Consider the following 42692-nt stretch of genomic DNA (forward strand, 5'->3'; position numbering starts at 1 on the left):
TCCGGCGCGGCCGGGTTGTCGTGCCCGCAGCCGGCCAGGGCGAGCAGAGCCAGCAGGAGGAAGGAAAAGGGGACCCAATACCGGACTCCGTTATGTGACATACCAGCGCCTCGAAAGGGTGTTTAATCACGGCATATCGGAATATTCGTTTCTTTGTACATCAAATCGCGTGCCGTTTTGCCGCCTGTGGCGATTTGTTTGATCGGCAATGTGTTGCGTTGACGGTGATCTGATGAGCACGGTTCCGGGTGCTGCCGGGGGCTTATGCCTGTTGCTGTCGGAGTAACACAATTCTGCGGCTTGTCGCCCTTCCGGATGTGAGCGAAAGGACAAGAAGCCGCGGGATGAAGGGCCTGGGCGAACGCTTGAAGATTTATTTCAGGTCGTTACCCCCGAGCGGCCCGCAGGGACGCCCGGGGGCCGTATGTCTGAGCCACACCGGGGGAGCGGAGTGATTGCCGCGTGCACACTATGGAATGAAGCGGCGCCTCGGCCCGGCGGGCAATCAGCGCCAGCGTCGCCCCCCACCGCGGGGAGCGTGCAAATGTTACATGCACACCGCAGGCAGAAAAGCCCAAAGGGTCGGGGCGAGTTTACGGCCCCCCATGGTTTCTGGTTCTCTTGGCCGCAACCAAGAGAACAAAAAAGCCTTTCGGGCACGCCGCAGCGTGCCCCTTGTATCTTAAAAGAAGATGGTTAATCATTTCAGAGGTTGTAGTTGTCGTCGGTGGCTGGGAGATCGTGTGCCCCTGGGTAGAGATTACCGTAATCGTAGCTGGATCCCCAGCCGCCAGTTCTCATGCAGTTGCCCGAACAGTCACATGAGCCGCTCTTTGAGCGCTCGCATTCGCAAGGATGGGTTAAACCATGAGCCAAGTATCTTTTGTGGGCATAGATGTTTCCAAGGACTCCCTTGAGGTCCATGTCCTGCCTTCTGAGGAGCATTTCAATGTAAACTACGATTCAGAAGGCATAGAGCAACTTATTAAAAGAATACGTCCTCTTCAACTCCAGGTGATTGTCATGGAAGCCACCGGTGGCTACGAAAAACTTCTGGCCCTGGAACTGTGCCTGGCTGGATTGGACAATCTCCGTATTCTCAACCCGCGGCAGGTGCGCGATTTTGCCCGCTCCACCGGTCAACTGGCCAAAACCGACTCCATCGATGCCAAGGTTCTGGCACAGTTCGCCCAGGTTTTCGAACTCACTGGAAAGCCTCTACCATCCCAAGCTCAGGAACAACTCAAGGCCCTGGACCGGCGGCGCAAGCAGTTGGTTGAGGTCCGAACCGCAGAACTGAACCGTTTGCATCAGGCCATGACCGTACGGGTGTTACAAAGCCTGAAGCGCATTATCTCCTCGCTGGACCAGGAAATCAAAGACCTCGATTCCGATATCGACCGACTGATCAAGGACAACCCTCTCTGGTACGAGCAGGTCCAATGCCTCAAGCAAATCAAAGGCATCGGGGATGTCACCGCTCGCTCCATCCTCGCTACACTGCCCGAGCTGGGCTCTCTCAACCGCCGCCAGATCGCCCGCTTGGCCGGACTGGCTCCCATTAACCGCGACAGTGGAAAATTCCGCGGTAAACGTATGATTTGCGGTGGAAGAGCCGATACAAGAAAAGCTCTTTATATGGCCACTCTCGTTGCTACTAAGTTCAATCCATCCATCCGTAACTTCTATCTTAGACTCGTCAGTGCCGGTAAACCCAAAAAACTCGCTATCACCGCCTGTATGCGTAAATTACTAATCACCTTGAACGCTATATCTAAAAACTTCTTCCTCCAAAAAGCAACTGCCTGTCCTTGACTTTTAAGACAGTCGCTACATTTTTCTGCATTGAGTGTCGACCAGGAATGCAGGGGCTGACCCATGTGTCAGCCCTGCTCCAGCCCGAGCCGCGCGGCCAGGGCCTCGCGCACATCGAGCGGCAGGAACGCCGAGCGCGAGGCGTTACGGGCCAGGGTGCTGACCACCGCGCTGTCCCAGCCCCAGAGCTGCCTGCAGAGCGCCAGCTCATTGTCCAGCCAGGAGCCGAAAAACCCGGGGTCATCGCTGCCCAGGGTGACAGTGAGACCGTGCTCGAGGAACAGCGGCAGGGGGTGCTCCTCCAGGCGCGGCACAGCCCGGGTGAGCAGGTTGCTGGTCGGGCAGAGGTCGAGCGCCGTGCCGCGACGGGCCAGCTCATCCATGAGGAGCGGATCACGGGCCGCGGACACGCCGTGGCCGATCCGGTCGGCCCCCAGCACCTCCAGCGCCTCCCAGACCGACTCCGGCGGCCCCACCTCGCCGGCGTGCACGTAACTATAGAGCCCGGCCTGTTTCGCCAGGGAAAACGCCTCGACCAACTCGTTAGCCGGTACGGACAGCTCATCTCCGCCCACCCCGAACCCGACCACCGGCAGCCCGGCGCTGCGGTCCGCCACGGCCAGCGCGGCAGTCTCCAGCGCTGCTTCGGCTCCCCACTGACGGACCGTGTCGTAGATCAGGTTACACTCCAGGCCCGATTCTTCCCGTGCCTCGTCCAGGGCCGCCACTATGGCCCGGCTCACCTCCACATGCTCCAGACCGCGCCGGGTGTGGATGAGCGGGGTGTATATCAACTCGGCGTAGCGCACGCCTATCCCGGCCAGGCGCGCGCAGGCGGCCCGGGTCATGGCCCCGAAATCCGCGGGGCGCGTGAGCAGGGTCACCACGCGGCGGTAGGCCTCCAGGAACCCCAGGAAATCGGAGAACGCGTAGAGGGCTGCGAAATCCACCCCTGCCGCCGCGGGACGGCCCGCGCTTAAAGAGTGGACAAACTCCGGTTCCAGGGTGCCCTCCAGGTGCAGGTGCAGCTCGACAGGCAGGCAGAGACTGCCCGCTGATTCGATTCGGTCCGGCATCCTCGTCCTCGGGGTGGAAACGGTTCAACTTGCGACAGAGAACCAGATTTATTACAATTAAAACCTTAGGTCTCAAAAGTCAGGACTCCAATTTTAAATTTACGAGCCTCCGCCTGTCAAGACACTCCGGACCGTGAAAGGAACTGCCGTCCCATGCCACACGACCTTCTCAGCCGTCTGAAAAACGAAGTGCTCCTGATCGACAGCGCCATGGGAACAATGCTGCAGGAGGCGGGGCTGAAAAGCGGCCACGAGTGCGGAGAGATATGGAATATCTCGCAGGAGGGCAGCGCCAGGGTGGCCGAGGTGCACCGCCGCAACGTGGAGGCGGGCAGCGATATAATCATCACCAACACTTTCGGGGCCAACCGGATCAAGCTGGAGCACTACGGCGCCGTGGACCGTCTGGCCCAGATCAACACCGCCGCGGTGAAGCTGGCCCGCGGGGCGGCAGCCGGCAAGGCCCTGGTGGCGGCGGATATCGGCCCCACGGGCGATATCCTGGAGCAGTGGGGCGGCAAGCGCCCGGCCGAGGAGATGTTCGAGGCTTTCCGCGAGCAGGCCGCGGCCCTGGAGGCGGCCGGGGTGGATATGTTCGCCCTGGAGACTTTCATGGACATCGAGGAGATCAAGCTGGCCCTGCGCGCGGTGCGCAGCGTGAGCGCCAGGCCGGTGCTGGCCTCGATGAGCTTCCAGTCCGGCCCGGCGGGCCTTCGCACCATGTGGGGCCAGAGCCCGGAGGAGGTGGCCGCCGAGCTCGACTCCGCCGGGGCGGATATCGTGGGCAGCAATTGTGGGGTGACCACCAAAGACATGCTCGAGGTGGTCCGCGGCCTGGCCCGCGGCTCCAAGCGCCCGGTGGCCGCCCAGCCGAACGCGGGTGCGCCCTCGGTGAGCGGTGACGGGCACACGCACTATAATGAAACCGCGGAACAGATGGCCGAGGGGGCGAAGGGGCTGGTCGAGGCGGGAGCGCGCCTTATCGGCGGCTGCTGCGGGAGCACTCCGGATTTCATCGCCGCGGTGAAAAAGGCAATCCACCGGGCCTGAGCAGTTCCAGCGGGACCCGGTTCATCGAAAGGCAGGGGCCGCCAGCCCGCGGTCCCTGCGATAGCGCTCTCTGCCCGCCTCGACCGGGCGGATCCCCGAGCATGACAGGGTGTCCGCCCTTGTATTTTCTGTTACCATGGAAAAACTGCACCCGCTTTGCAAGGACGGCCCGGCAGGATGGTCAAGCCCGTTCAGAAACCGTTTTTCAAGTCCCTGGCTCCGCTCAGGAAATACCTGGCCGCGCACCGCAACATGTTCACGGTGGGGCTGGTCTGCGCGTTTTTCACCAATTCGCTGGGCATGCTGTCGCCGCTCGTTATCAAGTTCGCCATCGACAGCGTGGAGAAAAACCACGGCCTGCGGGTGCTGGCCCTGATGGTGGCGGCCCTGCTCGGCATCCGCCTTGTCCAGGGCGTGTTCCGTTTCCTGATGCGCCAGATACTGATCGGGATCAGCCGCCAGATCGAGTACCGCATCCGCCAGGACCTCTACGCCCACCTGCTGACCCAGGACATGCAGTTTTTCCAGCGCAACCGCATCGGCGACCTTCTGAGCCGCGCCACCAACGACCTGAACGAGGTGCGGATGCTGCTGGGGCCGGCGATCATGTACTCGTTCCAGACCAGCGTGACAGTTCTTTTCGCGCTGCCGCTGATGGTCTATTTCGACTGGAAGCTCACCCTGATGGCGTTCCTGCCCCTGGGGCTGGTCAGCCTGAGCTACCGGCGGGTGGGCGAGGTGATCCACGACCGCTCGATGGAAGTGCAGCGCCGCCTGAGCGATATCACCGCCCGGGTGCAGGAGAACCTGGCCGGCATCCGGGTGATCAAGTCGTTCACCCGCGAGAGCCACGAGACCGAGGAGTTCGACCGTCTGAACCGCGACTACCTGGCTCTCAACATGCGCCTGATAAAGGTCTCGGGCCTGCTGTTCCCGTTCATGTCGTTCCTGAGCGGGATTTCCTCGCTGGTGATCCTGGGCTACGGCGGCTGGCTGGTGTCACGGGGACGGATCAGCCTGGGGGATTTCACCGCGTTCTTCATCTACCTGGGCATGATGTACTGGCCGATGATCTCGATCGGTTTCGTGCTGAACGTGATCCAGCGGGGACGGGCCTCGCTGGGCCGGATCATGGAGATGTTCGAGACCCGCCCCGCGGTGACCGAGCCTTCCGCGCCCCGGGTCGCCCTGGCCGACACCTCGCGAGTCAGCGGGCGGATCAGCCTGCGCGGCCTGACTTTCACCTACCCGGGGGCCGCCGCTCCCGCCCTGGAGGACATCTCGCTGGAGATCGAGCCCGGGACGACCGTGGGCCTGGTCGGGCCGGTGGGCTGCGGCAAGTCCACCCTGCTCAGCCTCATCCCGCGCCTGTACAACCCGCCGCGCGGGACTCTGCTGGTGGACGGCACGGACATCCTGGACTGGTCGCTGCCGGCTCTCAGGCGCACTGTCGCCATGGTGCCGCAGGAGACTTTCCTGTTCAGTGAGTCGATCCGGGACAATGTCTCCTACGGCCTGGACCGCGAGCTGGACGAGGAGGAAATCCTTCGCCTGGTGCAGATCGCCGGGCTGGCCGAGGATATCAGCCAGTTCCCGCACCAGCTCGACACCCTGCTGGGTGAGCGGGGGATCAACCTCTCGGGCGGCCAGAAACAGCGCACCTCGATCAGCCGCGCCCTGGCCGCGGACAGCCCGATCCTTCTGCTGGACGACTGTTTCTCCAGCGTGGACACCGGCACCGAGGAGAAGATCATCCGCGGCCTGCGCTCCTATATGGAGAACAAGACCACCCTGATTGTCAGCCACCGGGTCAGCACGATCAAGGACTGCGACCTGATCGTGGTGCTGGAGGGCGGGCGGGTGAGCCAGCGCGGCACGCATGACGAGCTGGTGCGGCAGGAGGGCTACTACGCGGCGCTCAACGAGAAACAGCTCCTGCAGGAGCGGATCGCGAGGCTCGGGTGAGCGACAAGCAGAAAAGCTACATGGTGGAGGACGAGGTCACGGGCAAGGCCTACGACAGCCGTATGGCCCGCCGTCTGTACCCCTTCCTGCGCCCCTACTGGAACTACATCTGGCTGGGCACCGTGGTGCTGCTGATCAGCTCGGCCTGCGAGCTGGCCGGTCCCTACCTGATCAAACTGGCGCTGGACCGTCATATCGTGCCCGGCAGGATGGAGGGCTTCCGCCAACTGGTCATCATCTACTTGCTGGTCATATGCGGCGATCTGGTCTTCCGCTTCGCCCAGATCGTCCTGACCAACTACCTGGGCCAGCGCACCATGTACGACATCCGCATGGCCCTGTTCAAGCACCTGCAGGGCCTGTCGCTCAGCTTCTTCGACCGCAACCCGGTGGGGCGGCTGGTCACCCGGGTCACGAGCGACGTGGAGGTGCTCAACGAGCTGTTCTCGACCGGGCTGGTCACGGTGATCGGCGATCTGGCCATGATCGTGGGGATCATGGCCGCCATGCTCTGGCTGAATTTCAAGCTCGCCCTCTATACTTTCGCCATCCTGCCGGTCCTTCTGGCGGTGACTTTCTATTTCCGGCGCAAGATGCGCGAGGGGTTCCGCCTGGTGCGGGCGCGGATCGCGCGGATCAACGCTTTCCTGCAGGAGTCGCTCTCCGGGATGAGCGTGATCCAGCTCTTCAACCGTCAGGCCGACTCGGCGCGGCGCTTCGAGGTGCTGAACCGCGAGAACATGGACGCCAACATCTATACAATCTTCTACTACGCCCTGTTCTACCCCCTGATGGAAATGATCGCGGCCATCTCGATGGCGGTGATAGTCTGGTTCGGCGGGCTGAGCGTGATGCAGGGCACGCTGTCGTTCGGCGTGCTGGTGGCGTTCATCCAGTATGTGGAAAAGTTCTACAAGCCGATCAGCGACCTGAGCGAAAAGTACAACATCTTCCAGGCGGCCATGGCGGCCAGCGAGAGGATTTTCGGGCTGCTGGACGCGAAGCAGTGGATCGAGAACACCCAGGCCCCGGTGTACCTGGACCGGGTGGACGGCGCGGTGGCCTTCGAGGACGTGCATTTCGCCTACAACCCCGGTGAGCCGGTGCTCAAGGGGGTCTCGTTCCGGGTGGAGCCGGGCGAGAAAATCGCCATCGTCGGCTCGACCGGCGCGGGCAAGACCACGATCATCAACCTGCTCTGCCGCTTCTACGACCCGCAGTCCGGGCGGATCACCCTGGACGGCGCCGACATCCGCGACCTGGACAAAACCTGGCTGCGGCGCAACATCGGCATCGCCCTGCAGGACGTCTTCATTTTCAGCGGCACGGTGCGGGCCAATATCGCCCTGGGGGACAGGGACGCCTCGCTGGAGCACCTGTCCCGCACGGCCGAGCACCTGGGCGCCCTCGATTTCATAAGCTCCCTGCCGGGCGGGTTCGACCACGTGCTGAACGAGCGCGGCTCCACGTTGAGCGCCGGGCAGCGCCAGCTCATCTCGTTCGCCCGGGTCATGTACAAGAACCCGCGCATCCTGGTGCTGGACGAGGCCACCAGCAGCATCGACTCCCAGAACGAGCACCTGATCCAGCAGGCCCTGGAACGCCTGACCGAGCGCCGCACCAGCCTGATCGTGGCCCACCGCCTTTCCACGATCCGCAAGGTGGACCGCATCATAGTGATGCACCACGGACGGATCGCCGAGATGGGCACGCACAGGGAGCTGTTGCAGCGACGGGGGATTTACTTCGATCTGTACCAGCTTCAGTACAAAGAGCAGGAGATTTCAGTTCCGCAGGAGACGCTTCCGCAGGCCCAGCCGGAGCAAAGCTGAACTCACTTCTCATTCTCGGACAGGCGCCGGATCGTTTCCAGCTCCTCGCGTGAGACTTTGTGCAGGTCGTTGTAATCCACCCCGTTCAGGGCGTATTCGCAGGCCCGCTCGGCGCGCTTGAACTGGCCGCGCTGGCGGTAGACCCGGGCGGCGTAGTAATGCGCCCAGGGTACGATCCATTCCGGGTTGATCGGATTGGCGAGCAGAATCTCCCGCACCGTCCCGAAAGCTTCCTCGATCTTGCCCAGTTTCACCTCACACTCGGCAGTGCGCAGACGGCTGATCTCGAACGCGACATCGTCGTAGCCCGGCAGGCGGTTGAGCGCCTTGGCCTGGATGCTGCGATAGACCGCCTCGGCCAGCACCCACTGACGGCGCTCGCGGTAGGCGTCCGCCAGGGCGACCTGGAAATAGGCATTGTCCGGGAAAAGCTCGTGCAGGCGCTCGGCGCTGTGCAGGGCCTGCTCGGCGTTGGCGGGGTCCTCGCGGTAGATGTCCAGCAGGGTCAGCTCGGCCCATAGCCGTGTGCCGTCACCCCGGTGGGCGCATTCCTGGAGGGTCTTCAGACCGTCCTCGCGGCTGCCGCGCGGCAGGGTGAGCAGGAACTGCGAGACCCGCCCGGCCATCGAGCTGCCGCCCCAGTAATAGTCGAACACGGCGCGCGGGAACCGGGCGTCCAGCTCTTCCGGGTACAACTGCTCCAACTCGTCGGCCGCCTTTATCACCGCCCGGGTGGTCCAGCGCGAGGAGATGCTGTAGCCGCGGAAGGCCTTAAAACGGGCTTCGGTCACCAGGGCCAGGGTCCTGAAAAACAGGGACCGCCCGAAATCGGGCGCTTTCTGGTTCACCTTGTCGGCATACTCGATACAGGCGTCCAGCGATTCGATGAACTGGTTGTCGTAGCGCCGGTTCTCGGGGTTGACCGCGTTGAGCCAGCCGTAGCAGGTGGCGCGGATGAAATAGGCGCGGTAGTCGTTCGGGTCGTGGGAGAGCAGCACCCCCACCCGCTCGAAACTATCGGCGGCCCGGCCCGAGAAGCTGAGCCAGATCAGCTCGGAGATTTCGCCCTCGAAGAAATTGGCCGCACCGGCAGGAAACAGACGGGAGGGAACAATTAGCAGACAGCAGAGCAACAACAACAGCGCCGGAACAGAGGAGCGCACCCGCGCCCGGCGGCGCACCGCCAACAACCCGCAACCGGCGGCTGGCACTGCCGGAGCGCTGTGGCGGGTTCTGGTGCGGCGGATGCTCATCGGTCTTCCGGCCGGCGGTCCCGGCGTTCCTGGTTGAAAATGTCAGCCCCTGGCGGCCTCCTCCCGGGTCCGTCCGGAATGCGGTGCAGAGTTGCGGGCACAACGAGGCCGCACCGGCCGGGCAGCGGATGCACAGTAGAGCTGCAGCGGGAAGCAAATGACAGACTGCATAAAAGTAAGCATAAGTTGAAGTTTATTCCAGATTTTCGGCCTTGAGGCGCAGATCCCTGGCGCAGCGGAAACCCACGTTGCTGTAAATCTGGTCCAGAGCGCCGTCGCCCCGGTACGCCCCGCGCGCGTACTCGCCGGTCTCCTTGAACGATCCACCCCGGATCACTTTGCGCAGGCTGCCCGGGAAATACATCATGTCCTGGTCGTAGCCCGGATAGGGTTTCAGGTCGGAGGAAACCCACTCCCAGACATTGCCGGCCAGGTCGAGCACACCCTGCTCGCTGGCCCCACCCAGAAGGCTGCCCACCGGCAGCACCCCCCCACGCCCCGACTCACGGGTGTTGGCCCGCTCGGCCTGGAACTGGTCGCCCCAGGGCCACTGCAAGCCGTCCTTGCCCCGGGCGGCCTTTTCCCACTCCTCCTCGCTGGGAAGGCGCTTGCCGATCCAGCGCGCGTACTCGCTGGCATCCAGCCAGCTAATATAGACCACCGGATAGCTGTCCTGCCCCGCGGGATATTTGCCGTCCTTCCAGTGCAGGGGCGGGCTGTGGCCGCTGCTCTCCAGGAAGCGCAAGTACTGACGGTTGGTGACCTCGGTGCGGTCGAGATAGAACGAATCCAGGAACACCCAGCGCTTGGGCATCTCGCGGTACAGGGTGCCCTTGAAGCCGAACTGGTTCATCACCCCGCTCAGCTCGCGGGTGTTGCTGCCGCGGCTGAACTCGCCCGAGGGGATCAGCGCCATGTCGACCCGCGAGATCAGTTCGCGGCGCTGCTGCACCAGGGAATCCTCCGGGAAAAAGTCGAGCAGCTTGAGGTAATAGACCAGCGCGCCCTCATAGTCTTTCTTGCGGAAGAGGTCATCCCCCACCGCACGCCAGTAGCGGGCCAACTGGGTGCGCTCGCGGCGGCGCTGCAGCTCGGCCTGTTGCTCCTGCTCGGCCTTGGCCGCCTCCTGGGCCATACCGCTCTGCACGACCCGCAGGCTGTCCAGCAGGGTCAGCATATGGTCGTTGCGCGCCAGGCCCTCGCGGGCGACCATATCCTTTTCCACCACGTTGTCCAGCAGGAAAGAAAAATATTTTTTTGACTTTTCGAACTGCCCGCTGCGGTAGTACTGCTCCGCGCTGGCGTAGTAGAAATCAGGGGGACGGCCGCGCTGGATCGGGTCGAGCGGCACCTGCGACTCGACGTTGATCATGTCCATGACCTCCCAGATATGCTCGTAGGCCGTGCGGTTGCCGGGATCGACCTTGAGAAGGCGCATGTAGTAGACAATGGCGCTGGCGAAATTGCCGTCGTAGCGCTCGCGGTCGCCCCACTGGAAATAGTTCTGGATCATCCGGGCGATGAGCTGCGTGGCCAGACGGTTGTTCGGCTCGCGGGCCAGGATCTTACGGCAGAGGGCCAGGCAGTTGGCGCTGTCCGGCTCCGTGTATTGGCGGGCGGCGAAATAGTTGCGTGCGCTCTCCTCCATCACCCGCAGCATGTCGACCTTTTCGAGCGGCGACTGCGGCATGGTGCCCTCGATGTCCACGAACTGGCCCACCTCCAGGCTGTCGCGCCGGGTCAGAACTTTGGCCAGGCTCTGGGAGGCCGAGACCGAGATGATCTGTATCTCGGCCACATCCACCGTGTTGCGCAGCGAATCGAACTTGAATACGTTGCCGCGCAGCCCCTGGTACAGGCCCTGCTCACGCCCCAGGTTGACCGCCAACACCTCGCCGGTCACTCCGGTGATCTTACCCAGACGGCTGCCGGCCTGGAGCGGCTGCACCGCCGCAGAGGCCAGCAGGACCGCCGTGGCCAGGAACATGGACAGGCGCTTATATCCGAGGGTTTTAATTGTCATCCGCACCATTCTTTCGACAGAATTCAGCATCCCTGTTCCGTACAGAAGGAAACCCGCCACGCCAGACGGCGACGGCACTCATTCTGAATTCAACTGGAGATACTCGTTCTCGTAGAAACGGTCCCAAAGCCCGCGCTCGTACTCCTTGCGGGCCCCGGACTTGGAAATGTCCTCATCCACGGCCCGCTTGCCCAGCTCGACCATGCGCACCAGAAGGCGCAAGCGCGCCCTTCGATCGGAAATTCCGCGCTTGGTTATCGCATCCCGGAAACGATTGTGCGCCAACTTGAGCCAGGTCTTCTCCTCCTCGGCCTCCATCCGGTCCGGCGAGGCCCGTCGCTGGCTGTCGGCCGCGGACTCCTCCTCCGGCTGGCCCTCAACCGCGGCGGCTGGTTCCGTATCGGCCCCGGGCGCGCCTGCAGGCGACTTTTCCACGCCGTTGGACACCGTGGCCGCAGATCTGGACGCCGTGACAGGCTCGCGGTCGAGGTCCAGGTCCACCTCCAGGTAACCCGGGGCGTCCAGTCGGTCGATATCGTACTGGCGACGGGGGCGCAGCAGCAGCTTGATCACCGCATCCAGCTGCTCGCAGGAGATATCCATGCGCACCAGGTTGACCAGACCCTCGATGTCAACTCCAGCCGCGGCCAGGGCGTGACGGTTGTCCAGGATCAGATCCCGGCAGTGCTCCTTGACCTTGCGGCTGCAACGCTGGCGGCTCTGGACGTGACGGACCCAGAAATACAGGACCACCAGCAGCACCAGCAGCGCGGAGAACATCTGCATGTCCAGCGGATCCATTCTCATCCACAGCCTCGTCGGATTCTGGGTGGCTCAGGCAGATTTCGCCCCGGCTGACGACGCGGAAAAATCCGGCGCCCCCAGCAGGACCGCCCGGACAGATATGTAGCGTGCCAGAAGCTGGGCCAGGGCCTGGCCGGGTTCCCCGTGCAGGGGAAGACTCAAAGCCCAGAGCCCCTGGCTCGTTTCGAGCACCAGACGATGCAGCAAAGTTTTCCCCCGGTACTGCAGCGGCTCGATCCGGACCTGCCGCAACTGGCGGTAGCCGACGCGCTCGCGTGAACCGCGGAATCCCAGGACCAGTTCCTCGCCGCGGACCACCAGGGCGCAGCGCGCGCATAAGCTTACCTTGCCCCCGCCGTTTAAGTTCTGCGCCACCGCCCCGCCCTGCCAGAACCGGCCGGGGTTCAGGGCGACAAGTTCCTCGGCCACCGGATCGGTGACCTCACCGCGCTCCAGGTAGCTCCGGCTGGAGATCAAATCGCGCAGGCCCCAGCGCTCGATGCCGGAGAGAAGCTCCAGCTCGGCGGGCTGGTTGCCGGGCCGCAGGAGGCTGTCCGGGCTTTCTGTGACGTGATCCTCGATATTGTCCGCGGCCGCCGTTTCCGGCGGTGCGGCGATATCCTCCGGTGCGTACTCATCCGTGCCCGTCTCTTGCGACCGCTCCACCGCAGCCGGCTCCGGCTCGGGCGGTGCGGCAGGCGGTTTCGCCTCCTCGACCACAGCGGCCAGTTCCTCGCCGCAGTTTGGGCAGAGGCGCATCCCACGGCCCAGCTCCAGGCCGCAGAACGAGCATTTGAACCCCTCGGTGCGTTTCAGGACCGGCGCAACCGCGGCCGGCTCCGTGGCCCGCGCCGCGGCGGATGTTTCTCCGGCGGTGGTCTGGCCCGGCTCCACGATCGCGAAACGCACCCGCACGCCCGGAATGTCCGCCTCCGGCGGCTGCGCCGGGGGCTGTTCTGTCTTATTGACCGGCGGCGCCGGAGACTGAATCTCCGCAACGGGCGCGACCGTTTCCCTCGGCGGCCTGGCGGCCGGAACGGGTTCCACAGCCGAGGTCAACGGGCCGCTTTCCGACTCCACCCCCTCGGCGCTGAACGACTTGAGGAAATGGAAATAGTGGTAGCCGCCCTCGGTGCGGTTCATGTCGGAGCAGGCCTGGCTCACGGCCACGAAATCGACCTGACGGGAGAAGCGGCTGTGCGCGATGATCAGCGAAAGGTCGGCCACCGAGCAGATCACGCGCGGGCAGCCTTTCGAGAAATTGTACACCCCGGCATACCCGTCCTCGCTGAATATCTCCCGGCCCTCGGCCGCCCCGGCCCGCCGTAGGCGGTAGCGGATCAGCTCGCGGGTGTCCTCGCGTCCCAGGTTGCGCAGGAAAAAACGCACCGGCAGGCGCTGGTGGAACTCGGGCATGGCCCGGATCGCCTCATCCAGCGGTTTCTGCCCGCTCAGGACAAACGTGAGCAGGAACGCGTCAGAGACGCAGAAATTGAGCAGTATCCGCAGTTCCTGCAGGATATCCGGACGGTGGCAGAGCATCTGGCCCTCGTCCAGGATCACCACGCACTTTACACCCTGGCGGTGACAGGTGAGCAGGTGCTCGCGCAGCTCGTTGAGCAGGGTCAGCTTGTCGTTGCTGCCCGAGCCCACCCCGAGCTGCCGCGCGATCTCACCGACCATCTGGTTGGCGGTCAGGGTCGGGTGGTCGATGAACACGCTGCGGCAGCGGCCCTCGTAGTAGCTGTCCAGGTCGTGCCGCAGGCGGGCCAGCAGGCTGGTCTTGCCGTCCCCGGCGTTCTCGCTCACCAGCAGCGCCCCGCCCTTGTTCGAGACCACGGCGTATTTCAGCCGGAGCAGGCCCTCCTGGTGCTGGCCGCTCATGTACAGCATCTCGGGGTCGGGCGTAAGCGAGAACGGGGGCCGGGCGAGGCCCCAGTATTTGAGGTATTCAGGCAGCATCCACGGCGCCGGCGCATAAACCCCGGCCTTGCGGCCGGAGAGAGTTTAACTCATTGACATTCAAGCGGAAAACGCACCACGGGTTTGAACTATTGTATCCTGGCTCTGGCCGGCTGTCAAGCCGGACGGCGTTTCAGGTTACGGCGCAGCACATGGATGAACAAACGGTCGTAGTAGCGTGATTTCCTGGTGTCGCCGATCTCGGAATACAGGTGCACGCAGGCAAGCAGGACATCCGGTTCCAGGCTCATGGCATCTCCTTAGTGAGGTTGTGGTTGCAGAGATTGCAAGGTTCATGCCAGCCCCGGCCGGCCTTTGGCCCGCCGCCCGGGCCGGAAGCTTGCAGGAGGCTTGTCACAACATTTTCATAGGCTTATATTCAGGTATCATCCCCGGATACCCTGACACCGCCAGCAACCGTCGAGACCTGCCGATGGAAAAAATCGCTTCTCCCAACAAGCTGCGCTCCACCTCCGATGAAAAGCAGGTGCTCAACAACCTGCTTAAGATTCTCGTCTCAAAGCGTCAGATCACCGAGAAAGACCTGGACACTGTCCTGGAGATAACGATCCAGAAGCTGGTCGAGTTGGTGCAGGCCCAGGCGATCACGATCTATTCCGTGGCCAAGGACAACAGCGTCCATTTCACCAATGTCTATTTCAGCGAGGAGCTGTACCGGGGCAACGACGACCTGCGGCAGGCCTACCGCAGCAAGTCGGAGCGCCTGCGCAGCATCACCCTGCGCCGCGGCCAGGGGATCGTGGGCAAGGTGATCGAGTCGGGCGAGAGCTACATCTCCCTGGACACCCAGAACGACCCCAATTTCTACAGCGGCGTGGACCAGGAGACCGGATTCCAGACCAAGAGCATGATCACCGTGCCGGTGGTGAGCGACCGGGTGATCGGCGCGATCCAGATCATCAACAAAAACCCGCCGCAGGGCACGGGCCTGTTCACCGACCGGGACCGTCAGCTCCTGGATGAGGTGGCCGACTATTCGGCGCGGATCATCCAGAAAGTGCACCAGCCCGAGATCAAGATGGCCGACACGGAGCTGGCCTACTACCTGAGCCGCCTGACCGACCACGAGTACATGGAGATCGGCGAGGATTTCGTCCCGGACGTGAAGCTGCTCAACCTGGTGGGCGAGGAGAACCTGAAGAAGTACATGGTCCTGCCGATCCGCAAGAGCGCGGCCCAGGCGGTCGAGATCGCCATCTCCAACCCGGTGGATTTCGAGCGCATCGACAGTTTCCGCTGGGCGACCAAGCTGAGCGTGGCCAAGATCGTGGTGGCCGCGGACAGCCAGATACGGCGGGTGATCGAGCAGCAGTTCAAGCACGAGGCCACGGATATCGACGAGGTGGCGGCCCTGGTGGGCAGCGCCTTCGGCGATCAGTCGGTGGAGTCGGTGGAGCTGGAGGAGGATGTCGACGAGGACAGCGCTCCGATCGTGCAGTTGGCCAACCGGATCATCGAGGACGCCTACACCCGCGGGGCGAGCGATATCCACGTGGAGCCGTTCGAGCGCGAGGTGCTGGTGCGCTACCGGGTGGACGGGGTCTGCCGGGTGGCGCTCAAGCTCCCGCCCAACTCGCTCAAGGCCCTGGTCAGCCGGCTCAAGATCATGGCCGGGCTGAATATCGCCGAGAGGCGTCTGCCCCAGGACGGGCGCATCCGGTTCAAGGAATTCACCCGCACCGGCATCGACATCGACCTGCGCGTGGCCACCGGCCCCATGGTCTACGGCGAAAAGGTGGTGATGCGTATCCTGGACAAAAGCGGCTCGATAGTGGAGTTGGAGCGCATGGGGTTCTCGGCGCACAACCTGGAGTTGTACAAGCAGATGACCCACAGCCCCTACGGCATGATCCTGCACGTGGGGCCCACGGGAAGCGGCAAGACAACCACCCTTTACGCCGCGCTCAACTACATCAACGACCCCGGCATAAACATCCAGACCGCCGAGGACCCGGTGGAGTACATGCTGTTCGGGGTGAACCAGATGCAGGTGCGGCGCGAGATCGGCCTCACTTTCGCCAGCGCCCTGCGCTGCTACCTGCGCCAGGACCCGGACGTGATCCTGGTGGGCGAGATACGCGACCTGGAAACGGCCGAGATCGCAATCGAGGCCTCGCTCACCGGCCACCTTCTGTTCAGCACCCTGCACACCAACGACGCCGCCGGCACGGTCACCCGTTTCCTGGACATGGGCATCCAGCCGTTCCTGGTGTCGAGTTCGCTGCTGCTGGTCTGCGCACAGCGCCTGTTGCGCCGCCTCTGTCCCAAGTGCAAGGAACAGTACGAGCTGGATGAAATCGAGCTCGGGATTGTGGGCGACCTGGCAGAGAGCGGCACTTTCTTCCGGGCCAAGGGCTGCGAGGCCTGCAACGGCAGCGGCTACAAGGGCCGCACCGGCACGCACGAGATACTCACCCTCAACGACTCGATCAAAGCGGCGATCCTGCGCTCTGCCTCAGCCGAGGAGATCCGGGAGGAGGCCCTGCGGGCCGGCATGATACCGATCTACCGCGACAGCCTGGAAAAGGCCGCCTCCGGGATCACCAGCCTGGAGGAAGTGCTGCGCGTGGTCCGGGCCTGACAGGCCCGCGGTACGGGTTCCGAACCCTGGGATGTTGACATCCGGCTGTTCCCGGATAAAATGGGGCGAGCAACAGGAATGCATCCAATTACACAACATGGAGCGGGACAATGAAAATCAAGCTGGGTCAGGTCAATCCCTCGTTCCCGATGCCGGTGGCCCTGGTGGGGGCGCTGGTGGACGGCAAGCCCAATTTCCTGACAGTGGCCTGGTTCACGATGATGTGCTATCAACCGCCCACGCTCGGCGTGGTTCTGGGAGCGGATCATTACACCAACACCGGGATCAGGGAAAACAAAGTCTTCAGTCTCTGCCTGCCCGGTGAAGACCTGGTCCGGGCCACCGACTATGTTGGAATAGTCTCCGGCCAGAATACCGACAAATCGAAGCTGTTCGAGCTGTTCCAGGGGGACACCGGCGCACCCCTGATCGTGCAATGCCCCATATGTGTGGAATGCGAGCTGGTCGGGGTCGAAAAAAACCAGCGGGGTGAAATGTTCATCGGCAGGATCGTGCAGGTGCACGCCGATGAGTCGGTGCTGGCGGACGGCAGGATCGACCTGGGAAAAGTCAGGCCCCTGCTCTTCTCCCACGCGGACAGCTCCTATTACAAGCTTGGCGCGAAATACGAAAAAGCCTGGAGTATCGGCAAGGGCTACAAATGAGCGCGCGGCACCGATAAGCCTGGTCCGGTACACAGAGAGCCTGAGCGGGTCGCCCCGCCCAGGCTCTCTGTATTTATGCAGCCACAGCTACGCTGCCACAGCCGGCGCCGGACTTGTCAGCCGCGGCCGCCCCGTCCCATGCGGCGCGGATGGGCCTCGTTCCACTCTTTCAGCTTCGTTTTCTGCTCCGCAGTCAGGACTCCCTCCAGGTTCTTCTGGTAGCCCTCAAAAATCTTCTGCATCCCGTCGCGCATGGCCTCGCGGTCGCCCTGGCTCTGCTCGCGCAGCTTGCCCATCTCATCCATCATGCCCTGGTTGAACTCGCGCACCTGCTTGACCTGCTTCTCATCCAGCTTCAGGAACACGCACATGCTGTCGAACCGGGCCTCGGCGCGCTTACGGAAATCACCGCCGCCACCCTGGGCCAACTGCAGCTCGGCCGCCTGCATGGCGGAGGAGGTCAGACACAGACCGGCAAGCAGAAACAGGACAAAACCCAGCTTCTTCAACATTCAGCCACCCCCTCTTGGGTTCAAGACGAACAGCTCTGAAATTGAAACCTACTGCAACAGCAGATTAAACATTTCCCGATATTTCAGACCCCGGACGGAGCGATTACGTTACAAAGATAATGTACCGTGGCAACGGATATCCGCCGTGGCCTGAAAATTACCCGCTTTAGTGTTCCTTTTTTAAGTTATAACTATTATTATTAGTATGTCCAGTCTGGACCTGATCGCCCCGGGCGGAGCCGGTCCGGGCCTCTGCAGATACATTCCTTCAGTCCCTGCGTTTTTAGCCGGGGGGACCTGACACGAAGTAAAGTCACCTGCCGCGAGATACCCATGTACAGACACCGCCTTGCCATACTTGCCCTGACCCTGCTTGCCGCCACCGCCCTGCCGGGCTACCAGGAAATGACCCCGGCCGAATACCTGAACCTGATCAACACCACCGACAGCCTTGTCATGATCGACGTGCGCGAGAGCGGCGAGTATGACGGCGGCCATATCGCCGGGGCGCACCTTTTCCCGCTCAATTCCCAGGTTTTCCAGGCCAAGGTGCGGGAACTTCCCGCAGGCTACCCCATCGGGGTCAACTGCGGCTCCGGGCTGCGCAGCAAGCAGGCCGCCGCGATCCTGGACACGATAGACAACGGCATCCACGCCGGAAAAATCTACAACCTGACTTCCGGCCTGGGCAGTTGGCCCTACCCCACGGTCAAGGGCGGGCAGGACGGGCCGGAGCTGACTGTCGGGCGGGACTCGCTCGCCTTCGGCCCGCGGAGCGCCGGAGAGACGGCCTGGGACACCCTGCGCGTGGCCAATGTCTCCAGCCACGGGGTGGCGGTGGTGCTTCTGGCGAACTTCAACCCGGCTTTCGCCTGCCGCCCCGACACGGCCTGTATCCTGCCGGGCGACACCCTGCGCCTGGCCGTGTCGTTCACTCCCGCGGCGGGAGTGACGGATGCGGACACGCTCAAGGTGCTCCACGCCGGGCTGGGGCGCTATTCCCTCAAGCTGCACCTGGCAGGCAGCGGCATGGAGGCGCACGCGCTCAAGGGCGACCTGGACGGCAACGGCAAGGTGGACGTGTTCGACCTGCTGGAACTGCTCAAGGTCCTCTCCGGGGCGCATCCGGACTCGACCGCCTCAGACCTGGACGGCAACGGGAAGACCGACGTGTTCGACTTGCTGGAGCTGCTCAAAGTCCTGGGCGGGAAGGGTTAATACTATTTCTGGATTTGGATGGTACTGCCCGAAGCCGATACATTAAAAATTCTCCATAAGGCGTTAGAGTCCAATAGACATCTGTGTCGTGTACGCTTCTTGGTTTTGTGCTTTTCTCTATCAATCCCAAAGCGCACAATTGTATTTTTATTGTCTGATGAAACTTTCTATCGATATGAACATGATTGAATTCCATCTTCACATCTTTTTGCTCTTTTAATATAGCAAAACAGAAATCAGAGAGAAATTCATCCAATACTTTTAAAAACTCATTTTCCTTAACTTCGTTCATTACAACAGGAGACACCGCAGCGAAGATACTATTCCATGTAATATTTGTACTATATTCTTGCTCGTCATGTCCCCATCCAGAAAAAGTAGGCACCTTGAACTCAATTAAGAACTCTTCTTCGCCTTGTGCAAGATTTTCAGTCCCTTCAGGTTTCTGAATCTTAACAGCATTTAATTGTTTCTCCAATTCCTCGACTTTTTTCCTCAGACTTAAATTTTCTTTAGCAAAGTTTTCATCTGACACTTGATCACCACGAACCCAACCGATTGCAGGATGTTCTTTTATCAGCTTAATAATACTTCGACTCACCTTAGAACCTAAATCTGCTGGAGAATCCCAATATTTGCACATTTTCTTTTCCGTTAACTCTCTAAACAGAGCAAGTTTCTTCTTGCCATCTTCAGTTTTCTCACATCTATTAACCGGTAATGCGTCTGGCTTTTCATGCAAAAAAGCTATGACCGGCTTGTTCTTGTCAACCGCATATTTGTATTCCATCTCGGTATAACTAATTCCTTCACCACTCGTAGAACCATATCTTCCACCAATAATCACTATATAATAATCACAGTCATCAATAACTTTCTTAATAAGAGTCCACTGATCTTCATTCGCCGCAGGAAACAACTCCATTCCTGAAGGGATGCAGTCAAGCTCCAACAAGGCTTGCATTATTTCTTGGCGCTCTTCCTGCAGGTCGCTATAAGTTGAACTAACAAAGACCTGAAATCTCTTGTCCATAGATATCCTCCAAAAAAGGTTCCGATAAATAATAACAAACCTTTTCTTTATACACAAAAAAAATGCCCTCTGGATAGAACCAGAGAGCATTTTCATACTTAGATTATCCTCACGTTACTAATCTACTCAGATGAACAGCGGGGCCAGCACCAGGGTGATAGTGGACAGCAGCTTGATCAGCACGTGCAGCGAGGGTCCGGCGGTGTCCTTGAACGGGTCGCCCACCGTATCGCCCACCACGGCCGCCCCGTGCACCGGGTTCTTGACTTTCTTGCCGTCCGCCAGGGTCAGGTACTTGCCGCCGTGCGCCCCGGACTCGATATACTTCTTGGCGTTGTCCCAGGCCCCACCCGAGTTGTTCAGGAACAGGGCGAGGAGGATACCCACGATCGTGCCGATCATCAGGAACCCGGCCACGGCCTCGGCCGAGATCAAGTCGGTGGGACTATCCTTGAACACTTTGAAAGTGATCCCAACCGCCACCGGCATCAGCACCACCAGCAGCCCGGGCACCACCATCTGGCGCAACGCGGAGCGGGTGACGATATCCACGCAGGAGCTGTAATCCGGCTTAAAATCATCCGGGAACACGATCATGTCGTGCTCTCTCTTCAGCTTGGAATACTGACGGCGCACCTCTTCGATGATCGCCTGCGCCGCCCGTCCGACCGCACGGATGGCGAAAGACGAGAACAGGAACACCAGCATCGCGCCCAGCAGGCCGCCCACGAAAACCACCGGCTTGGCCAGGTTCACCGCGAACTCGAAGGACGGGTTCTCCTGCAGAATACCTGAATATTGCACCACCTCATCCATGTAGGCCTGGAACAGCAGGAAAGCCGCCAGGGCCGCCGAACCGACCGCGTAGCCCTTGGTCAGGGCCTTGGTGGTGTTGCCCACCGCGTCCAGACGGTCGGTCTTCTTGCGGACTTCCTCCGGCTGCTGCGACATCTCCACGATACCGCCGGCATTGTCGGTGATCGGGCCGAAAGTGTCCATGGCCAGGATGAAAGCCGCCGTGGCCAGCATGCCCATGGTCGCCACCGCAGTGCCAAACAGCCCGCCATGCACTCCGCTTTCGGCCGGGAACGCGCTCTTACCCAGGTAGTACGAGCAGAGCAGGGCCGCGCCCATCACCAGCGCCGGCAGGGCCGTGCACTCGAAGCCCACGCCGATACCGGCGATGATGTTGGTGGCCGGGCCGGTCTTCGAGGCCTCTGCAATCGACTGGACCGGACGGTATTTATATTCGGTGTAGTATTGGGTGATGTAGACGAAAGCCACGGAGGTCAGCACGCCCAGGATGCCACAAATGAAGAAATGCCACCAGGCCGCCGGGGAACTGGGGCTGGAGAGCAGCCAGTAGGTGCAGCCGCCGAAAGCGATCAGGGCCAGGACCACGGCGATGTAGTAGCCGCGGTTGAGCGCCTGCATCGGGTCCATCTTCTCCTCTTTGTCCATCTTCACCATCAGGATGCCGACGATGGAGGCGATGATCCCGAACGCGCGGGCGATCAGCGGGAACATCATCACGCCGATGACTCCGGCCGAGAAACCCATACCCATCTTCTCGGCCTGCGAGGCCAATGTGGCCCCCAGGATCATGGCGCCGATGTTCTCGGCGGCGGTGGACTCGAACAGGTCGGCGCCACGGCCGGCGCAGTCGCCCACGTTGTCACCCACCAGATCGGCGATCACGGCCGGGTTGCGCGGGTCATCCTCCGGGATGCCGGCCTCAACCTTGCCCACCAGGTCGGCGCCCACATCCGCGGCCTTGGTGTAGATTCCGCCGCCAAGCTGGGCGAACAAGGCCACGAACGAGGCCCCGAAACCGTAGCCCACGATGAGCAGCGGTATCTTGGTCACGTCCTGCACCGAGCCGGTCAATTTCACCAGGGTGTACAGCCCGCCCACGCCGAGCAGGCTCATCGCCACCACCAGCAGCCCGGAGACCGCGCCGCCGCGCAGGGCGATGCGCAGGGCATCGTTAAGGCTGCTCAGGGCCGCGGTGGCCGTGCGGATGTTGCTGCGGATGGAGACCCACATCCCCACGTAGCCGGCGAACACCGAGCAGGCTGCGCCGAAAACGAACGACAGGGTGATCCAGAAAGCCAACTCGAGCGAGCTGCCGACCGGGTCGAAACTCCGATGCCCGCGGACAAAACCATAGCCCAGGAACAGCACCACCGCGAAAAGGAGGGCTAACAGGCCGATGGTTTTATTCTGGCGGCGCAGGAAAGCCTCAGCGCCTTCCTTGATGGCATTTGAGATTTTCTGCATCGCCTCGCTGCCCACGTCCTTGCGGATGACCCAGCGGGCCAGCCAGTAAGCCGTGAGCAACCCAAGCACACTGATAACAAAAACCAGAATCAACAAAAGAGACTGGTCCATTTTTCCTGCCCTTCTTTTACGCGGTCAGCGTGAGGTTATGAATCCAGGAAAGACCCATTCTCGAACCAATTTCCCCACCGGGTGAGGAGCGACAACCGATTGTTCTGTCGTTCGCCTCGCTTAAAATTGTGGACATTTGGATAAAAAAAGGACCTGCAACAACAGACAGAGCAGACTGGAACGCCCCCTTTGTCCATCAATGCCGATCCCGCTTTCACAGCGTAATTGTCAGTGACAAATATATCGCATTCCGCACTTTTTTTCAAGAGAACTTCAGACTCAGGTCACCGTTAGTAAAGGAAATGCCCGGCTGGAGATATCCAGTCGGGCGCAACGTTTTTCATGTGGATATGCTTTCCTGCGGCTCTATCTGCCGAGCAGCAGCCCCACCCGCTCCTTGATCTCGGCCGCAATCTCCTCCACCGGACGGCTGGCATCCAGGCGGACTATCCGCTCCGGCTCGGCCTGGGCCAGCTCGCGGAAAGAACGCACCACCCGCTCGTGGAAGCGGTCACCCAGCGACTCCATCCGGTCCGGTCCTCCGCCGGCCTTGCGGGCAAAACCCACCTGCGGCGGCAGGTCGAGCAGGAAAGTGACCTCGGGCAGCAAACCGTCCGTGGCGAACAGGTTCATCCGCGCCAGTTCCTCGGCGCCCAGATCGCGCGCTCCGCCCTGGTAGGCCAGGGTGCTGTGGTGGAAACGGTCGGCGATCACCACCTGGCCCTCGGCCAGCGCCGGTGCGATCACCTGGCTCACCAGTTGCGCCCGGCTGGCCAAGTACAGCAGCAACTCGCCGCGCGGGCACAGTTCACCGTGCTCACGGTCGAGCAGGATCGCGCGGATTTTCTCCCCGATCGTCGTCCCGCCCGGATCGCGGCAAAGCAGCACCCGCTGTCCGAGGGCTTTCAGGTGCGAGGCGAGCAGGTTGGCCTGAGTGCTCTTGCCCGCTCCCTCGCCGCCCTCGAACGAGATGAAAAGACCTTTTGATTTTATGGGAATGGTCATAACACCGGATGGAGCCGGAGGCAGGCGCGGCCCTCAGCGGGACGGGCGGTGCCGCCGGTGCTCAGTCGTCATCCGTGTCCAGCGGCACCCCGTGCGCGACGGAGTAGACATGGAACATCCGCTGGATCACAGTCAGGTTCGAGAATACGGCCAGCAGCCACACGACCCAGTAGAGCGTGGTGTGGCCAAGGATTCCGGCGAAGCCCAGGTAGACCACGCGCTCCGGACGCTGGAACAGGCCGACGCTGCACTTGATGTGCAGTGCCTCGGCCTTGGAGCGCGCATAGCTCACCATCAGCGCGCCGATGATCGAGAGGATCACCACCCAGACCATCTCCGTCCGGCCCTTGACCATGTACATGTGCATGATGCCCAGGTAGATGACAGCGTCGGAAAAACGGTCCATGGTCGAGTCGAAAAACGAGCCGAACTTGCTGGCCAGCCCGGTGGCACGCGCCACCTTGCCGTCCACGATGTCGAACGTCCCGCTGAACAGCAGGATCGCACCGGCCAGTTGCACATGATCCAGGGCGAAAGCCACCGCCGCGGCTATCGTGACACCGAAGCCGATGGAGGTGAGCAGGTTCGGCTCTATCCGGTGTCGGATACAGAAACGGATCAATGGGCTGATCAGATCGATATACCAGTATTTGATCAACTTGGGCAGGAACTTCATCCTGAGCCTGTTCCTTATTTCAGGGCATCCAGCTTTTTCTGGAGGACCGACTGGCTGACCGCGCCGATGGAAATGTCGGACGGTTTCCCGTCCTTGAAAAATATGACCGTGGGTATGCTGCGGATCTGGAACGCCTGCGCGGTGCGAGGGTTTTCATCCACATCCATCTTGAAAACCGCCACCTGGCCCGCGTTGGCCTCGGCAAAAGCCTCCAGCGCGGGAGCCATGTGCAGGCAGGGGCCGCACCAGGGGGCCCAGAAATCGACCACCGTCACGCCCTGCGACTGCAGTACCGACTGCTCGAACTGGCTGTCCGATATATTCTGCGGCTTATTCAGCGCCATCTGATCCACCTTTCTTTTCAGTTCCGGTTCCGGAACGGTTCCTGCCGCCACCGGCCGGCCGCGCACATACAGCCGCCGGTCACCGCTCTCATCGCGGTCAGGTTCTATTATAACATACTGGGCATTGAAAATCAATTCAAACCGGAACCTTGAGAATCGGGCCTTACAAGCCTTGTAGTCCTTGACCTTATTGACAAAGCCTCTGCCGGGGTGTTATGCTTAAATTAGTGAAACCGCCACACTCCCCTGCCATAATTATGATATTCAAATTATCATAAACGGAGTGTTTTCCTTTTTAACTCGAAACAGTCCTCGACCGGATATGAAAATCAGAATGCAGCAGAGCGCCCCCCGTCTGGGCGATCTGGATAACAATTTCGAGCAGACCCGTAGCGCGATCGAGCAGGCGCTGGCCGATGGCGTCGAGCTGATCGTGTTCCCTGAGCTGTCGCTGACCGGCTACCTGCTCAAAGATATGGTGGCCCAGGTGGCGATGACCGCAGAGGACACGCGCCTGGCCGAGCTGGCCGAATTCAGCCGCCGGGGCATCTCGATCCTGGTCGGGCTGGTGGAGCACAGCCGGGGCCATTTCTTCTACAACTCGGCTTTCTATTTCGAGGACGGCCGCCTGCTCCACCGTCATCGCAAGGCCTACCTGCCCACTTACGGGATGTTCGACGAGGGGCGCTATTTCTCGCCCGGCAGCCGGGTCAAGGCGGTGCAGAGCCGTTTCGGCAAGCTGGGGATCATGATCTGCGAGGACGCCTGGCACCCGGTCAATCCATATATCCTGTGCCAGGACGGGGCCCAGGTGCTGCTGGTCATCTCCAACAGCCCGGTGCGCGGCATGAACGAGAACGGCCAGTTCCAGAGCGTGATCAACTGGGCCCGGATCACCCAGAGCTATGCCCTGCTGCATTCGAGTTTTCTGGTCTACGTCAACCGGGTGGGCTGCGAGGACGGGATCAGTTTCAGCGGCTGCTCCCAGGCCATCGACCCCAACGGCGAGCCGCTCCTGACCCTGCCGTTCCTGGAGGAGACCACCGGCACTCTCGATCTTGATATGAACGAGCTGACCCGCTCCCGGATACATTCACCCATCCTGCGGGATGAAAATTTCCTGATGAGTTTCAATGAGCTCAAGCGAATTAAAAAAGCCCTCTTTGGCAATTGACTGCGAGCAGGTCAGCCGGGTGCTTATCAATTTCATCCGCACCGAGGTGCGCAAGGTGGGGTTCGAGCGGGTTGTGCTGGGCCTTTCGGGCGGCATCGACAGCAGCCTGTCGGCGGCCCTGGCCGTGCGCGCCCTGGGACGTGAGAACGTGCTGGGCGTGTTCATGCCTTACGAGTCGAGCAATCCCAGCAGCCTGGCCGATGCCCGCCTTCTGGCCGAATATCTGGGCCTGCGCAGCCAGCTGTGCGAGATAACCCCGATGGTCAAACCCTACCTGGAGGCCAACCCGGGCATGGACCAGTTGCGTCGGGGCAACGTGATGGCCCGCATGCGGATGATCGTGCTCTACGACATCTCGGCCGCCGAGCGCGCCCTGGTCCTTGGCACCAGCAACAAGACCGAGTACCTGCTGGGATACTCCACCCTCTGGGGCGACATGGCCTGCGCTCTCAACCCACTTGGCGACCTGTACAAGAACCACGTGCGCCAGCTCTCCCGGTTCCTGGAGATACCGGCTCCGATCCTCCAGAAAAAACCCAGCGCCGACCTCTGGGAGGGCCAGACCGATGAGGACGAGTTCGGTTTCACTTACGATGACGCGGATCAGTTGCTCTACCTGCTGATCGATCGCCGTTTTCTTCCTGAGGAGGTCGAGCGTCTGGGTTATGACCGCCGCCTGATCGACATCCTCGTTCGCAAGGTGCGCACCACTCAGTACAAACGCCATCTGCCCCTGATCGCCAAGCTCAGCCAGCGTACGATCAATCGGGATTTCCGCTACCCCAGGGACTGGGGTCTCTGATTCCAAATCTTGAGCGGGGAGCGAAGCATGTTAGTGTCTGTTCAAATCATCGTTGCGGTTTCACTGGCCGTAATCGCGCTCTACTTTCTTGTCATGACTGTCCTCGCCGTGTTGGTGTACCTCAAGCTGCGCCGCCTGCAGGCCTATTTAGCCACCACGGTGCGCGAGAAACTGGAGGTTTCCCTTGGGCACCTGCAGAACATCGGCGCGCGCCTGGAGGACCTGGCCGATGACACTAGCAGCAAGATCGAGGATTTCTCCCAACTCATCCCCGAAACCCGGGACAAGCTCCAGGAGCTGATCGATCTGCTGGATCTTTTCCAGTCACGTATCCGTGGTCCCTTGCTCAATCTGGCTGCATTCTTTAAAGTTATTGGGGACAAGTTTTCCCGTCAGGGTTGAGGGCGCCAGACTGAGGTTAGCTTTCTCATAACGCGGGAGGTTGATATGTCGGAAGATAACGGACACACTTTCTCGATCATCAAGGCTTTCCTGGCTGGTTCCATCGTGGGCGCCGGCGTAGCGCTCCTTTTTGCGCCGTACAGCGGAGAGGAGACCCGCAAGAAGCTCGCGGAAAAGAAGGAAGATGCTTGCAAGGCTCTGAAGGAAACCACTGAGCAGGTGGCCAAGCGTGGCCATGAGATGCTTGATGAGGGTAAAAAATCGATCGAGTCCCTCAAGTCGGAGATGTCGAAGCTGGTGGATGAGGGTAAAAAATCGATCAGCCACATCCGCGATGAGATAAGCGGGATGGTGGAAGAGGGCAAGAGCAGCCTGAAAAAAACGATCAAGGAAGAGCTGTCCAGCTTGGAAGAAGAGCTTGCGGACAAGAAAACCCGCAAGACCAAGGCCTGATCTCTGAGGTTGGATGAAATAAAAAGGCCGCCGGACTTTGAGTCCGGCGGCCTTTTACTTTCAGGTCAACTCAAGCTACTTGAGCATGACCATCTTCCGTGTGGCGGTGTAACGGTCCGATGAGAACCGGTATAAGTATACGCCGGAAGAAACCTTCTGACCACTGTTGCTCGTCCCGTCCCAGAAAACCTGGTAGACTCCAGGGGCCTTGAAGCCTTGGGCCAGAGTCTTGACCAAGTGTCCGCGCAGGTCGTAGACGTTCATGGTGAAACGAACGCCGGACCCTGCATCCTCGGGGATCTGATAGCTGATCGTCGTCGAGGGGTTGAACGGGTTAGGGCTGTTCTGCGCCATTGCGAAAGCTTTGGGCAGACCGGAGCCGGGGTTGACATCCTCGCCGTTGTTCGGCACACGGCTGTCCAGGCTGACCGTACCGTCAACCTTCTGGATACCGACATTCATACCGTCGGCATCTAAAACCTCGACACCCTTGAGCATCATGGAAACGTCCATCGGCAGCAGGCTCGGGTCCAGCGGCCGCAGGATATCGTACTCGATGGTGAACACAGCCTCGCTGCCCGGAGTGACCGAACCGGCCACGTTAGGAGCGTAAGCCACCATCGTTCCGACACCGTTGGTGCTGTCCACACTTCCGGTCGCAACCCAACCAGCCGTACGGGCGGTTGTGTTGATTTTGGACGGCGTGAGGATACCGATCGGCTTAGTCTGATCCGGCTGGATATAGAACCGGATAACCGACACAGACTTGCTGCGGTTGACCAGACGGATCGGGATTGTCACCTTGCGCTGCTGCACGTTGAGCACGCTGAAATCCCCGGACTTAACATCCACGATCAGGCTGTCGCCGAAGAAATAATTCAGCGCGGTGCTTGCAACAGACGGAGCCTGCACGGCCAAGGCGCCCCCGGCCATGTTTTTCAGCGCCACATTGGCCAGTGTGGCCGTACCAGTAGCAGAACTGGCAGTGTTCACACTGAAATAGATCTGGCACAGAGCAGCCAGACCGCCCGGAGGCACCGCGGCGCCGCTGAAACTCACGGTCACACGGCTGGTGTTGGCGTCAACGGCCGCCACGGCGCCGTTGAAATTAACGCCGGCACCACGCGGACCCGCAACCACCGTGTTCGCGAACGACATCAGATTCGAAGGGAAAACCACGGCGAAACTTCCGGAGCCGATGGAATCCTTGTTCTCAACCTTGACCGGAAACATGATCGTGTCGCCGATCATCGCAGGCAACGTGGCGCCGAGCTGCAGCGCATTGTATTCCGGGATGTTGGCGATCATGATGTCCGGGGCGCTGAAAACAGGGTAATCCGAGAAAGTGCCGTCAGCAAAAGGCCACTTGGAGATCTGGACACCCTCTTCTCCGGCTGTCTTCACCGAATAGCTACCCTCAGCCGCCAGGGCGGAGACAGGGAACTTGAAATTAACCAAGGTTCCCTTCTGGTCGGTGTTGATCACACCCACCGCCGCCGAAGCCAGACCTTTGACATTAACACCGAAGACCGTCACACCTATGGTTCCAGTGGGCTTGTCAAAGCTGACCAGCGCGCTCAAGGCGCCGCTGACCAAACCGTTGGGATCACCGTCTACGAGCTTCTTCCCGAAAGAGGTATCCCAACTCCACCAGTTGCCCGGCACTGTGTCGAGCATCTCGGTCAGGGTCGAATCAATCTTAAAGACCGCGATAACGCCACCGGCCTTGTCGGAATTGAAATCGATCCCTACGGACACCCGCAAAGTGTCACCCGGCTTGGCCGAATTGGCACGGACAAACACTGTGTCCGGCAAGACGGCGGCCGCCAGGTAGACAACATTGAACAGAATGAGTACTATTCCGAGGAATAGTAATCTGGTTATTTTCATAAAATCCCCCTGATGAGCTGTTTTGAATCAGGTCGACCCGGCGCTCCACCGTATGGTGGAGCGCCGAGCTTTTCGTCGATCACTACTTCAGGATAACCATCTTCCTGACCGCCGAAAAATCGCCGGCCTGCAGTCTGTAGAAGTAGACACCCGAAGATACGCGCTGTCCGGCTTCACTGCGGCCGTCCCAGTTGACCGAGTACCTTCCGGATTCCTTGAGCTCATCGACCAGGGTAATAACCTTCTGTCCACGAATGTTGTAAACAGCCAGCACAACCTTGGTTCCGCTCGTGCTCTCGGGGATCTCGTAAGCGATGGTCGTCGAGGGGTTGAACGGGTTCGGGCTGTTCTGATCGAGCGCGTATGCCTTGGGCAGCACCGCCGAGGAGGCCAGACGGCCCTTCTCGCCGTTGTAAATAGTGCCGTTGCGGTCGGCAACTTCAACCTTCTCGATTTTCAGGCTGGCCTGATCGTAACTGCCGTTACGGAACATGACAGTGAAGAGCTCGCTGGTAAGGGTGGACGGCGTGAAACCGGTCAGACTGATAACATCCACCACCAGCTGGCCGTTTTCGGCCATCGGTTTGATCATGGCTTTCCCCTGCATCGCCTGACCGAGCGCGACACCGGAGAACTCATAGGCCTTGTTGTACGAGAAAGTGAAACGCGCCACGAAGGTCTCGAAGCTGCTGCTCAGACTGACATAAGCAGCACCGGGCTGGACCTGAACCGAACCGCTGTTGCTCGCGGCCAGCATGGTCGCAGGAACCGGCTGTGCAAGCAGGTAAGCGATCAGGTCGGCCAGATACGCGATATTCGACGGTGAAGGATCGCTCAGATACATGTACAGATCACCGGCGTTAACCTTACCATCTTGGTTGAAATCAAGATTCGGATCAACAGCTGGCCCAGTCGGCTGGGTCACATAAGCCTCGGAGGCGTTACCCACGTTGTCGTAAGCCGTGAGCACATACACATACGCCACGCCCGAAGCCAGAGTTGCATCCGTATAGGAGGTGGCGATACCGCTAAACAAGGTCTCTTCCGAACTGTCGGAGACATTGCGGCGCACCACTGTAATACGGGCCAGATCTGCATCCGTCGGATTTGTCCAGGTAAGACGGTACTCGGTGCCGACCTTTATCATCGACACGTTGCGTACCGGGCTGGGCGGAGTGATGTCGTCCACGACGTTGAACGAACCGGAAACACCGGCCGCCGCTACGTCTGTGACGTTGTACATCTCATCCCGCACAGCCATGATACCGGTGATACCGACCGTCGAGGACATACCGGTAGTCAGCGCGGCTTTCGCCGTGAATTCAAGCGACAGGAGCAACTGTCCCGAACCACCGGCGGCGATGCTCTTGGTGCCGGTCAAGTCGGTCAGCCCAATCTTGATGCTATTGGCGCCGGCGACTATTTCCGGAGTGGGAGCCCCGCCGTTCCAGATCGCGGAATTGACCTGGACCGAATTCGTGACATAGGTCAGCTTCGTGTTGTCGAAGGTGACAGTCACTTCATTTCCCACCACGACATCACGGTTGGTCAGAAGGACATTCATTTTCTGCGTAGTGTTCGGACGTCCGTAAACGTTCTCGACCTGCAACTCGAACGGGCTGCGGATCAGGAACGCACCCTTGTAAAGGGTCCCGATATTCACGTTGTCCGTGGTATAGTCTTCATTACGGATACCTACCGAACCACTCACCTGCAGGCTGTCATACCCGACCGCTGCGGTGTTCTTGACGTTCAGAATAACCGTGAACATCAATTTGTCGCCATCGCCGGCCGTTATACTATCGGCCGAGAAAGCGAAAGATGCAACCGACACCGTAGAATCGGAGACCGCAACTTCTGTCTGAACCGAACCGACGTTCGAGAAAATGTCCTTGTTGACCACAACATTGGCCGACGTAGCCGTATACTTGGAGGCATCGAATTTCAGGGTCGCCTGAGCGCTCACGATTGTCTCGGAGTTTTTCAGGTAAACCTTGACCGTGTCCGAACCCCCACGCGGTGCGGCTGCATCGCTACCAACCCTCAGGCTGAACTTGCCTTTGATGTTAACATTGCCGTTGTACCTTGTCGGGGAGTTGGTAGTTGTATTGTACAACTCATCCCGACTGGTAACTGTCGCGGCAATTACAGTCAAAGGGTTGCTGGCAGCCTCAACTGCAGTTGCCTTGGCCTTGAGGTAAATCGTTGCCAGTATAACGCTCTCGTTATTGGACGAGATGTAACCGCCGCTGAGAGTAAAGATGGCAACTTTAACCTGACCGGCCACCGAGGCGTCAACCGTGGCAGGCTGAGGTTCGCCATCTTTCCAGATGGCTTTGTTGATAACCACTGAATCCGCATACATCAACTGCGTGCTGTTGAAACCGATAGTGAACTCGGCTCCGACTACATTCTGAATGTTGGTCATGTAAACCGGCACAGCCACCGTTCCACCGATGCTGGAGGTCACACTGTCCGCACTCAGACTGTAGCTGCTCAGGATAGTGAAAGTCCCGGCGGCGAGGTTCGTCACATTCGTACCGTCAGTGCTGTTGATGATGTCGGTACGGGAGATAAACCGCCCGTTCGGAGTTACAGTCACCGTTCCCGGAGTTGCCGTGCCGGCCACCTTGAGCACTACCGAAAGCAACTTCATGGGGGAAGAAGCCTTTGGCAATGCAGCATTGGCGTCCAGCGAAAACAGCGCTACTGATACTTTTCCGGTGGCGGCATCAACGCTAACCTGCGGCGCTCCCCAAGAGGAATTCCAAGCCGCTGGGTTAACGACCAGGCTTCCGTCGACATAACTCAGCTTTGTCTTGTCAAAGCTTAGTCCCACCTCCGCGCTTATGTACGCCGAGTCGGTTGTTATGTAGACATCGACCGTGTCTGTCCCACCCGGGAAACCCTGTGCGCTCTGTACTGCCACAGCGTCAAGCGCATATAGGCTACTCCCGGAAAAGACCAGTATCGCAGTCAATATCCCTGCCAGGCTTAGTAGCCTTTTAAGTTTCATATCCTAACCTCCTCGTCTCTAAACGAGCCGATATAAGAGGTAATGCTGGCTTCAGCATGGCATCCCATAACAGGTCGTTTCCTCATTTGTGATAGATAATTCAGACAATAATGTGATTTCTCCGCTTAAAAATAGTGCCGAATTCCTCCCTGAATTCGGCACTATTTTCGCCGTTATTGTCCGAGTTACTTGAGGATCACCATTTTACGGGTCTGGTTGAACTCACCAGCGACCAGGCGATAGAAGTACACGCCCGAGGACACCTTCTGCCCGTTGTTGCTCGAACCGTCCCACTGAATCTGGTAGGAGCCTTCGCTCTTTACCTCATTCACGAGGGTGCGGATAAGCTGACCGCGGACGTTGTAGATGTTCAGTCGAACCTGGACTTCCTTGCCTTCCGGAATATCGTAAGCGATGGTGGTCGACGGGTTGAACGGGTTCGGATAGTTCTGGCTCATGGCAAACGCCTTAGGCAGCGAAGCCTTGGGCGACAGAACTTCCTTGCTCAGCTCGCTCTGCACGTTCTGCTCGAAACCAACGCTCAGGAGGCTGATCTCGCCGTTACCGTCAAACTTACCGTTCAGGGCCTCGACCGGCACGCTCAGGATAGCGCCCGAGCCGCTGGTGATGGAACGACCCTGCAGGTTGATGACGATAATGTGCAGGATGCCTTCTTCCTTACGGTTGTTGAACACGACCTGGACACTCTGATCGATACGCTCAGTCCGGCTGACCTCACCCAGCGAATACTTGGTGGCGTCATACTTAACCTGGAACTCAGCGTAATTCAGCTCACCCTTGTTCTCCAGCTCGATGAACAGATTCGCGTTGGCCTTGTCGGTCTCCTTGAAGGAGAGCGAAGCCTTGGCCGAACGGGTCTGCTGCTCGCCAGCGGAGGCCAGAGTGGCGGTGCCCTTCCAGATATTCAGGATGGTAACCAGGTCCTGATCACCGGTGAAGGCGCCGTCCTGGTTCAGATCCAGACCGAACCAGTCAACCGTGGTCGGAGTGGCATAGCCGAGGACCAGATAGACCAGGCGCATGATGTCAGCCACGTTGGTCGCTTCGGTGCTCAGCTTGCTCTTGCCGCGCTTCGGGGCGATGACATAGTTCTTCATCACGGAAGCGGTGAGCGAATCAAAGGCGTCGGTAACCACGACCTTGTAGGCGACAGAGCTTCCAAGAGCCTGCTTCGGCAGATGGAAGGTGACGTCCACCGAGTCGCCGGAGGTGACAGCCATGGTCGAATCATAAGCGACCGTGTCGGTCGTGGCGGCGGCAACAAACTTGTTGTCGGTGCCGAGGGTCAGCATGGTCTTGTAGGTGACCAGCGAAACCTTCTTCACACCATCGCCGTCCCTCACATGGGCAACCAGGCTCTTGGCCAGGGTGTCCGGCACGAGAGAATCGAGGGCGGTGAAGTGGATGCGCGAATCACCCTGGACTCTCACGATGGTCGTGGTGATAATATAAGTCACGGTCGAAGTCGGAACCGACTTCGGGCTGGCGGTGACGACAATCAGATCACCAGTGCTGCCGGTCTTGATCTTCACGGAGGCCTTACCGTCGGCGCCACTCTTGACATCGATGCTCGTCTTGGCGCTGAGGATTGCCACGCCGTTCGAGTCGATGAAAGTCGCACTGCCGGTGGTGACCGCGAAATTGACCAGCGAGTCGGCCAGGATGTTGCCGTAGGCGTCCTTCAACAGTGCTACCAACGCCGTCGTCTGCTCGGTGTTCTTGGAGGTCTTGAGCGTATCCGTGGGCGAAATCTTAGCCACGGAACCGGCAACCGTACCAGCAGCCTTGATCAGGATGGAATCACGGATGCTGACATCGGTCGAATCCATAACCACCATATAATAACCAGCGCTGGTGGCCTTGGCCGGGGTGATGCTCAGCCCGCCGAAATAGACCTTGGCATTGGCGTAGTCACCACCGATTGTCCGGGTGTTGAACCGGGCCTTGACAGAAGCTGTCAGCGAATCGTACATCCCAGCGCCACGGCTGGTGAACGTCGTATCCGGATGGAACTTCTGCTTTATCACGGCGCTTCCGCCGCCGACCGAGGTGTCGGCCTTGAAGATCAGGCCGCGACTAATCGGGTTGTCATCGTCGACCAGGGTCACGATGTTGCCGTAACGGTCAGCACCGAAGACCGCGAAGCTGTCGGACTGCACACCGGCCGTCAGGTTCAGCGCGGCCGCTTTGGTCAGCTGCGAGGTCCACTTGATGCCGGTCTTGAAGCTGTCGGCAACGGTGGCCTGGGTAGCGATGAAGAAATGATGCAGGGACTGATCGCTCGGATGGTAGCCATCGCTGTAACTCGAGGACGCCCAAACCGGGCTGGCTTCCGTCGCAACCTGGATCATGTAGTTGGTATCGGAAGCCGTCGGGTTGACGAACCCTTCGATCTTGACGTAGATACCGTTGGTACCAGACGGATCCATCAGGAACGGGGCCACGATGGCGATCGAGTCACCGGCGCCGCCGACCCAAGGCGAAGCATAATACGTCGTACCAGCGTCCACGGACAACTTGACCTTGGAGGCGTCAAACGTCGCGGGCAGACCGGCATCACCGGTCAGGTGCGGGAACTTGACAAAGATAATGCTATCCGGCTGCTCCGGACCGATCGTGTTACCGGCGCCAGCCTTGAACTGGATGACACGGTTGACAGTGGCGCCCACCTTGTCGCCGCTGATGGCTATAGCCTTGACGTTGGTGACACTGTCGATCGAGGACACGGTCTGCAGGTTTAACAGCCCGAGGTCCAGGGTCTTCACGGTGTTGGTAGTATACTCGCCGTTGGGACCCTTACCAATCGCCCACTGGATCGTGACACGACGGATGCCGTTGAATTTCACGCGCAGGCCCATCGGGTTGGCGCCGATGCCGCCCAGGTTGATCAAGCTGCTGTCAGTACGGTCGGCCTTATCCACGTCGTAGCCGTAGATGAAAGACTTGTCGCTCTGCATCCAGCCAGGCACGGCGGCCAGTTGGCCGTAAGCAGCAGCGCGGGCCACACCTTTAATGCCCAAGCTGTCCAGGGTGACCGAATCCGAAGCCGCCGGACCAGCCAGCACCGGATCGTGCCCGTCGATCAGGAAATTGATCGCCGAAACACTGCCCGCTCCTGAATACATGCTCAACTTGGTCAGGAACTTCTCTGCCCCGGTGGTGGTGAAATCCAGGCCAGACACCTTGTTGTAGTCTTCGTCCAGGGCGTAGATCGGCAGGAACGCCGGGATGACCGCATTGTTGGTCACCTTGCCGCTGGAGTTGGCAGTATTCAGGTTGGTCTGGAAAGTGGTGATGTCGAAGGTATAGACCGGACCAGGCTCGGCCGAGCACAGCACGGAATCGCTGGCGCCGCCGGAAGCCGACTTGGCGATTACCAGGATGCCGCTGCCGAAACCGTGCGAGGTCGTGCCCTGCCACTTCGCGGTGCTCAGATCGATGAGGCTGCCCGCGGCAACATTGATGCCCTTCAGCGAATCGACGCCAGCGTCCAGATCCGTACCACCAGGATTGGTGATGACACTGGAAAGGATGAAATGGCTCGGTTTACGGGAATTCCCACCCACCGTGGTCCCGTTGTTCAGGATCGCGGTCATGGCACTGTTTACGGCATAACTCTTCACGGTGCCGGCCGGGTGGTCGTCATCCTTGTCGTCATCGGTGTAATAGGTAATGTCAACATACTTGTACTGCAGGAAAACCTTCTCCACCGCCGAGCCGTCCAGGGTGGAACCGGTGGTGAACGGCACACCGAACTTGTCCTTCAGGACGATCTTGAAGGTTTTAGCCGGGGTGTGGCTGCCCAGCGCGATACGGTTCAACATTGCATTGCTCTCATGCGTGGCCCGGTTCGTGACCTTCATGTTCGTGCTGCTGATCGTCAGGCTTCCGATCAGGGCCTTGTCATCCGACTTCAGGATCGTGCGGGTGATGGTCGCGGTGTTGGTGGCCGAAACACCCAGCAGACTCTTGCTCGTGTTCGCGACCTTCTTACCATTAAGATGGAAGTAGATCGGAATCGAGGTCGTGTTGTCCGAGGTCCGGTTGAACTTCAGACCGAAGCCCGGGACGTTACCATGATTCGGGGCGCCCAGATAAATGATCGAGAACGCCGAATCGGAGCAGGTGGTGGAAGCCACGGCGTTGAAGACTTCCTGCGCACCAGCGCCCGGCGAATCCTGAGCGTCAACCCAGTGATCCTTGCCGCGGGAAGCATAAGACTTGCCAGAATTCGGCTGGAAGAGACGAACGTAGGTGTAATTGTCGTCACTCTCAGTCTTTAGATAGGTGCTCGGCTCCGTGGGGTTATGACCCCAGCCCTTACCAGCAATGTCGTAAAGCGTCGGCGTAGCAGTGAAGGTGCCCTTGTCCTTGGGCACGTAGATGGTTAACGAATCCATATCACTGGTAGCGTCGGTATTGAAATAATCCGGAACCCAGTTGTCGAAACGGTCGACGATGTACATCGAATCGGCCGCCGACCAGGTCTGGTTGTTCAAAATGCTGGAAATGCTGGAGTTAGAGCGGACCGAAGCGGCCCGGTCGTTCTTGACATAGAAGTTGGTCGAATCAGGGAAGATACCGTTCTGCACATAGGAGGTCCCATGCTTGAACAGAATGGCCAGCTTCCGCTGCGCGGCCGTCTTGGTGTGGTTGTTGATCTTCAGCACGTTCTCACCGAACTTGAAACCACCTTCCAGGGTGACAAACACGGTCCTGGAATTCGAGAACGTGTTAACATCCTTTACCACAACCACCGGCTGCCGCGAATCGCTGTAGTTATCCAGCGTGTTCGGGGTGGTAACGGTGATATTGCTGGAAGTAACCGTATACTGATCCTGAACCAACTGCGGCGGATTACTATTATCCATATACTGCGTGGATATCTTGACCTTGCCATCCTTCAGCGCGGCCTCATCGACCACCGTGCCCTCGGGCAGGGTGAACGTGTATTCAACACCGCTGGTGAAATTCTGCGCCGCGGTCTCGAACTTCACTTTCAGGTCGAACGCGTGCCCGACGGTATCCTTGGCGGTGGAAGCTGTGTTCCCAGACGCGGTCCGCCAATTGGCATCCAAAGCATCACCATTAATATCATACGCTTTAATGGTGAAATTGACCGACGACGCCAGGGATATCTGCGCCAACAGGTTCGAGGTGACGAGACCCAGCAACAGAGTTAGAGCTACTGTTAAACTGGCCAAAAAACGAGATTTCATAAGAGATTTCCTCCTGAATGAAAAAAGGGAAACACTTGCCAGGCCAGAACAGTCCGCTGGTCGGTTTTGCTCCATAGACTCCCCTCCGCTTTGCTGTTTGTGTCCGGTTGACTTCAAATTCAACATACTTTAAAGCTTCCAACTGATACAAATTTCAACATCTGCACTCCAAAACCAAAACAGTGCTTCGTATTTCTGCCCTGCCTTTCTCGCATTGAACCTTCAGCCGTTCGCGCAAGCCATTATGCATCAATCTTTTACAAGAAATTAGATACAATACGGCACACTTTACGACTGATCGCCTGAATTATACAGGTGATACAATAGTTTGTCAAGAATAAATCCAGCGCTACATCTGGATTTGATTTTGCCAAGTCCGCTAAAAACCTCCCTCTAAACGCCCTCTCACAGCCAAAACGGATTTCTATTATTCGCCCATCTATTTCGCCATCAACTTGAGCAGAGCCAGCAGATCGAACACATCGGTCTTGCCGTTGCCGTCAATATCGGAAGCGAACGAACTCGGCTGGGCTCCTGACATCACTTTCAGCAGCCCCAGCAGATCGAACACGTCGATCTTCTTGTTACCGTCGATGTCACCCTTCTGCTGAGTCTGCTCGGCCAGGATGAAACGGTTCACATGCTCGGGGGCGCCGGACGGGAAAGTGGTCGTGTTCATGTTGTCCTGAACCACGATGTAGTAGTCGATCAGCGTGCCGACAGTCTGCGCGCCTTCCTGGATCAGGGCGGTGAACAGGTTGCCGGACTGACGGTTGAAAGACACATCCTTGTAAGCGCCGCCGTTGACCGAGTAATACAGCCGCGCGTTCGCGCTGCTGACTATCTCATCGTCGGTCACGTTGATCCGCACCTCGTACGTGCCGCTCAGGCCGTGCAGCGTGTCGATCGGGGCCGGGCTCACGGTCACTCCGCCGGAGGCCACTTTCAGGTTCGTCACCAGAGGGGCGACCACATCCAGCACCGCGCCGATTGTGTACTCGCTGATCTGCGGATTTATAGGCACAAACTGTGCCTCATTTTTGACCGTATCCACGCTCACGCTGTCCATCATAACCCAGACTTTCTGGACCGCGTCATAGCCGAACACCGAAAGCCGCGCCTCGGTGAAATTGGGCACCTCGGTGGGAAGGTCGGCATTGGAATACTTCAGCGTGATCTTCGAGCCGGTGCCGGTAGGGAACGAATCCGCGCCGGCCGCTCCCAAAGCTGTCAGATCGAGCCCCCAGCCGCGGCGGATGCCGTAGAACTGGCTGGTGAGATCACCGGCCAGGAAAGTGTATACCCCTTTGCGCGGGTCCTGTTTCACCTTGCCGGTTGTCTCATCCCCGGCCGAGGCCAGGGTGGGAACCGGAACGTTCTGGATAAAACCGGAAATGACGATGATGTTCATATTGAAACCGCCGATCGTACTGCCGCCACCCGAAACGATGATGAATCCCCCCATCCCCAGGGGGCCGAGAAGGGTGTTCGACATAGAGAATATAGTGCCGGACACAATCTGCGGCACTGTAGTGTTGACTTTGCGCTCGACCGCGATTTCCACGGTCACTGTGTCGCTGACACCGCCGCGGGAGTCCTCGGCCCAGAACTTGAAAAAGGCCGAGGCGATCGGCTGGTCTTTCGGCAACAGAGCGGTGTCGAACAGGAACACGTTGCCGTCGCGGATTTTCGCCGGCGGGGTGGCGCCCTGGGTCAGGAACGGCACATCGCCCGCGGTGTGCACCGTGAACGTGTCGCCGTCCGGGTCGGTGGCGTCCACCATGAACGAGATGATGTCACCTTCCGTGACTTTCTGGTCGGCGATATCCGGCACGCGCGGGGCGCGGTTGACCTCGGCCACGTTCACCACCACCTTCTTTACCACTTCGTTGCGCCCGTCGGTCACGGCGACCGTGAACTCATGACGGCCGGACTGGGTGTAATCCGGAGAGAAAACAACCTTGCGCGGCTCGGTGGTCAGCGAGGCCGTGGCATTCAGCGGCATACCCGTGACAGAATAGCCCAGAGCATCGCCGCCCGCATCCGAGGCAGTCACCGCGATCTCGAGCACCTGTCCCTCGCTCACCGAAAACACGGCTGAATCAGCCGCCGCCAGGGAGCCGGTGAAAGCGGGCAGGACATCCGTATCCGTAACCTCCAGGGTCATGGTCCGGCTGACAGACAACTGGCTGGTGGCATCGTTGTCCCGGGCGGTGAACTTAACCTTGTATATACCCGCCTGGGTGTAGCCGGGAGTCAGGGTGACTGTGGCCGTGGCGGGGTTGGTGCCGCTCTGGCTGAGCGTGGCGCCCTGGGGCAGGCCAGTTGCACTGATAGTCAGACGGTTGGCCTCGTCCGGGTCGGCCGCCACCACCGAGAAAGCCAGGGTCTCACCCTCGGCCAGGCTCTGGTCCACGATCGGGTCGAGTACCGGCGGACGGTTCACGTTGCCCACGCTGATGATTACATTGGCGCTGTCCAGCCCGCCGTCCTTACCATCGTTGGCCGTGAACAGAACAGTATAGTTGCCGCTCTGGCTCAGCTCAGGGGTCCAGGTGAAAGCGCGGGTGGAGCTGTTGAACGCCGCCCCATCTGGAAGGTTGGCGGCCGCGTAGGTGAGCTGGTCGCCGTCCGGGTCCGTGGCGCTGACCGTGAAGCTGAGAGTCGCACCCTCGCTCACGCTCTGGTTGGGCACTGTCAGCACCGGCGTACGGTTGGCATCCTGCACGGTCAGACTGACTGTCTCCTGGTCCTTGTTATCCGAGGCGTCGGTGACAGTGAAGGTCACGGTGTAAATCCCGGACTGCGTGTAACCGGGACGGAACATGAGCAGCCCCTGGGGATACAGATCCGCGCCCACGGGCAACCCGGTGGCGCTGAAAGAGATCGCCTCGCCGCTCAGGTCCACTCCGGCCAGACGGACCCGCAACAACTCGCCCTCGCGCACGCTCAGGTTGCCCACCGGGTTCAGCGTGGGCGCGACATCCCTCTCCGTCACCACGATCAACATTTTCTTCGTATCCTGGAACTTTCCGTCTGTTACTCCAAAAGTAACAGTGTAACTCCCGGATTGCAGCAGGCTGGGCTGCCAGGTGAACCGTCCGGTCAGGCTGTCGAGCTTGGAGCCCTGGGGCTTGTCCGAGGCCCAGAACTTCAGACCGGTTACGTTCTGGTTGACCAGCGGCAGGTTGAACGCGACATTGTCGCCCTCGGCCACAGTCATGGTCTCCAGGGGCTTGAACGCCGGCGGGGCGGTGATATTGCGGCCGGTGACCGTGATTGTGAGCTGGGCTTCATCATACAGTCCCTGGCTGTCGGTGACCCGCAGGTAGACGATATTCTGGCCGAGGTCCGAGGCGGCCGGGGTCCAACTCAGCACCGCACCGCTCAAGGCGGCCCCGCGGTCGAGAATGGTGGTGGCTGCACCGCGTTTCTGCACCGAATAAGTGAGCGCGTCCCCTTCGTTCGGGTCAGTTGCCGCAAGGGTGATCTGCAGGGCAGTCCCCGCATCGAGGCTCGTATCGCGCAGGGCGGTGAACCGCGGCGGGAAATTGACCGCGTTCACGGTGATCGCCACAAACTGCGTGTCGGCCAGACCGGCCGGGTCGGCGCCGATGAAACGGACCGTGTAAGTGCCCGCCGCCGGTGACTGATAGTTGAACACCGTGCCGCTGAAAGTCGCTCCGCTGGGCATTTCCTCGGCCGTCACCCTCACCGGGTCGCCGTCCGGGTCGGAAGCCCCGACCTGAAAGCTCAACGGGGTCTTTTCATCCACGATCAGATTCTTATTGGCAATGGAAAGCACGGGCTTGCGGTTGACCTTCTCCACGATCACGACAATGACCTTTGTCGCCCGTCCACCGCGGTTGTCGGAGGCCACCAGGCTGAACTTATAGGTGCCGGCCTTGCCGAAAGCCGGCTTCCAGGAAAAAAGGAGCGCCCCGGCGGTGAACTGCGAACCGGCGGGAGTGTTTAGCGCAGTGTAACTGACTATATCTGTCGGGTCGGCGTCCGTGGCCGCGGTGAACGAGTGGCTCAGTTCCTCGTTCTCGTTCACCCGCAGCGTATCGATCTGGGCCGGCCAGACCGGTGCGGCGTTCTTGTCGTTGACCGTGATGTTAAGGTTGACCGTGTCGGCCCCGCCGCCCTCGTTGGTGTAGATCAGGCGCACCGGGTAGGCCCCGGCCTGGGTCTGGTTCGGGGTCCACTGGAACAGCGTGTCGCCCGCCATGACCGCGCCTGCCGGCAGGGTGGTGCCGGTGTTGAGTTTCAGGCTGTCGCCGTGGTTGAGGATCCGCATGCGGATCGCCAGCGGGCTGCCCTCATCCACCGTGAACGAGGCCCCGTCCTGCGGCGCGATGATGTTGAGCATCTTGATCGACGAGGTAAACGGGAGCGTAACTGTCCCCAGCACCGTCTTGGCGCCCTGATCGGTCAGGGTGATCGTGGTGCTTTGGCCCACGGTTACACCCGACTTCACGTTGAACGCCACCTTCAGCACATCACCGCTGCCGGGCTCAATCCCGTTGCTAAGAGTATCTGCAACAATAAACACGTAACGTCTATAACCAGAGACCGTTGTATACGGTCCAGAGGAGACAGTCAGATCATTAGCGCGATTGAGTTTGAGTGAAACACTGGGATCAAGTTCGATCTTGGTGCTGTCGAAATGCACCTCGACTGTGGCGGAGGTCAGAGCGACAGTGTTCTGGACTGCGACGAATACCTCGTTGCCGGTGCTGCCCGGACCCCCGAGAGACCCGTTCAAGGACCATGTACCACTGCTGGTCTGGGCAAAAGCCACCGTCGCCATGGCCAGAACTGTCAATAGCGCAAAACGAAACAAGCTGCGAATAGACATACTCCCCCCTGCTTAGGGAAACAGTTTAGAAGAATTAATACAATATCCATGCCACAATTACGTTCGACTTAATCGCATCGTAACGGCTTGCATTTCAACATCTTTCAGACATGCACCCAGCAACGGCGCACAAACTGAGTGTTGCTCGGCGAGTAACACTCAGTTGCGGCTGTGGCGGGTGTCCGCGGTTGTTCCCGGCGTAGAAACAACTACGCCCGCGAGTTGCACAGAACCTGTCCGCTTGTGTCAGGGGCATGCTCTTGTTCCGTGGAGTGGTCTGGAAGCGTCCCGTGTACGGCAGGACGGCGCTGTTTGGGTTCTTCAATCCTCCGGAGCCGTTTCAGTACATTCCGTGGATTCGAAGTCACAAAAACATCGCCAGGTCAAAGTAGTTTATCTGGGAGGGGGTGTTACAATCATCAATTGTCAAACACCTGCGAAAAGCCTGCTGCCGATTCTCATTCAGATAGTTTAATCTGCCATTTCGGAAAGTATTTGTCAAGCCGCAAAACGAAACTCATCTTCACTCAAGGATTAAGCTGCCCAGCCCACATAGGGCTGTGCCGGATCACGGGACAAAAAAACCCGTGCGGCCGGAACAGGACCGCACAGGTTTGAAAAGCTTCTA

At 59.8% G+C, this 42692-nt stretch carries 26 protein-coding genes; 11 read left to right on the top strand and 15 right to left on the bottom strand.

Annotated elements, in window-relative coordinates; all coding sequences use genetic code 11:
- The first annotated feature begins 867 nt into the window (after positions 1–867).
- Positions 868–1815, top strand: coding sequence for an IS110 family transposase (locus LLH00_04620; protein MCE5270548.1), 948 nt, complete (start codon positions 868–870; stop codon positions 1813–1815).
- Positions 1816–1883: 68 nt separating this feature from the next.
- Here LLH00_04620 and add read toward each other — a convergent pair whose 3' ends face one another.
- Positions 1884–2891: an adenosine deaminase gene (gene add / locus LLH00_04625; protein MCE5270549.1), complete on the bottom strand. Its 1008-nt coding sequence runs from the start codon at positions 2889–2891 to the stop codon at positions 1884–1886.
- A gap of 153 nt (positions 2892–3044) precedes the next feature.
- Between add and LLH00_04630 the strand changes: the two genes are divergently transcribed.
- The 3 genes from LLH00_04630 (at position 3045) to LLH00_04640 (ending at position 7738) form a co-directional block, all read left to right on the top strand.
- The gene (locus LLH00_04630) at positions 3045–3941 is read left to right on the top strand and encodes a homocysteine S-methyltransferase family protein (GenBank protein ID MCE5270550.1); all 897 of its coding nucleotides are present in this window, start codon (positions 3045–3047) and stop codon (positions 3939–3941) included.
- 177 nt (positions 3942–4118) lie between these two features.
- Positions 4119–5906, top strand: coding sequence for an ABC transporter ATP-binding protein/permease (locus tag LLH00_04635; GenBank protein MCE5270551.1), 1788 nt, complete (start codon positions 4119–4121; stop codon positions 5904–5906).
- Positions 5903–7738, top strand: a complete 1836-nt coding sequence (locus LLH00_04640) for an ABC transporter ATP-binding protein/permease (protein MCE5270552.1) — start codon at positions 5903–5905, stop codon at positions 7736–7738. The genes LLH00_04635 and LLH00_04640 overlap by 4 nt, the downstream gene beginning before the upstream one ends.
- 2 nt (positions 7739–7740) lie before the next feature.
- Here the strand turns inward: LLH00_04640 and LLH00_04645 are convergent, their stop codons facing one another.
- The 4 genes from LLH00_04645 to LLH00_04660 all read right to left on the bottom strand — a co-directional run bounded on the left by LLH00_04645 (position 7741) and on the right by LLH00_04660 (position 13780).
- Entirely contained in the window at positions 7741–8991 is a 1251-nt protein-coding gene (locus LLH00_04645; protein MCE5270553.1) for a hypothetical protein, read from the bottom strand.
- 193 nt (positions 8992–9184) lie between these two features.
- Positions 9185–11014 carry a formylglycine-generating enzyme family protein gene (locus tag LLH00_04650; protein MCE5270554.1) on the bottom strand — a complete coding sequence of 610 codons (1830 nt, stop codon included), beginning with the start codon at positions 11012–11014 and terminating at the stop codon, positions 9185–9187.
- A 78-nt stretch (positions 11015–11092) separates the two neighbouring features.
- A complete protein-coding gene (locus LLH00_04655) occupies positions 11093–11821 on the bottom strand; it encodes a hypothetical protein (GenBank protein MCE5270555.1) in 729 nt (242 codons plus the stop codon).
- A 27-nt stretch (positions 11822–11848) separates the two neighbouring features.
- Positions 11849–13780 carry an AAA family ATPase gene (locus LLH00_04660; GenBank protein MCE5270556.1) on the bottom strand — a complete coding sequence of 644 codons (1932 nt, stop codon included), beginning with the start codon at positions 13778–13780 and terminating at the stop codon, positions 11849–11851.
- Positions 13781–14213: 433 nt separating this feature from the next.
- Between LLH00_04660 and LLH00_04665 the strand changes: the two genes are divergently transcribed.
- Both LLH00_04665 and LLH00_04670 read left to right on the top strand, forming a co-directional pair.
- Positions 14214–16382, top strand: coding sequence for a GspE/PulE family protein (locus tag LLH00_04665; protein ID MCE5270557.1), 2169 nt, complete (start codon positions 14214–14216; stop codon positions 16380–16382).
- Between the two features lie 110 nt (positions 16383–16492).
- Positions 16493–17047 carry a flavin reductase family protein gene (locus LLH00_04670; GenBank protein ID MCE5270558.1) on the top strand — a complete coding sequence of 185 codons (555 nt, stop codon included), beginning with the start codon at positions 16493–16495 and terminating at the stop codon, positions 17045–17047.
- 116 nt (positions 17048–17163) lie between these two features.
- Here the strand turns inward: LLH00_04670 and LLH00_04675 are convergent, their stop codons facing one another.
- A complete protein-coding gene (locus tag LLH00_04675; protein MCE5270559.1) occupies positions 17164–17559 on the bottom strand; it encodes a hypothetical protein in 396 nt (131 codons plus the stop codon).
- Positions 17560–17892: 333 nt separating this feature from the next.
- Between LLH00_04675 and LLH00_04680 the strand changes: the two genes are divergently transcribed.
- Positions 17893–18777 carry a dockerin type I domain-containing protein gene (locus LLH00_04680; GenBank protein MCE5270560.1) on the top strand — a complete coding sequence of 295 codons (885 nt, stop codon included), beginning with the start codon at positions 17893–17895 and terminating at the stop codon, positions 18775–18777.
- Here the strand turns inward: LLH00_04680 and LLH00_04685 are convergent.
- The 5 genes from LLH00_04685 to trxA form a co-directional block, all read right to left on the bottom strand.
- On the bottom strand, positions 18752–19810 hold the full coding sequence (locus LLH00_04685; GenBank protein MCE5270561.1) for a DUF4062 domain-containing protein: 1059 nt from the start codon (positions 19808–19810) through the stop codon (positions 18752–18754). The genes LLH00_04680 and LLH00_04685 overlap by 26 nt on opposite strands.
- A 126-nt stretch (positions 19811–19936) precedes the next feature.
- Positions 19937–22201, bottom strand: a complete 2265-nt coding sequence (locus LLH00_04690; protein ID MCE5270562.1) for a sodium-translocating pyrophosphatase — start codon at positions 22199–22201, stop codon at positions 19937–19939.
- A 366-nt stretch (positions 22202–22567) separates the two neighbouring features.
- Positions 22568–23206, bottom strand: a complete 639-nt coding sequence (gene tmk, locus LLH00_04695) for a dTMP kinase (GenBank protein ID MCE5270563.1) — start codon at positions 23204–23206, stop codon at positions 22568–22570.
- Positions 23207–23267: 61 nt separating this feature from the next.
- Complete coding sequence (locus LLH00_04700) at positions 23268–23882, bottom strand: CDP-alcohol phosphatidyltransferase family protein (protein ID MCE5270564.1); 615 nt, start codon at positions 23880–23882, stop codon at positions 23268–23270.
- Between the two features lie 14 nt (positions 23883–23896).
- On the bottom strand, positions 23897–24226 hold the full coding sequence (trxA, locus tag LLH00_04705; GenBank protein MCE5270565.1) for a thioredoxin: 330 nt from the start codon (positions 24224–24226) through the stop codon (positions 23897–23899).
- Between the two features lie 322 nt (positions 24227–24548).
- Between trxA and LLH00_04710 the strand changes: the two genes are divergently transcribed.
- Genes LLH00_04710 through LLH00_04725 form a run of 4 tightly spaced genes read left to right on the top strand, consistent with a single transcriptional unit; the run spans position 24549 to position 27057 of the window.
- Positions 24549–25400: a hypothetical protein gene (locus LLH00_04710; GenBank protein ID MCE5270566.1), complete on the top strand. Its 852-nt coding sequence runs from the start codon at positions 24549–24551 to the stop codon at positions 25398–25400.
- Positions 25360–26202, top strand: coding sequence for an NAD+ synthase (locus LLH00_04715; GenBank protein ID MCE5270567.1), 843 nt, complete (start codon positions 25360–25362; stop codon positions 26200–26202). Before LLH00_04710 ends, LLH00_04715 begins: the two co-directional genes overlap by 41 nt.
- A 27-nt stretch (positions 26203–26229) precedes the next feature.
- Positions 26230–26604: a hypothetical protein gene (locus LLH00_04720; GenBank protein ID MCE5270568.1), complete on the top strand. Its 375-nt coding sequence runs from the start codon at positions 26230–26232 to the stop codon at positions 26602–26604.
- 45 nt (positions 26605–26649) lie between these two features.
- Entirely contained in the window at positions 26650–27057 is a 408-nt protein-coding gene (locus LLH00_04725) for a YtxH domain-containing protein (GenBank protein MCE5270569.1), read from the top strand.
- 75 nt (positions 27058–27132) lie between these two features.
- Here LLH00_04725 and LLH00_04730 read toward each other — a convergent pair whose 3' ends face one another.
- From LLH00_04730 to LLH00_04745, 4 genes are all read right to left on the bottom strand, one after another.
- On the bottom strand, positions 27133–28947 hold the full coding sequence (locus LLH00_04730) for a hypothetical protein (protein MCE5270570.1): 1815 nt from the start codon (positions 28945–28947) through the stop codon (positions 27133–27135).
- An 82-nt stretch (positions 28948–29029) separates the two neighbouring features.
- Complete coding sequence (locus LLH00_04735; GenBank protein ID MCE5270571.1) at positions 29030–31963, bottom strand: T9SS type A sorting domain-containing protein; 2934 nt, start codon at positions 31961–31963, stop codon at positions 29030–29032.
- A gap of 185 nt (positions 31964–32148) precedes the next feature.
- On the bottom strand, positions 32149–37203 hold the full coding sequence (locus tag LLH00_04740) for a T9SS type A sorting domain-containing protein (GenBank protein ID MCE5270572.1): 5055 nt from the start codon (positions 37201–37203) through the stop codon (positions 32149–32151).
- A gap of 439 nt (positions 37204–37642) precedes the next feature.
- Positions 37643–41704, bottom strand: coding sequence for an Ig-like domain-containing protein (locus tag LLH00_04745; protein MCE5270573.1), 4062 nt, complete (start codon positions 41702–41704; stop codon positions 37643–37645).
- Between the last annotated feature and the right edge of the window lie 988 nt (positions 41705–42692).

It is taken from the genome of bacterium (assembly GCA_021372515.1).
GTDB lineage: Bacteria > Gemmatimonadota > Glassbacteria > GWA2-58-10 > GWA2-58-10 > JAJFUG01.

Excerpts from the sequence above, each read along its gene's own strand:
- LLH00_04710 (MCE5270566.1), top strand. The coding sequence starts at position 24,549 with ATGAAAATCAGAATGCAGCAGAGCGCCCCCCGTCTGGGCGATCTGGAT.
- LLH00_04715 (MCE5270567.1), top strand. The coding sequence starts at position 25,360 with ATGAGCTCAAGCGAATTAAAAAAGCCCTCTTTGGCAATTGACTGCGAG.
- LLH00_04670 (MCE5270558.1), top strand. The coding sequence starts at position 16,493 with ATGAAAATCAAGCTGGGTCAGGTCAATCCCTCGTTCCCGATGCCGGTG.
- LLH00_04690 (MCE5270562.1), bottom strand. The coding sequence starts at position 22,201 with ATGGACCAGTCTCTTTTGTTGATTCTGGTTTTTGTTATCAGTGTGCTT.
- LLH00_04675 (MCE5270559.1), bottom strand. The coding sequence starts at position 17,559 with ATGTTGAAGAAGCTGGGTTTTGTCCTGTTTCTGCTTGCCGGTCTGTGT.
- add (MCE5270549.1), bottom strand. The coding sequence starts at position 2,891 with ATGCCGGACCGAATCGAATCAGCGGGCAGTCTCTGCCTGCCTGTCGAG.
- LLH00_04635 (MCE5270551.1), top strand. The coding sequence starts at position 4,119 with ATGGTCAAGCCCGTTCAGAAACCGTTTTTCAAGTCCCTGGCTCCGCTC.
- LLH00_04720 (MCE5270568.1), top strand. The coding sequence starts at position 26,230 with ATGTTAGTGTCTGTTCAAATCATCGTTGCGGTTTCACTGGCCGTAATC.
- LLH00_04680 (MCE5270560.1), top strand. The coding sequence starts at position 17,893 with ATGTACAGACACCGCCTTGCCATACTTGCCCTGACCCTGCTTGCCGCC.
- tmk (MCE5270563.1), bottom strand. The coding sequence starts at position 23,206 with ATGACCATTCCCATAAAATCAAAAGGTCTTTTCATCTCGTTCGAGGGC.
- LLH00_04620 (MCE5270548.1), top strand. The coding sequence starts at position 868 with ATGAGCCAAGTATCTTTTGTGGGCATAGATGTTTCCAAGGACTCCCTT.
- LLH00_04725 (MCE5270569.1), top strand. The coding sequence starts at position 26,650 with ATGTCGGAAGATAACGGACACACTTTCTCGATCATCAAGGCTTTCCTG.
- LLH00_04700 (MCE5270564.1), bottom strand. The coding sequence starts at position 23,882 with ATGAAGTTCCTGCCCAAGTTGATCAAATACTGGTATATCGATCTGATC.
- LLH00_04665 (MCE5270557.1), top strand. The coding sequence starts at position 14,214 with ATGGAAAAAATCGCTTCTCCCAACAAGCTGCGCTCCACCTCCGATGAA.
- LLH00_04735 (MCE5270571.1), bottom strand. The coding sequence starts at position 31,963 with ATGAAACTTAAAAGGCTACTAAGCCTGGCAGGGATATTGACTGCGATA.
- LLH00_04630 (MCE5270550.1), top strand. The coding sequence starts at position 3,045 with ATGCCACACGACCTTCTCAGCCGTCTGAAAAACGAAGTGCTCCTGATC.
- LLH00_04650 (MCE5270554.1), bottom strand. The coding sequence starts at position 11,014 with ATGACAATTAAAACCCTCGGATATAAGCGCCTGTCCATGTTCCTGGCC.
- LLH00_04685 (MCE5270561.1), bottom strand. The coding sequence starts at position 19,810 with ATGGACAAGAGATTTCAGGTCTTTGTTAGTTCAACTTATAGCGACCTG.
- LLH00_04660 (MCE5270556.1), bottom strand. The coding sequence starts at position 13,780 with ATGCTGCCTGAATACCTCAAATACTGGGGCCTCGCCCGGCCCCCGTTC.
- LLH00_04730 (MCE5270570.1), bottom strand. The coding sequence starts at position 28,947 with ATGAAAATAACCAGATTACTATTCCTCGGAATAGTACTCATTCTGTTC.
- trxA (MCE5270565.1), bottom strand. The coding sequence starts at position 24,226 with ATGGCGCTGAATAAGCCGCAGAATATATCGGACAGCCAGTTCGAGCAG.
- LLH00_04740 (MCE5270572.1), bottom strand. The coding sequence starts at position 37,203 with ATGAAATCTCGTTTTTTGGCCAGTTTAACAGTAGCTCTAACTCTGTTG.
- LLH00_04655 (MCE5270555.1), bottom strand. The coding sequence starts at position 11,821 with ATGAGAATGGATCCGCTGGACATGCAGATGTTCTCCGCGCTGCTGGTG.
- LLH00_04645 (MCE5270553.1), bottom strand. The coding sequence starts at position 8,991 with ATGAGCATCCGCCGCACCAGAACCCGCCACAGCGCTCCGGCAGTGCCA.